57 protein-coding genes and 1 riboswitch (1 of these 58 running past the window's edge) are annotated in these 55,501 nt (G+C 71.1%); of the genes, 29 read left to right on the top strand and 28 right to left on the bottom strand.

What is annotated here, in order from left to right; all coding sequences use genetic code 11:
• The 6 genes from ACIRD7_RS27125 to ACIRD7_RS27100 form a co-directional block, all read left to right on the top strand.
• On the top strand, window positions 1-15 hold the 3' end of the coding sequence (locus ACIRD7_RS27125) for a DinB family protein (protein ID WP_403457686.1). Its footprint begins 555 nt before the window's first position; 15 of the gene's 570 nt are visible here — the last part of the coding sequence; its start codon lies beyond the left edge, outside the window; it ends in the stop codon at window positions 13-15.
• A gap of 180 nt (window positions 16-195) precedes the next feature.
• On the top strand, window positions 196-1,722 hold the full coding sequence (locus ACIRD7_RS27120) for an aldehyde dehydrogenase family protein (RefSeq protein WP_403457685.1): 1,527 nt from the start codon (window positions 196-198) through the stop codon (window positions 1,720-1,722).
• A 59-nt stretch (window positions 1,723-1,781) separates the two neighbouring features.
• Window positions 1,782-3,311, top strand: a complete 1,530-nt coding sequence (locus tag ACIRD7_RS27115; RefSeq protein WP_403457683.1) for a GMC family oxidoreductase — start codon at window positions 1,782-1,784, stop codon at window positions 3,309-3,311.
• On the top strand, window positions 3,311-4,408 hold the full coding sequence (locus ACIRD7_RS27110; protein WP_403457681.1) for a glycine betaine/L-proline ABC transporter ATP-binding protein: 1,098 nt from the start codon (window positions 3,311-3,313) through the stop codon (window positions 4,406-4,408). The genes ACIRD7_RS27115 and ACIRD7_RS27110 overlap by 1 nt, the downstream gene beginning before the upstream one ends.
• Complete coding sequence (locus ACIRD7_RS27105) at window positions 4,409-6,358, top strand: ABC transporter permease (protein WP_403457678.1); 1,950 nt, start codon at window positions 4,409-4,411, stop codon at window positions 6,356-6,358.
• 1 nt (window position 6,359) lies between these two features.
• Window positions 6,360-7,316, top strand: a complete 957-nt coding sequence (locus ACIRD7_RS27100) for an ABC transporter substrate-binding protein (protein WP_403457676.1) — start codon at window positions 6,360-6,362, stop codon at window positions 7,314-7,316.
• Window positions 7,317-7,319: 3 nt separating this feature from the next.
• Here the strand turns inward: ACIRD7_RS27100 and ACIRD7_RS27095 are convergent, their stop codons facing one another.
• Genes ACIRD7_RS27095 through ACIRD7_RS27085 form a run of 3 tightly spaced genes read right to left on the bottom strand, consistent with a single transcriptional unit; the run spans window position 7,320 to window position 9,012 of the window.
• A complete protein-coding gene (locus ACIRD7_RS27095; RefSeq protein ID WP_403457675.1) occupies window positions 7,320-8,057 on the bottom strand; it encodes an isocitrate lyase/phosphoenolpyruvate mutase family protein in 738 nt (245 codons plus the stop codon).
• Window positions 8,054-8,500 carry a carboxymuconolactone decarboxylase family protein gene (locus ACIRD7_RS27090; RefSeq protein ID WP_403457674.1) on the bottom strand — a complete coding sequence of 149 codons (447 nt, stop codon included), beginning with the start codon at window positions 8,498-8,500 and terminating at the stop codon, window positions 8,054-8,056. The genes ACIRD7_RS27095 and ACIRD7_RS27090 overlap by 4 nt, the downstream gene beginning before the upstream one ends.
• Window positions 8,497-9,012, bottom strand: a complete 516-nt coding sequence (locus ACIRD7_RS27085) for a carboxymuconolactone decarboxylase family protein (protein WP_403457672.1) — start codon at window positions 9,010-9,012, stop codon at window positions 8,497-8,499. The genes ACIRD7_RS27090 and ACIRD7_RS27085 overlap by 4 nt, the downstream gene beginning before the upstream one ends.
• 47 nt (window positions 9,013-9,059) lie before the next feature.
• On the opposite strand from ACIRD7_RS27085, the gene ACIRD7_RS27080 reads away from it, so the two are divergent.
• Window positions 9,060-10,445, top strand: coding sequence for a PLP-dependent aminotransferase family protein (locus ACIRD7_RS27080; RefSeq protein ID WP_403457670.1), 1,386 nt, complete (start codon window positions 9,060-9,062; stop codon window positions 10,443-10,445).
• 33 nt (window positions 10,446-10,478) lie between these two features.
• Here ACIRD7_RS27080 and ACIRD7_RS27075 read toward each other — a convergent pair whose 3' ends face one another.
• Window positions 10,479-11,324 carry a hypothetical protein gene (locus tag ACIRD7_RS27075; protein ID WP_403458199.1) on the bottom strand — a complete coding sequence of 282 codons (846 nt, stop codon included), beginning with the start codon at window positions 11,322-11,324 and terminating at the stop codon, window positions 10,479-10,481.
• A 129-nt stretch (window positions 11,325-11,453) separates the two neighbouring features.
• Here ACIRD7_RS27075 and ACIRD7_RS27070 point away from each other — a divergent pair, with 129 nt between their 5' ends.
• Both ACIRD7_RS27070 and ACIRD7_RS27065 read left to right on the top strand, forming a co-directional pair.
• Window positions 11,454-11,804: a hypothetical protein gene (locus ACIRD7_RS27070; protein ID WP_403457669.1), complete on the top strand. Its 351-nt coding sequence runs from the start codon at window positions 11,454-11,456 to the stop codon at window positions 11,802-11,804.
• A 17-nt stretch (window positions 11,805-11,821) separates the two neighbouring features.
• Complete coding sequence (locus ACIRD7_RS27065) at window positions 11,822-13,006, top strand: glutathionylspermidine synthase family protein (RefSeq protein ID WP_403457666.1); 1,185 nt, start codon at window positions 11,822-11,824, stop codon at window positions 13,004-13,006.
• A gap of 41 nt (window positions 13,007-13,047) precedes the next feature.
• On the opposite strand, the gene rocD is transcribed toward ACIRD7_RS27065, so the two are convergent.
• Complete coding sequence (rocD, locus tag ACIRD7_RS27060) at window positions 13,048-14,262, bottom strand: ornithine--oxo-acid transaminase (protein WP_403457664.1); 1,215 nt, start codon at window positions 14,260-14,262, stop codon at window positions 13,048-13,050.
• A gap of 160 nt (window positions 14,263-14,422) precedes the next feature.
• Window positions 14,423-14,520, top strand: a riboswitch (ZMP/ZTP riboswitch).
• A gap of 31 nt (window positions 14,521-14,551) precedes the next feature.
• Between rocD and ACIRD7_RS27055 the strand changes: the two genes are divergently transcribed.
• A complete protein-coding gene (locus ACIRD7_RS27055) occupies window positions 14,552-16,000 on the top strand; it encodes a glycine hydroxymethyltransferase (RefSeq protein WP_403457663.1) in 1,449 nt (482 codons plus the stop codon).
• Between the two features lie 47 nt (window positions 16,001-16,047).
• On the opposite strand, the gene ACIRD7_RS27050 is transcribed toward ACIRD7_RS27055, so the two are convergent.
• The 4 genes from ACIRD7_RS27050 to ACIRD7_RS27035 form a co-directional block, all read right to left on the bottom strand.
• Complete coding sequence (locus tag ACIRD7_RS27050) at window positions 16,048-16,755, bottom strand: hypothetical protein (RefSeq protein ID WP_403457662.1); 708 nt, start codon at window positions 16,753-16,755, stop codon at window positions 16,048-16,050.
• Window positions 16,752-17,321, bottom strand: coding sequence for a hypothetical protein (locus tag ACIRD7_RS27045; RefSeq protein WP_403457661.1), 570 nt, complete (start codon window positions 17,319-17,321; stop codon window positions 16,752-16,754). The genes ACIRD7_RS27050 and ACIRD7_RS27045 overlap by 4 nt, the downstream gene beginning before the upstream one ends.
• Window positions 17,322-17,628: 307 nt before the next feature.
• The gene (locus tag ACIRD7_RS27040) at window positions 17,629-18,618 is read right to left on the bottom strand and encodes a hypothetical protein (protein WP_403457660.1); all 990 of its coding nucleotides are present in this window, start codon (window positions 18,616-18,618) and stop codon (window positions 17,629-17,631) included.
• Entirely contained in the window at window positions 18,611-19,213 is a 603-nt protein-coding gene (locus ACIRD7_RS27035; RefSeq protein ID WP_403457659.1) for an RNA polymerase sigma factor, read from the bottom strand. Before ACIRD7_RS27035 ends, ACIRD7_RS27040 begins: the two co-directional genes overlap by 8 nt.
• A gap of 89 nt (window positions 19,214-19,302) precedes the next feature.
• Between ACIRD7_RS27035 and trpS the strand changes: the two genes are divergently transcribed.
• Both trpS and ACIRD7_RS27025 read left to right on the top strand, forming a co-directional pair.
• Window positions 19,303-20,316 (top strand): tryptophan--tRNA ligase, encoded by a 1,014-nt coding sequence (trpS, locus tag ACIRD7_RS27030; protein ID WP_403457658.1) that lies wholly within the window; start codon window positions 19,303-19,305, stop codon window positions 20,314-20,316.
• A 219-nt stretch (window positions 20,317-20,535) separates the two neighbouring features.
• Complete coding sequence (locus tag ACIRD7_RS27025) at window positions 20,536-21,114, top strand: 2'-5' RNA ligase family protein (protein ID WP_403457657.1); 579 nt, start codon at window positions 20,536-20,538, stop codon at window positions 21,112-21,114.
• Between the two features lie 63 nt (window positions 21,115-21,177).
• Here ACIRD7_RS27025 and ACIRD7_RS27020 read toward each other — a convergent pair whose 3' ends face one another.
• On the bottom strand, window positions 21,178-21,933 hold the full coding sequence (locus tag ACIRD7_RS27020; RefSeq protein WP_403457656.1) for a decaprenylphospho-beta-D-erythro-pentofuranosid-2-ulose 2-reductase: 756 nt from the start codon (window positions 21,931-21,933) through the stop codon (window positions 21,178-21,180).
• A gap of 52 nt (window positions 21,934-21,985) precedes the next feature.
• Complete coding sequence (locus ACIRD7_RS27015; RefSeq protein ID WP_403457654.1) at window positions 21,986-23,347, bottom strand: FAD-binding protein; 1,362 nt, start codon at window positions 23,345-23,347, stop codon at window positions 21,986-21,988.
• Window positions 23,348-23,481: 134 nt separating this feature from the next.
• Between ACIRD7_RS27015 and ACIRD7_RS27010 the strand changes: the two genes are divergently transcribed.
• From ACIRD7_RS27010 to ACIRD7_RS26995, 4 genes are read left to right on the top strand one after another with little or no spacing between them, the layout of a single operon-like run.
• Entirely contained in the window at window positions 23,482-24,027 is a 546-nt protein-coding gene (locus tag ACIRD7_RS27010) for a phosphatase PAP2 family protein (protein WP_403457653.1), read from the top strand.
• A complete protein-coding gene (locus ACIRD7_RS27005; protein WP_403457652.1) occupies window positions 24,020-25,012 on the top strand; it encodes a decaprenyl-phosphate phosphoribosyltransferase in 993 nt (330 codons plus the stop codon). Before ACIRD7_RS27010 ends, ACIRD7_RS27005 begins: the two co-directional genes overlap by 8 nt.
• The gene (locus ACIRD7_RS27000; RefSeq protein ID WP_403457650.1) at window positions 25,006-25,560 is read left to right on the top strand and encodes a GtrA family protein; all 555 of its coding nucleotides are present in this window, start codon (window positions 25,006-25,008) and stop codon (window positions 25,558-25,560) included. Before ACIRD7_RS27005 ends, ACIRD7_RS27000 begins: the two co-directional genes overlap by 7 nt.
• Window positions 25,548-26,522 carry a YihY/virulence factor BrkB family protein gene (locus ACIRD7_RS26995; protein WP_403457648.1) on the top strand — a complete coding sequence of 325 codons (975 nt, stop codon included), beginning with the start codon at window positions 25,548-25,550 and terminating at the stop codon, window positions 26,520-26,522. Before ACIRD7_RS27000 ends, ACIRD7_RS26995 begins: the two co-directional genes overlap by 13 nt.
• Here ACIRD7_RS26995 and ACIRD7_RS26990 read toward each other — a convergent pair.
• On the bottom strand, window positions 26,470-27,753 hold the full coding sequence (locus tag ACIRD7_RS26990; RefSeq protein WP_403457645.1) for a D-alanyl-D-alanine carboxypeptidase family protein: 1,284 nt from the start codon (window positions 27,751-27,753) through the stop codon (window positions 26,470-26,472). The two genes, ACIRD7_RS26995 and ACIRD7_RS26990, sit on opposite strands and share 53 nt — an antisense overlap.
• A 91-nt stretch (window positions 27,754-27,844) precedes the next feature.
• On the opposite strand from ACIRD7_RS26990, the gene ACIRD7_RS26985 reads away from it, so the two are divergent.
• From ACIRD7_RS26985 to ACIRD7_RS26970, 4 genes are all read left to right on the top strand, one after another.
• Window positions 27,845-28,084 (top strand): SCO4848 family membrane protein, encoded by a 240-nt coding sequence (locus ACIRD7_RS26985; protein WP_062702372.1) that lies wholly within the window; start codon window positions 27,845-27,847, stop codon window positions 28,082-28,084.
• Between the two features lie 57 nt (window positions 28,085-28,141).
• The gene (locus ACIRD7_RS26980) at window positions 28,142-29,455 is read left to right on the top strand and encodes a metallophosphoesterase (RefSeq protein ID WP_403457642.1); all 1,314 of its coding nucleotides are present in this window, start codon (window positions 28,142-28,144) and stop codon (window positions 29,453-29,455) included.
• 207 nt (window positions 29,456-29,662) lie between these two features.
• Entirely contained in the window at window positions 29,663-31,219 is a 1,557-nt protein-coding gene (locus ACIRD7_RS26975; protein WP_403457640.1) for an ABC transporter substrate-binding protein, read from the top strand.
• Window positions 31,220-31,315: 96 nt separating this feature from the next.
• Entirely contained in the window at window positions 31,316-31,723 is a 408-nt protein-coding gene (locus tag ACIRD7_RS26970; RefSeq protein WP_403457637.1) for an ATP-binding protein, read from the top strand.
• 21 nt (window positions 31,724-31,744) lie between these two features.
• Here ACIRD7_RS26970 and ACIRD7_RS26965 read toward each other — a convergent pair whose 3' ends face one another.
• Both ACIRD7_RS26965 and ACIRD7_RS26960 read right to left on the bottom strand, forming a co-directional pair.
• Window positions 31,745-33,199, bottom strand: coding sequence for an ATP-binding protein (locus ACIRD7_RS26965; protein ID WP_403457635.1), 1,455 nt, complete (start codon window positions 33,197-33,199; stop codon window positions 31,745-31,747).
• Window positions 33,196-33,885 carry a response regulator transcription factor gene (locus ACIRD7_RS26960; RefSeq protein ID WP_403457633.1) on the bottom strand — a complete coding sequence of 230 codons (690 nt, stop codon included), beginning with the start codon at window positions 33,883-33,885 and terminating at the stop codon, window positions 33,196-33,198. Before ACIRD7_RS26960 ends, ACIRD7_RS26965 begins: the two co-directional genes overlap by 4 nt.
• 165 nt (window positions 33,886-34,050) lie before the next feature.
• On the opposite strand from ACIRD7_RS26960, the gene ACIRD7_RS26955 reads away from it, so the two are divergent.
• Window positions 34,051-36,465 (top strand): MMPL family transporter, encoded by a 2,415-nt coding sequence (locus ACIRD7_RS26955; RefSeq protein ID WP_403458196.1) that lies wholly within the window; start codon window positions 34,051-34,053, stop codon window positions 36,463-36,465.
• Window positions 36,466-36,546: 81 nt separating this feature from the next.
• On the opposite strand, the gene ACIRD7_RS26950 is transcribed toward ACIRD7_RS26955, so the two are convergent.
• The 5 genes from ACIRD7_RS26950 to ACIRD7_RS26930 form a co-directional block, all read right to left on the bottom strand.
• Entirely contained in the window at window positions 36,547-37,314 is a 768-nt protein-coding gene (locus ACIRD7_RS26950; RefSeq protein WP_403457630.1) for a TetR family transcriptional regulator, read from the bottom strand.
• A 37-nt stretch (window positions 37,315-37,351) separates the two neighbouring features.
• Window positions 37,352-38,380: a trypsin-like serine peptidase gene (locus tag ACIRD7_RS26945; protein WP_403457629.1), complete on the bottom strand. Its 1,029-nt coding sequence runs from the start codon at window positions 38,378-38,380 to the stop codon at window positions 37,352-37,354.
• Between the two features lie 187 nt (window positions 38,381-38,567).
• Window positions 38,568-39,056: a thiol-disulfide oxidoreductase DCC family protein gene (locus ACIRD7_RS26940; protein ID WP_403457628.1), complete on the bottom strand. Its 489-nt coding sequence runs from the start codon at window positions 39,054-39,056 to the stop codon at window positions 38,568-38,570.
• Window positions 39,057-39,069: 13 nt separating this feature from the next.
• Window positions 39,070-39,477 carry a hypothetical protein gene (locus tag ACIRD7_RS26935; protein WP_403457627.1) on the bottom strand — a complete coding sequence of 136 codons (408 nt, stop codon included), beginning with the start codon at window positions 39,475-39,477 and terminating at the stop codon, window positions 39,070-39,072.
• 117 nt (window positions 39,478-39,594) lie between these two features.
• Window positions 39,595-40,005, bottom strand: coding sequence for a VOC family protein (locus tag ACIRD7_RS26930; protein ID WP_403457625.1), 411 nt, complete (start codon window positions 40,003-40,005; stop codon window positions 39,595-39,597).
• Window positions 40,006-40,073: 68 nt separating this feature from the next.
• Here ACIRD7_RS26930 and ACIRD7_RS26925 point away from each other — a divergent pair, with 68 nt between their 5' ends.
• The 3 genes from ACIRD7_RS26925 (at window position 40,074) to ACIRD7_RS26915 (ending at window position 43,964) form a co-directional block, all read left to right on the top strand.
• On the top strand, window positions 40,074-40,466 hold the full coding sequence (locus tag ACIRD7_RS26925) for a hypothetical protein (protein WP_403457624.1): 393 nt from the start codon (window positions 40,074-40,076) through the stop codon (window positions 40,464-40,466).
• A complete protein-coding gene (locus ACIRD7_RS26920; RefSeq protein WP_403457623.1) occupies window positions 40,466-42,955 on the top strand; it encodes a DUF4132 domain-containing protein in 2,490 nt (829 codons plus the stop codon). The genes ACIRD7_RS26925 and ACIRD7_RS26920 overlap by 1 nt, the downstream gene beginning before the upstream one ends.
• Window positions 42,956-43,034: 79 nt before the next feature.
• Entirely contained in the window at window positions 43,035-43,964 is a 930-nt protein-coding gene (locus tag ACIRD7_RS26915; RefSeq protein WP_403457622.1) for a hypothetical protein, read from the top strand.
• Between the two features lie 3 nt (window positions 43,965-43,967).
• Here the strand turns inward: ACIRD7_RS26915 and ACIRD7_RS26910 are convergent, their stop codons facing one another.
• The 7 genes from ACIRD7_RS26910 to ACIRD7_RS26880 form a co-directional block, all read right to left on the bottom strand.
• Window positions 43,968-44,354, bottom strand: coding sequence for a hypothetical protein (locus ACIRD7_RS26910; RefSeq protein ID WP_403457621.1), 387 nt, complete (start codon window positions 44,352-44,354; stop codon window positions 43,968-43,970).
• A 21-nt stretch (window positions 44,355-44,375) separates the two neighbouring features.
• Window positions 44,376-44,921, bottom strand: coding sequence for a hypothetical protein (locus ACIRD7_RS26905; RefSeq protein WP_403457620.1), 546 nt, complete (start codon window positions 44,919-44,921; stop codon window positions 44,376-44,378).
• Between the two features lie 179 nt (window positions 44,922-45,100).
• A complete protein-coding gene (locus ACIRD7_RS26900) occupies window positions 45,101-45,862 on the bottom strand; it encodes a succinate dehydrogenase iron-sulfur subunit (protein WP_381450095.1) in 762 nt (253 codons plus the stop codon).
• Entirely contained in the window at window positions 45,862-47,616 is a 1,755-nt protein-coding gene (sdhA, locus tag ACIRD7_RS26895) for a succinate dehydrogenase flavoprotein subunit (protein ID WP_403457618.1), read from the bottom strand. The genes ACIRD7_RS26900 and sdhA overlap by 1 nt, the downstream gene beginning before the upstream one ends.
• A 22-nt stretch (window positions 47,617-47,638) precedes the next feature.
• The gene (locus tag ACIRD7_RS26890; RefSeq protein ID WP_403457617.1) at window positions 47,639-48,133 is read right to left on the bottom strand and encodes a succinate dehydrogenase hydrophobic membrane anchor subunit; all 495 of its coding nucleotides are present in this window, start codon (window positions 48,131-48,133) and stop codon (window positions 47,639-47,641) included.
• 8 nt (window positions 48,134-48,141) lie between these two features.
• Window positions 48,142-48,522, bottom strand: coding sequence for a succinate dehydrogenase, cytochrome b556 subunit (gene sdhC / locus ACIRD7_RS26885; RefSeq protein ID WP_078504082.1), 381 nt, complete (start codon window positions 48,520-48,522; stop codon window positions 48,142-48,144).
• A 157-nt stretch (window positions 48,523-48,679) separates the two neighbouring features.
• Entirely contained in the window at window positions 48,680-49,285 is a 606-nt protein-coding gene (locus ACIRD7_RS26880; protein WP_403457615.1) for a 2-oxo-4-hydroxy-4-carboxy-5-ureidoimidazoline decarboxylase, read from the bottom strand.
• Between the two features lie 200 nt (window positions 49,286-49,485).
• Between ACIRD7_RS26880 and ACIRD7_RS26875 the strand changes: the two genes are divergently transcribed.
• The 3 genes from ACIRD7_RS26875 (at window position 49,486) to ACIRD7_RS26865 (ending at window position 52,426) form a co-directional block, all read left to right on the top strand.
• Window positions 49,486-51,105 (top strand): glycoside hydrolase family 20 protein, encoded by a 1,620-nt coding sequence (locus tag ACIRD7_RS26875; RefSeq protein WP_403458194.1) that lies wholly within the window; start codon window positions 49,486-49,488, stop codon window positions 51,103-51,105.
• Between the two features lie 88 nt (window positions 51,106-51,193).
• On the top strand, window positions 51,194-51,697 hold the full coding sequence (locus ACIRD7_RS26870) for a hypothetical protein (protein ID WP_403457614.1): 504 nt from the start codon (window positions 51,194-51,196) through the stop codon (window positions 51,695-51,697).
• Window positions 51,698-51,814: 117 nt separating this feature from the next.
• On the top strand, window positions 51,815-52,426 hold the full coding sequence (locus ACIRD7_RS26865; protein ID WP_403457612.1) for a hypothetical protein: 612 nt from the start codon (window positions 51,815-51,817) through the stop codon (window positions 52,424-52,426).
• A gap of 23 nt (window positions 52,427-52,449) precedes the next feature.
• On the opposite strand, the gene ACIRD7_RS26860 is transcribed toward ACIRD7_RS26865, so the two are convergent.
• Window positions 52,450-52,944 carry a DUF1877 family protein gene (locus ACIRD7_RS26860; protein WP_403457611.1) on the bottom strand — a complete coding sequence of 165 codons (495 nt, stop codon included), beginning with the start codon at window positions 52,942-52,944 and terminating at the stop codon, window positions 52,450-52,452.
• 167 nt (window positions 52,945-53,111) lie between these two features.
• On the opposite strand from ACIRD7_RS26860, the gene ACIRD7_RS26855 reads away from it, so the two are divergent.
• Window positions 53,112-53,495, top strand: coding sequence for a hypothetical protein (locus ACIRD7_RS26855; RefSeq protein WP_403457609.1), 384 nt, complete (start codon window positions 53,112-53,114; stop codon window positions 53,493-53,495).
• Between the two features lie 78 nt (window positions 53,496-53,573).
• On the opposite strand, the gene ACIRD7_RS26850 is transcribed toward ACIRD7_RS26855, so the two are convergent.
• Window positions 53,574-54,461, bottom strand: coding sequence for a septum formation family protein (locus tag ACIRD7_RS26850; protein WP_403457607.1), 888 nt, complete (start codon window positions 54,459-54,461; stop codon window positions 53,574-53,576).
• A gap of 298 nt (window positions 54,462-54,759) precedes the next feature.
• On the opposite strand from ACIRD7_RS26850, the gene ACIRD7_RS26845 reads away from it, so the two are divergent.
• A complete protein-coding gene (locus ACIRD7_RS26845) occupies window positions 54,760-55,377 on the top strand; it encodes an RNA polymerase sigma factor (RefSeq protein WP_403457606.1) in 618 nt (205 codons plus the stop codon).
• Window positions 55,378-55,501: the final 124 nt, after the last annotated feature.

The following is a 55,501-nucleotide window of genomic DNA, read 5'->3' as shown; positions in this document are numbered from 1 at the left end:
TTCCCGTCCCCCTGACCCCTGAGGGCCTTACCGGTCACCCGTTCCGCCCGGTTCGTCCCCATGTTCAGTGATGCAGCGCACTTTCGGCCATGGAACGCGCATGCATCCGCAGGCGGGGGGCAGGCGCACTCGGTCCCGTGCGTGACATACGTGTGACACAGGGGCTCTGAACAGGAACGGAAGGCAACACCGATCATGGCGGAAAGTACGGAACTCCAGGCACGCGGCACCATCCACGTGGGAGGGGAATGGCGGGCGGCCGTCTCCGGCGCGACGCGCGAGATCCTCGACCCCGCGGACGGGGCGCCGTTCGCCGTGGTCGCGGAGGGTGACGAGAAGGACACCGATCTGGCGGTGGACGCCGCTCGCCGCGCCTTCGACGGCGCTCAGGGCGAGTGGCCCCGCACCCCCGTCGCCGAGCGCGCCGCCCTGCTGCGCCGCGTCGCCGACCTGCTCGTGCGCGACCGCGAGCAGCTCGGTCTGCTGGAGAGCCGCGACGCCGGCAAGACGGTCGAGGAGGGCCGGGTCGACATCGACTGCGTCGCCGACGCCTTCCGCTACTTCGCCGACCTCGTCGCCGCCGAGGCACCAGGCCGGGTCGTCGACGCCGGCTCGCCCGACATCCACAGCGTCGTCGTCCACGAGCCGGTCGGTGTGTGCGCGCTGATCACCCCCTGGAACTACCCGCTGCTCCAGGCCAGCTGGAAGATCGCGCCCGCGCTCGCCGCCGGCAACACCTTCGTCGTCAAGCCCAGCGAGATCACCCCGCTGACGACGATCGCCCTGATCGAACTGCTCGTCGAGGCCGGTCTGCCGGCCGGGGTCGCCAATATCGTCACCGGGCCCGGCCACTCCGTCGGCGCCCGGCTCGCCGAGCACCCCGACGTCGACCTGGTCTCCTTCACCGGCGGCCTGGTCAGCGGCACCAAGGTGGCCCAGGCCGCGGCGCCCAGCGTCAAGAAGGTCGCCCTCGAACTCGGCGGCAAGAACCCCAATGTCGTCTTCGCCGACGCCTGCGCCACCGACGAGGCCTTCGACACCGCCGTCGACCAGGCCCTCAACGCCGCCTTCATCCACAGCGGCCAGGTCTGCTCGGCCGGCGCCCGCCTGATCATCGAGGAGTCGGTCCGGGACCGCTTCGTCGCCGAGCTGGCGCGCAGGGCCGAGCGCATCCGCCTCGGCCGCGGCACCGCCGACGGCGTCGAGTGCGGCCCCCTCGTCTCCGAGCAGCAGCGCGCCAAGGTCGAGGCGTACGTCGACTCCGCGCTCAAGGAGGGCGCGGTGCTGCGCTCCGGCGGCAAGCGCCCCGAGCCGTCCCCGGAGCGCCCGGAGAGCGGCTACTTCTACGAGCCCACGCTGCTCGACCACTGCCACCGCGAGATGAAGGTCGTGCGCGAGGAGGTCTTCGGCCCGGTCCTCACCGTCGAGACCTTCCGCACCGAGGACGAGGCGATCGCCCTCGCCAACGACACCGAGTACGGCCTCGCGGGCGCCGTCTGGACCGCCGACGCCGGCCGCGCCCGCCGCGTCGCGGGTCGCCTGCGGCACGGCACCGTCTGGATCAACGACTTCCACCCCTACCTCCCCCAGGCGGAGTGGGGCGGCTTCGGCAAGAGCGGGGTGGGCCGCGAACTCGGCCCGGCCGGACTCGCCGAGTACCGCGAGGCCAAGCACGTCTACCAGAACCTCGCGCCGAAGCCCGTGCGCTGGTTCTCCGGCTGACTCGGCTACCCCCTCGCGCCGCACAAGACTTCGCAAGCCCCTCTGGAGTACCCCCCCTCATGTCCCAGAACACCCATGTCTACGACTACGTCGTCATCGGCGGCGGCACCGCAGGCTCCGTGATCGCCTCCCGCCTCACCGAGAACCCCGACACCACCGTCGCCGTCATCGAGGGCGGCCCGAGTGACGTCGGCCGCGACGACGTCCTGACCCTGCGCCGCTGGATGGGCCTGCTCGGCGGCGAGCTGGACTACGACTACCCCACCACCGAGCAGCCCCGCGGCAACTCGCACATCCGGCACAGCCGCGCCCGCGTCCTGGGCGGCTGCTCCTCGCACAACACCCTCATTGCCTTCAAGCCGCTGCCGTCCGACTGGGACGAGTGGGAGGAGGCCGGCGCCAAGGGCTGGGGCGCGGTGCCGATGGAGGCGTACTACGCCCGGCTCAAGAACAACATCGTCCCCGTCGACGAGAACGACCGGAACGCCATCGCCCGTGACTTCGTCGACGCCGCCCAGGGCGCGCTCGGCGTCCCGCGTGTCGAGGGCTTCAACAAGCAGCCCTTCACCGAGGGCGCCGGCTTCTTCGACCTCGCCTACCACCCCGAGAACAACAAGCGTTCCTCGGCGTCGGTGGCGTATCTGCACCCGGTGATGGACGAGCGCGAGAACCTCACGATCCTGCTGGAGACGTGGGCGTACAAGCTGGAGCTGGACGGCACCCGCGCCGAGGGCGTGCACGTGCGCACCAAGGACGGCGAGGAGATCCTGGTCCGTGCCCGGCGCGAGGTCGTCCTGTGCGCGGGTGCCGTCGACTCGCCGCGGCTGCTGATGCACTCCGGCATCGGCCCGCGCGAGGACCTCACCGAGCTGGGCATCCCGGTCGTCCACGACCTGCCGGGCGTCGGTGAGAACCTGCTCGACCACCCCGAGTCGGTGATCGTCTGGGAGACCCACGGCCCGATCCCGGAGAACTCCGCGATGGACTCCGACGCGGGTCTGTTCGTGCGCCGCGACCCCGAACACCAGGGCCCGGACCTGATGTTCCACTTCTACCAGGTGCCCTTCACGGACAACCCCGAGCGACTGGGCTACCAGCGGCCGCAGTTCGGCGTCTCGATGACCCCGAACATCCCCAAGCCCAAGAGCCGCGGCCGGCTCTACCTCACCAGCGCCGACCCGGCCGTCAAGCCCGCGCTGGACTTCCGCTACTTCACCGACGAGGACGACTACGACGGCCGCACCCTCGTCGACGGCATCCGCATCGCCCGCGAGATCGCGGCCACCGAGCCGCTGGCCACCTGGCTCAAGCGCGAGGTGTGCCCCGGGCCCGAGATCACCGCAGACGAGGAGTTGAGCGAGTACGCGCGCAAGGTCGCGCACACCGTGTACCACCCGGCCGGCACCTGCCGCATGGGCGCCGCCGACGACGAACTGGCCGTGGTCGACCCGCAGTTGCGGATCCGCGGCATGGAGAACATCCGAATCGCCGACGCCTCCGTCTTCCCGACGATGACCGCCGTGAACCCGATGATCGGGGTGCTCATGGTCGGTGAGAAGGCCGTCGACCTGATTGGAGGTGAGGCGTGATGAGTACGACCACCAGCACCGCGACGCCCGAGACGCCCGAGACCCGTAAGCCGCCGACCGCCCCGGTCTTCTCTGTGGAAGGCCTGTGGAAGGTCTTCGGCCCCAAGGCGCACCGGGTCCCCGCCGACCCCGAGCTGGCCGCGCTCGCGCCCGCCGAACTGCGTGAGCGCACCGGCTGCACGGCGGCCGTCCAGGACGTGTCCTTCGACGTCCGCAAGGGCGAGGTCTTCGTCGTCATGGGCCTGTCCGGCTCCGGCAAGTCCACGCTCGTGCGCTGTCTGACCCGGCTCATCGAGCCGACGGCCGGCACCATCGCCATCGACGGCGAGGACGTACGCGCCATGGACAAGACCCGCCTGCGCGAACTGCGCCGCCACCGCGCCGCGATGGTCTTCCAGCACTTCGGCCTGCTCCCGCACCGCACGGTCCTGGACAACGTGGCGTACGGCCTGGAGATCCAGGGCGTCGGCAAGGCGGAGCGCCGGGAGCGGGCCGCCGAGGTCGTGGCCAAGGTCGGCCTGGAGGGCATGGAGCACCGCAGGCCCGGCCAGCTCTCCGGCGGTCAGCGCCAGCGCGTCGGCCTGGCGCGGGCGCTCGCGGTGGACCCCGAGGTGCTGCTCTTCGACGAGCCGTTCAGCGCGCTCGACCCGCTGATCCGGCGGGACATGCAGGAGGAGGTCGTCCGCCTGCACCGCGAGGAGGGCCGCACGATGGTCTTCATCACGCACGACCTCAGCGAGGCCCTCAAGCTCGGCGACCGGATCGCCCTGATGCGCGACGGCCGCGTGGTCCAGCTGGGCACCCCGGAGGAGATCGTGGGCTCCCCGGCCGACGACTACGTCCGCGAGTTCGTCCGGGACGTCCCGCGCGAACAGGTCCTGACCGTCCGTACGGCCATGCGCACCGCGTCGGCCGACGAGGCCGGCAGCGGCCCTGCCCTCGCGCCGGACGCGACCGTGTCCGAGGCGATCGAGGCAGTCGCGCGCAGCGGCAACGCGGCCCGAGTCATGGAGGACGGCCGCTGCCTGGGCGTCGTCGACCACGAGCGCCTCCTGGGCGTCGTGGCGGGGACGGAGCAGCCCAAGGAGGTGGTGTGAATGGCCACGGTCACCGCCACCGCCCCGCGCACCGCCCTGCCCGGCTTCCTCCAACGCCCCGGCACCCGCAAGCTCCTGCTGCTCGCGCTCGTCGCCGCGGTCCTCGTCCCGCTGGCCGACGCCCGCTGGGCGAGCGGCGCCTGGCCGGGCGCGCTGACCGTCGACGTCTCCGAGCCGCTGACCAAGGCCAGCGACTGGATCATCGACAACCGCGACAGCCACCCGCTGTTCCTGTACTTCTTCGGGCACATCAGCAACGCGGTCGTGATCTGCGTACGCGCCGTGTACCTGGTGCTGCTCGCCGCCGGCTGGGCCGGCGTCACCGCCGCCGCGGCCCTGACCGCCTGGCGCGTCGCCGGCCCGCGGCTCGCCGCCGGTACCGCGGCCGCGTTCCTGGCCTGCGGGTTCCTCGGCATGTGGGTGCCGACCATGCAGACCCTCGCGCTGATGATCGTCGCCGTGCTCGCCTCGGTCCTCGTGGGCGTCGTGCTGGGCCTCGCCGCCGGGCTGTCCGACCGTATGGACCGGATCCTGCGCCCCATCCTCGACACCATGCAGGTGCTCCCGGCGTTCGCCTATCTGCTCCCCGTCGTCCTGGTCTTCGGCATCGGCGTCCCCGCCGCCGTCCTGGCCACCGTCGTCTACGCCGCCCCGCCGATGGCCCGGCTCACCGCCCTCGGCCTGCGCGGCGCCGACAAGGAGGTGCTGGAGGCCGTCGAGTCGCTCGGCACCACCGCGCGCCAGCGCCTGCTGACCGCCCGGATCCCGCTGGCCCGCAAGGAACTCCTCCTCGGCCTCAACCAGACGATCATGATGGCGCTGTCCATGGCCGTCATCGCGTCGGTCATCGGCGCCGGCGGCCTCGGTGACCGCGTCTACCAGGCGCTGGCCTCGGTCGACGTCGGCGCCGCGCTCGCGGCCGGCATCCCGATCGTGCTGCTCGCCGTGGTCCTCGACCGGGTGACCGGCGCGGCGGGCGAGAGCCTGGGCGCGGAACCCCGCCCGAACGGCCGCTCCCTGTGGCTGTACGCCCTCGCCGGCACCGTCGTCGCGGCCGTCGCCGGACGCCTCGCGGGCCTCCTCGACTGGCCCGACGCCTGGGCCCTGAACATCGCCGAGCCGGTCAACCGCGCCGTCGACTGGATGACCGACCACCTCTACTCCGGTGTCCCCGTCATCGGCGGCACCGCCGACTGGGCGGCCCACTTCACCACCTGGGTCCTCGACCCCGTGCGCGACGGCCTGCAGTGGCTGCCCTGGTGGTCGGTCCTGCTGATCGTCGCCGCGCTGGCCTGGCTGATCGGCACCTGGCGCACCGCGCTGACCGCCGTGCTCGCCATGGCCGCGATCGGTGTCCTCGGCGTGTGGAAGCCGTCCCTCGACACCCTCTCCCAGGTCCTGGCGGCCGTCGCCGTCACCCTGGTCCTGGGCTTCGCGACCGGCATCGCGGCCGCCCGCAGCGACCGCCTCGAACGCCTGCTGCGCCCCGTCCTGGACGTCTTCCAGACGATGCCGCAGTTCGTGTACCTGATCCCGGTGGTGGCCCTGTTCGGCGTGGGCCGTGCCCCGGCCGTCGCCGCGGCCGTCGTCTACGCGCTGCCCGCCGTCGTCCGCATCACCACCCAGGGCCTGCGCCAGGTCGACCCGGCGGCCATGGAGTCGGCGCGCTCGCTCGGCGCGACCCCGGCCCAGCAGCTGCGCCAGGTCCAGCTGCCGCTCGCCCGGCCCGCCCTGCTGCTCGCCGTCAACCAGGGCGTCGTCCTGGTCCTCGCCGTCGTCATCATCGGCGGCCTGGTCGGCGGCGGCGCGCTCGGCTACGACGTCGTCTTCGGCCTCGCCCAGGGCGACCTGCCCACCGGTCTGGTGGCCGGCGCGGCGATCGTCTGCCTGGGCCTGATGCTCGACCGGGTGACCCAGCCGACGGAACGCCGCACGAAGAAGGGAGCGTGACATGCGAGTTCGTACGACCGCCGTGGTGGCCGGGGCGGCCTCGCTGCTGCTGCTCACCGGCTGCGGCGCCGCCGACATGACCAAACAGGCCTCGCCGTTCGCCAACGCGCAGGGCGCCAAGACCGTGACCCTGTCCGTGCAGTCCTGGGTGGGCGCGCAGTCCAACGTGGCCGTCGTCCAGTACCTGCTGGAGCACGAGCTCGGCTACCGCGTCGACACCGTCCAGATCGACGAGGTGCCCGCCTGGGACGCGCTCAGCCAGGGCCGCGTCGACGCGCTCCTTGAGGACTGGGGCCACCCCGAGGAGGAGCAGCGGTACGTCAAGGACAAGAAGACGATCGTGCCGGGCGGTGACCTCGGGGTCACCGGGCACATCGGCTGGTACGTCCCGACGTACTTCGCCAAGGAGCACCCGGACGTCACCGACTGGAAGAACCTCGACAAGTACGCCGGGCAGATGCGCACCGCCGAGAGCGGCGGCAAGGGCCAGCTGATGGACGGCTCGCCGTCCTACGTCACCAACGACAAGGCGCTGGTGAGCAATCTGGACCTGGACTACCAGGTGGTGTTCGCCGGTTCAGAGGCCGCGCAGATCACGCAGATCGAGCAGTTCGCCAAGGAGAAGAAGCCCTTCCTGACGTACTGGTACGAACCGCAGTGGCTGTTCAAGAAGGTCCCGATGACCGAGGTGAAGCTGCCGGCGTACAAGGAGGGCTGTGACGCCGACCCGGAGAAGGTCGCCTGCGCCTATCCGCACACCCCGCTGCAGAAGTACCTCAACGCCGACTTCTCCAAGGAGGGCGGCGAGGCGGCGGCCCTGCTGAAGAAGTTCAAGTGGACGACCGAGGACCAGAACCAGGTCTCCCTGATGATCGCCGAGCAGAAGCTGTCGCCCGAGGAGGCGGCGAAGAAGTGGGTGGACAGCCACGAGTCCACGTGGAAGGCGTGGCTGTCCTGAGCCTCACCTCGTCAGACCGGCCGTGATCTCCCGCAGCGCCTCGACGGCCCCGCGCTGGAGCCCCGGCCCGAACGTGACGCGGGTGGCCCCGAGTTCGCCGAGTTCGGCGGGCGAGGGGCCGCCGGTCACCGTGCCGTGCACATTGACCGGCCCCTTGATCCCGGAGCGCAGCAACGGCAGTACGTCGACGGGGGCGCCGATCGGATACACGCAGTCGGCGCCCGCGGCGACGTACAACGCGGCCCGCTCGATGGCCTGTTCGGCGGCGTCCTTGGGGTCGGCGCCCTCACGCGCCCGGATGAAGGTGTCGATCCGGGCGTTGACGAAGAGCCGGTCACCGGCGGCGTCCCGCACCTCGGCGAGCCAGTCGGCGTGCGCGCGAGGGTCCTTGAGCACCCCGTCCTCGGAGTCCTCCAGGTTGCACCCCACGGCACCGGTCTCCAGCAGCCGCTCCACCAGCTGCTTCGGCGCGATCCCGTACCCGCCCTCGATGTCCGCCGACACCGGGACGTCGACGGCCCGGACGATCCGCGCGACCGCCGCGAACATCTCCTCGGCCGGGGTCTGCCCGTCCTCGTGGCCGAGGGAACCGGCGACGCCCGCGCTCGGCGTGGCGAGCGCCGGGAAACCGGCCTCGACGAAGACGCGGGCGGACGCGGCGTCCCACGGGCCCGGCAGGACGAGCGGGTCGCCCGGCGAGCGGCGCCGGTGGAGCGCGCGGAAGGTCTCGACCTTGGTCACGTTCTGTGTCCCCCTGGTGGAATGCGGCGGCTGACCATCACCCGGTTCCAGTTGTTGATGGCGGCGATCAGCGCGATGAGATGGGCGAGTCGGTCATCGTCGAAGTGGGCGGCGGCACGGTCGTACACATCATCGGGCACAAAGCCGTCCGTGAGAACGGTGATCGCCTCGGTCAGCGCGAGCGCGGCGCGTTCCCGCTCGTCGAAGAGGTCCTCGGCCTCCTCCCAGACGGCCAGCATGTCCAACTGCCCTTCGCTCACCCCGTACTCGCGGGCGAGGGCCAGATGCATGTCCAGGCAGAACGCGCACCGGTTGAGCTGCGAGGCCCGGAGCACGACGAGTTCGGCGAGCGCCGGGTCGCCGAGCCCCTTCCTCGCGGCCGCGCTGACGGCCGACAGGGCCTGCGCGACGGCCGGGTCGAGAAGCCGGGTGCGTCGGGTCACGAATGCTGTCCCGGGCGGTAGTGGCCCGGCGTCATCCGGCAGGTCACCCCGAACCGGTTCCAGGCGTTGATCACCGCGATCGCCGAGATCAGCTGGGCCAGCTCGGCCTCCTCGAAGTGCGCGGCGGCACGGTCGTACACCTCGTCGGGCACGAACCCGTCCGTCAGGACCGTCACGGCCTCCGTCAGCTCGATCGCCGCGAGCTCCTTCTCCGTGTAGAAGTGCGCCGACTCCTCCCAGGCGCTGAGCTGGACGATCCGCTCGACGCTCTCACCGGCCGCCAGGGCGTCCTTGGTGTGCATGTCGATGCAGAACGCGCAGTGGTTGAGCTGCGAGGCGCGGATCTTCACCAGCTCGTACAGCCGCGGTTCGAGGCCCTTACGGGCGGCCGCGTCGGCGCGGACCATCGCCTTGTAGACCTCGGGGGCGTGCTCGGCCCAGTTCAGCCGGGCCGGACGCTCGGCCGCGTACTCGACCGCCGTGGCGTCGGGGGTGCTGTCGATCGTTGTCATGGTGTCGACCCTAGGAGCGAAGCAGCCCAGGAGTATGGTCCACTTCCATGCCGAAACCTTGGGCCACTTTGGGCGTCGACCTCCATCTGGAACCGTCCGGACCCAGGCTGCGCCGCAGCCTGACCGACGCCCTGCGCGAGGCGGTCCGCAGTGCCCGCCTGGCTCCCGGCACCCGGCTGCCCTCCTCCCGCTCGCTCGCCGCCGACCTCGGCATCGCCCGCAACACGGTCGCCGAGGCCTACGCCGAACTCGTCGCCGAGGGCTGGCTCACCGCCCGCCAGGGCTCCGGCACCCGGGTGGCCGACCGCACGGTGATCCCCCCGACGGGCACCACCACACCGCGCCCCGAGAGCCCGCGCCCCACCCACGACCTGATCCCCGGCACCCCCGACCTCGCCGCCTTCCCCCGCGCGGAGTGGCTCAGGGCGGCCCGCCGCGCCTTCCTCGCCGCCCCGAACCAGGCCCTCGGCTACGGCGACCCCCGCGGCCACGCCGAACTGCGCACCGCCCTCGCCGGCTACCTCTCCCGCGCACGCGGCGTGCGCGCCGACCCCGAGCGTGTCGTGGTGTGCGCGGGTTTCGTGCACGGCCTGCAACTGCTCGCCCGGGTACTGCGGGCACGCGGCGTGGAGACGATCGCGGTGGAGTCGTACGGCCTGCCACCGCACTGGAGGCAGCTGACGGAGGCGGGCCTGACCACGGTGCCGCTCCCCTTCGACGAACTGGGCACGAATCCCGGCCTGTTGAGGGACCAGGGAGCCGTCCTGCTCACCCCCGCCCACCAGTTCCCGATGGGCGTACCGCTGCACCGCGACCGCCGGGCGGCGGTGGTCGACTGGGCGCGCCGCACCGGCGGACTGGTCCTGGAGGACGACTACGACGGCGAGTTCCGCTACGACCGCCAGCCGGTCGGCGCGCTCCAGGGACTGGACCCCGACAACGTCGTCTACCTGGGCACGGCCAGCAAGTCCCTCGCCCCCGCCCTGCGCCTGGCCTGGATGGTGCTGCCGGCGGCGCTGGTGAAGGAGGTGACGGCGGCGAAGGGCGGCTCCGACACCTGCGGGGTGACGGACCAGCTGACCCTGGCCGAGTTCCTGACCTCCGGCGCCTACGACCGCCACGTGCGCGCCGCCCGCCTGCGCTACCGCCGTCGCCGTGACGCCCTCGTCGACGCCCTGTCCGAGCAGGCCCCCCACCTCCGCGTCACCGGCATCGCCGCCGGCCTGCACGCCGTCCTGCGCCTCCCGCCCGGCACGGAACGCTCCGTGACCCAGGCGGCCACCTGGCAGGGCCTCGCCCTGCACGGCCTGGCCTCCTACCGCCACCCCGCCGCCACGACAGAGCCGTTGGACGCCCTGGTCGTGGGCTACGGCACACCGCCGGACCACGCGTGGGCGGGGGCGCTGGAGGCTTTGTGCAGGGTGCTGCCGTGACCGGCGTCCGGCGGATGACGGGAGCGCGGCGTCCTACGGCGACTCCACCCGCTGGGGCGCTTCCGCGGGCGCCTCACCGAACCGCGCCAGCACCAGGGCCCCCGCAACCGACACCACGAACCCCAGGACCGCGAGCCAGGCCAGCCCCTCCCGCGTCCGGTCCCCGAGCCACACCACCCCGACCACCGCCGGCCCGACCGTCTCCCCGATCACCATCGCCGCCGTCGCCACCGTCACCGAGCCCCGCCGCAGCGCCGACGTCAGCGCCAGGAACGCGGCCCCGCCGCCGAGCAGCAGGGCGTACGTCGCCGGATTCGTCAGCAGTTCCGCCGGCTCGACCGTGTCGATCAGCCGGACGGCCACCTCCACCACCCCGAAGCCGAACCCGGCCGCCAGACCGAGCACCAGGCCGCGCCCACGCTCCGGCAGCCGCCCCCCGGCCAGGCCCACGCCCAGCACGGCCAGCGCCACGCCGAGCATCGCGAACTTCAGCGCGTCGGAGCCCTCCCGGTCGCCCTCCGTCCCCGACGCGAGCCCCAGCATCGCCAGCCCGGCGCACACGACCGCCACCGCGCCCCACTCACCGCGGCTCAGCCGGACCCGGAGCAGCCGGGACGCGACCACCGCCGTCACCGCGAGACTGGACGCCAGCGCGGCGCTCACGGCGTAGATGGGAATGGACCGCAGGGCCAGCACCTGGAACACGAACCCCAGCCCGTCCAGGCCCAACCCGGCCAGATAGCGCCACTGCCGAAGCGCCCGCAGCAGCACGCCCGCCTCGCCGCCCCCGCCCTCCTGAGCGCCCGCCGTGCGTGCGGCCATCGCCTGCAGCACGGTCGCCGCACCGAAACAGACCGCCGCACCCAGCGCACACAACATCCCAAACAACACAAAGCGACTGTAGGTGAGCAGAGGAAGGGCACACCCCCCGACAGCCGCACTCTCAACGATCTCTAGGCTGTCTGCCTGACGAACCACGGACAACCGGACTTCTCGGGGGAGACACACATGGCGGAAGCGCGACGCCGACTGCGGTCGAGCACGGTCGTACTCGGTGGCATGGGAGTCATCGCCGCGGCCCTGACCTCCTGCAGCTCCGACCCGGACCGCCGCTGCGTCGACCGCGACAGCTACACCTACGAGGGCTACAAGGTCATCGCGGACAAGAACTGCAAGTCCGGCGCAGGCTCCGGCAGCTCGTACGGCAAGGGCGGCAAGAAGACGACGGGCCGCGGCTCCGACGCCGCCTGGTACTACGACGCAGACACCGAGGACGGCCGCGCCGACTACGGCACCTTCAGCCGCAGCGAGGCCGTCGACCGGGGCGGCTTCGGCTGCTCGGGCAGCGGCGGCGGCTGAGCGGGACCCGTACGAACATGGAGCGCCGCACGATCGAGCCCCGCCCCGGCTGGCAGCAGACCGTCGAGGAACAGGGGCTCGTCTACCCACTCACCCGCCACCCCGACAACTCCCTGCGCCCCTACTGGGACGAGAGCGCGTACTACGTGTTCTCCCTCCCGGAGGTCGAGGCGCTGGAGGAGGTCGTCGAGGAACTGCACCGCATGTGCCTGACGGCGGCCGAGCACATCGTCACCGAGAACCGCTTCGCCGACCTCGGCATCACCGACCCGCGCGTGGTGAACGCGGTCGCCGAGGCCTGGCGCCGCCGCGCCGAACTCCCCTCCCTCTACGGCCGCTTCGACCTGCGCTACGACGGCACCGGCCCGGCCAAGCTCCTGGAGTACAACGCCGACACCCCGACCTCACTGGTCGAGGCCGCCTCACCGCAGTGGTTCTGGATGGAGGACCGCTTCCCCGGCGCGGACCAGTGGAACTCCCTCCACGAACGGCTGATCGCCGCCTGGAAGAAGCAGTCCGCCCTGCTCCCGCCCGGCGCTCCCCTCTACTTCGCGTACTCCTCCGCCGACGAGCTCGGCGAGGACATGATGACCGTCGCCTATCTGCAGGAGACCGCGGAACAGGCGGGTCTGGACACCGGCTGGATCTCCATGGAGGAGATCGGCTGGGACCGCCTCTCCGGCCGCTTCGTCGACAACCGGCTCCGCTTCATCCGCAGTTGCTTCAAGCTCTACCCGTGGGAGTGGCTCACCACCGACCGCTTCGCCGACCACGTCCTCGACACCCTCGACAACGGCGGCGGCACCGGCAGCACCCTGTGGATCGAGCCCGCCTGGAAGATGCTCCTCAGCAACAAGGCGCTCCTCGCCATCCTCTGGGAACTCCACCCCGGCCACCCGAACCTCCTGCCCGCCTACCTCGACGGCCCGCGGGAACTCGCGAACACCACGGGCTACGTCGCCAAACCGCTGCTCGGCCGCGAGGGCGCGGGCGTGACCGTCCACGAACCCGGGGCCGAACCGGCCGTCCGCGAAGAGCCCTGCTGCTACCAGCAGTTGTCCCCGCTCCCCGCCTTCGACGGCAACCACGTCGTCCTCGGCGCGTGGGTCGTCGAGGACGAGTCGGCGGGTCTCGGCATCCGCGAGTCGTCCGGCCTGATCACCGACGAGTACGCGCGCTTCCTCCCGCACGTGATCCTGTAACCGCCGTACGCAGAAGGCGGGCCGGCTGCCCTCCGGCACGCTCACACCCCGAGCACGGCCCGCAACTGGGCCAGCCCCCAGTCCAGGTCCTCCTTCCCGATCACCAGCGGCGGCGCGATACGGATCGTGGCGCCGTGGGTGTCCTTCACCAGCACGCCCCGCTCCATCAGTTGCTCGCACACCTCCCGTCCCGTGCCGTGCTGCCGGGCGATGTCGACGCCCGCCCACAGACCGCGCCCGCGCACCTCCGTGACCCGGCCCGTCCCGGTCAACAGGCCCAACTCCCGGTGCAGATGCGCGCCGAGCTCTGCCGCCCGTGCCTGGAACTCGCCGGTCCGCAGCATCGCGATCACCTCCAGCGCCACCGCACAGGCCAACGGATTGCCGCCGAAGGTCGAACCGTGCTCCCCGGGCCGGAACACCCCGAGCACATCCGCCGACGAGACCACCGCCGACACCGGCACCACCCCGCCCCCGAGCGCCTTCCCCAGCACATACACATCCGGCACCACCCCCTCGTGCTCGCACGCGAAGGTCCGTCCCGTGCGCCCCAGCCCCGACTGGATCTCGTCCGCCACGAACAGCACGTCGCGCTCCCGCGTCAGCTCCCGCACCGCCGGCAGATAGCCGGCCGGCGGAACGACGACCCCCGCCTCGCCCTGGATCGGCTCCAGCAACACGGCCACCGTGTTCTCCGTCAGCGCCTCCCGCATCGCCGTCAGATCCCCGTACGGCACGATCTGGAAGCCCGGCGTGTACGGCCCGAAGTCCGCCCGCGCCTCCGAGTCGGTGGAGAAACTGATGATCGTCGTCGTACGGCCGTGGAAGTTGTCGGTGGCCACGACGATCTTCGCCATCTCCGCCGGGACGCCCTTGACCCGGTAACCCCACTTCCGGGCCGTCTTCACGGCCGTCTCCACCGCCTCCGACCCCGTGTTCATCGGCAGCACGCTCTCCATCCCGCACAGCTCGGCGAGCTGCTCGCAGAACGCCGCGAACCGGTCGTGGTGAAACGCCCGCGACGTCAGCGTCACCCGCTCCAGCTGCGCCCTCGCCGCCGCCACGATCCGCCGGTTGCCGTGCCCGAAGTTGAGCGCCGAGTATCCGGCCAGCAGATCCAGATACCGCCGCCCCTCCACATCCGTCATCCAGGCCCCGTCCGCCGTCGCCACCACGACCGGCAGCGGGTGGTAGGTGTGCGCGCTGTGCGCGTCGATCGCGGCGATCAGGGATTCGGTGGTGCTCGACGTGCTCACGGGGCTCTCCGTTTCCGCCACCGCGAGAGGCTCGTGCCCCGGCTCACGAGGCTCGCGGCCACTGTCCAGTTCCTGCCTCGCACGTGCTGTGCGTCCCCTTCCTATCGTGGCCCGCATGGTGGACGTGCGGCCATCGCGCGCCGAGGCCCCGGTAGGCTGATCGACGGGCCGTGACTGGCGCGCTGGGATGGACCAACCATCGGGGAGCGGCCCCTGGACCGACGTCCAGACCGAGTGCCGTGCGCCTGGGCCGTACCGTGATCGCTGCACACGACGTCCGGAGGTCCCCATGTCCGCCGAGCCCCTCTCCACCGAGTCCACCGCCTTCCGTTCCGCCCTCGACGTGATCCGCGCCGTCGAGCCGCGCGTGGCCGACGCCATCGGCCAGGAGGTCGCCGACCAGCGCGAGATGCTCAAACTGATCGCCTCCGAGAACTACGCCTCCCCGGCCACCCTGCTGGCGATGGGCAACTGGTTCAGCGACAAGTACGCCGAGGGCACCGTCGGCCGCCGCTTCTACGCCGGCTGCCGCAACGTCGACACCGTCGAGTCCCTCGCCGCCGAGCACGCCAAGGAGCTCTTCGGCGCCCGCCACGCCTACGTCCAGCCGCACTCCGGGATCGACGCCAACCTCGTCGCCTTCTGGGCCGTCCTCGCCGCCCGCGTCGAGGCCCCCGCCCTGGAGAAGGCCGGCGTCCGCCAGGTCAACGACCTCTCCGAGGCCGACTGGGCCGAACTGCGCCGCGCCTTCGGCAACCAGCGCATGCTCGGCATGTCCCTGGACGCCGGCGGCCACCTCACCCACGGCTTCCGCCCGAACATCTCCGGCAAGATGTTCGACCAGCGCTCCTACGGCACCGACCCCGCCACCGGCCTGATCGACTACGAGGCGCTGCGTGCCTCCGCCCGCGAGTTCAAGCCGCTGATCATCGTCGCCGGCTACTCCGCCTACCCCCGTCTCGTGAACTTCCGGATCATGCGCGAGATCGCCGACGAGGTCGGCGCCACGCTCATGGTCGACATGGCCCACTTCGCGGGTCTCGTCGCCGGCAAGGTCCTCACCGGCGACTTCGACCCGGTCCCGCACGCCCAGATCGTCACCACCACCACCCACAAGTCGCTGCGCGGCCCGCGCGGCGGCATGGTCCTGTGCGACGACTCCCTGAAGGACCAGGTCGACCGCGGCTGCCCGATGGTCCTCGGCGGCCCGCTCCCGCACGTCATGGCCGCCAAGGCCGTCGCCCTGGCCGAGGCCCGGCAGCCCTCCTTCCAGGACTACGCCCAGCGCATCGTCGACAACTCCCGCGCGCTGGCCGAGGGCCTGATGCGCCGCGGCGCCACCCTGGTGACCGGCGGCACCGACAACCACCTCAACCTGATCGACGTCGCCTCCTCCTACGGCCTCACCGGCCGCCAGGCCGAGGCCGCGCTTCTCGACTCCGGCATCGTCACCAACCGCAATTCGATCCCGGCCGACCCCAACGGCGCCTGGTACACCTCCGGCATCCGCATCGGCACCCCCGCCCTGACCACCCGTGGCCTGGGCACCGCCGAGATGGACGAGGTCGCCGCCCTCATCGACCGGGTCCTCACCACCACCGAGCCCGGCACCACCAGCAAGGGCGCCCCGTCCAAGGCCCAGCATGTCCTCGACGCGAAGGTCGCCGACGAGATCTCCCGCCGTGCCACCGACCTCGTCGCCGGCTTCCCGCTGTACCCGGAGGTCGACCTGGGCTGACGCCCGCCACGACGGGCCCGCGACCTCACCGATCCAGGTCGATCAACTCATGGCGCGGCCCCTGACGCGGGCGGTCCGGCTTCCTGCCGGGCCGCCGCGCGGCGTATCAGCAGCGTGCCGCCGACCCCCGCCGCGAACCCCACGGCCAGCCCCGCCACCGCCCACCCGGCATCACCGAGCACCGGGCCGGGTCGCTCACCGTCACCGGCAGCCGTGCCCCCGGCACCCTCGGCGAGCTCGTCCCGCCGCTCGCCCGTCAGCTCCGCCAGGTCCAGCCGCTCGAACACCGTGCGCGGGGCCCGATGCCAGCGGATGTCGTCGTCCTCCACATCCGGTGAGACATCCGTGCGCACCCAGGGTGTGCCGTCCCCGGCCACGAACAGCTGATCCTGCCTCTGCACGGCCACATCCCCTCCCGGCGCCCGATTCGTCTGCGGCCAGCCACCCACTCCCGTCAGTCCCCACACCACCGTGATCCGTATCGGCGGATGACGTCCCTGCGACCACTCCTGCGACACCCGCTCCGTCCCCACATAGGTCGGCTGGAGCAGCTGCCAGAGGCGGGCGAATGCCGTGTCGCCGGAGTGCAGCGTCGCGGTGCGTCCCGTGCCGCCCGCGATGATCATCGCCATGTCGGGGACGTCCTGCCCCTGGGCCGGGGCGGCCGCCCCGGCTGCCGCCGCCGCCCACAGGGCCAGTGCGGCCGACACCGCCACGAGCAGCATGCGCACCGCCCTGCCCAGGCCGGCCCTCATACGTCCCGAAGCTCCTGCCTCGGCCCCGGCTCACCCCGCAGGCGGTCCAGCGGCAGCCGCGTGGCGAAGGGGCGCAGGACCAGTGCGAGCACCGCTCCGGCTGCCGCGCCCGGCAGGGCCCACCACCAGTCGGTGCCCTCGCGCGACCCCGAGGCGGCCGGGGAGGCTCCGGTCACCCTGTCCCCGGCGTCCGAGGCGTCCGGCGGGGAAATCGCCGCGCCTCCGTCGGACGATGCCTTGCCCATCAGGCCCAGCTCCGCGAACAGGGCACGCAGCTGAGACGGATGATCGGCCCGGTGCCAGGCGCCGTTCGTCGTGGCGTCCAGGTTCATCGCGGTGTGTATCCAGACGGCCTGCCTCTTGTGAGCGGCGTAGACCTGGTCGAGCCGCCAAGGCGACACGTCGTGGACCATCCAGGTGACGTTGATCTGGCGGGCGGCCATCAGCTCAGCCTCCGGCGGCTTGTCGCGAGTGCCCTCGCCCTGTCCGCCGAGCAGCCGCGCCAGCGCTTCGTACTCCTCGTCGGAGTAGTACAGCGACGCCGTCTCCGTGCTCTCAGGTGCCACCAGGAGCACGCTCGTCGGGCCGCCGGCTGACGCGGGGGCCGCGGCACCCCACAGCACAAGGGCGAGCGCCGCGGCCAACGCCCCTGTCAGCGCCGTCAGTTCACGACACCGGCCCCTCCAGCCCCCGCGCAACCGGCCTTCCCGGCGGCAGACCCCGTGTCCCCACATCCGAACCCCCAACCCGAGCGATCCCCGTGCGGCCCGTCCCCGAGCCGCGTGTCACTTCTGGTACACCGCCCGCCCCGCCTGGGTTCCCACCCCGAACCCGCTATTTTCCGGACCCGCTGTCTCCGGATCCGCTAGCGCCCTACCTCCGATCCACCGCCTGGGAGGCCCTCTCGACCGACCGCGCGACCGCCAGCGCACGCACCTTCGACGCCACCCCTTCCAGCCGCAGCGCCACGGCCTCGCCCTCGGCCTCGCGGGTCCACAGCAAGGTCGGACCGGCCGTCCGCTCCTCGCGGGTGTAGTGCTCCCCGTCGGCGTCCACCAACCAGAACGTGAGCAGATGCGGTCGGGCGAACCACAGGGCCGGGTCGGGCATGCTGCCCGGCGAGGCGACGGGACCCGGCGAGATCCACTGCGGTTGCTCGCGCACCGTCTTGGCGAAGCCGATGTCCAGGCTCGCCCGCCGCTCGTCCAGCCGGATCGTGCGCCCGTCCTCCCGCCAGCACAGGCTCACCACGAACCGGCCCCGAGGCTCACTCGCCACGGCGACCGTGTCCGGCGCGCCGAGCTCCTTCGGGACCAGGGGCTCGAAGCCGGCCCGCTGCTCGGCCTGCGCGAGCGACACCGAGTGGCCGCAGCCGGGGACCTCGGCGCCCGGTGTGGGGACCGCCGACGGGTCGTAGCGCACCTCGACCCCGGCGAAGTCGAACCAGTCCAGCACCGCTGCCCGCACCGGGGGCGTGAGCACGAGCACCGTCAGCAGGCCGCACAGCCCCGCGGTCAGCGAACGCCACCGCGCCCGAGTCCAGCGCCGCAGCACCCGCAGCCGCTCCGCCGCACCGGGCGGCTCGGCCACCGGCACGGGCACCTGCTCGGCGAGTATCTGCCCCAGCACCCGCTCGACCATCGTCTCGGCGCCGTCCTGCGCACCCGGGGGGCCCAGCGAGCGCCCGAGCGCCCGCAGCTCCTCGGGCAGCCGGGCCGGGCCGACACGCCGACCGCGATCACGAGTTCCCGGACCACTGGCGCCTTCGTCCCCCCCGGCCGCGCCATGGCCGTACGCGCGCTCCCCGGCACTCTCGTCCGCCCCTCGCGCCTCACCGTCGTAGGACTCCCGTCCGTCACCCATGCTCATCACCCCCTTCCCGAGGCTGAAAATCCGGCAGCAGCCGCCCGAGCTTCCGCAGGGCGCGGTTCAGCCGGGATTTCACCGTGCCCCGGGGCCAGCCCAGGGCCTGGGCCGTCTCGGACTCGTCCATTTCCAGGAGATAGCGGTAGGTGACGACCAGGCGGTGCTCCTCGCTCAGCTGCTCCAGGGCGGCCTGGAGGGCGGCACGCCGCTCTATCTCCAGGGCCGCGACCGCCGGGTCCGCCGACTCCGGTATCAGCGGCTGCGCCTCCACCAGGGCCGCCTCGCGCCCGGCGAGCGTGCGCTGGCGGGCTGCCGTACGCACTGTGTTCCTCGTCTCATTGGCCACGATCGCCAGCAGCCACGGCTTGAACGCCGAGCCGTCCTTGAAGCGGCCCAGCGAGCAGTACGCCTTCACGAAGGCCTGCTGCACCACGTCCTCCGCGTCCGCACCCGCCCCGAGCGCCGCGGCCGCCCTGAGCGCGATGCCCGTATGGGCCCGCACCAGCTGCGCGTACGCCTCCGGCTCTCCGGCGCGTACGCGTGCGATCACCGCGGCCTCATCGACGATGCGGCCCCCCTCCCGCGTTCTCACACTCTTGTTACACCGCGGAAGACGGATCGGTTCCCATCTGTTTCCCACCAGTTCCGGAGTGGCCCCCGACACCTGAGAGAATGGTGAACATGGCCTCTGATCGACCCCGCGTGCTCTCCGGAATCCAGCCCACCGCAGGCTCGTTCCACCTCGGCAACTACCTGGGCGCCGTCCGCCAGTGGGTGGCCCTGCAGGAGACCCACGACGCGTTCTACATGGTCGTCGACCTGCACGCGATCACGCTTCCGCAGGACCCCGCCGACCTGCGCGCCAATACCCGCCTGGCCGCGGCCCAGCTGCTGGCCGCCGGGCTCGACCCCGAGCGGTGCACGCTCTTCGTCCAGAGCCACGTCCCCGAGCACGCGCAGCTCGCCTGGGTCATGAACTGCCTCACCGGCTTCGGCGAGGCGTCCCGCATGACCCAGTTCAAGGACAAGTCCGCCAAGCAGGGTGCGGAGCGGGCGTCGGTCGGCCTGTTCACGTACCCGATCCTCCAGGTCGCGGACATCCTGCTGTACCAGGCCAACGAGGTCCCGGTCGGCGAGGACCAGCGCCAGCACATCGAGCTGACCCGCGACCTCGCCGAGCGCTTCAACGGCCGCTTCGGCCCGACCTTCACCGTCCCGAAGCCTTACATCCTCAAGGAGACGGCGAAGATCTACGACCTTCAGGACCCGTCGATCAAGATGAGCAAGTCGGCGTCCACGCCGAAGGGCCTGATCAACCTCCTCGACGAGCCCAAGGCCACCGCCAAGAAGGTCAAGAGCGCGGTCACCGACACCGACACCGTCATCCGCTACGACGCCGAGAACAAGCCGGGCGTCAGCAACCTGCTCACCATCTACTCGACCCTCACGGGCGCGGGAATCGCGGAACTGGAGCAGAAGTACGACGGCAAGGGCTACGGTGCGCTCAAGACGGACCTCGCCGAGGTCATGGTCGAGTTCGTGACGCCCTTCCGGGAGCGCACCCAGCAGTATCTGGACGACCCGGAGACGCTGGACTCGGTCCTGGCCAAGGGCGCGGAGAAGGCGCGCGCCGTCGCCGCGGAGACGCTCTCCCAGGCGTACGACAAGGTGGGCTTCCTGCCCGCCAAGCACTGACCCCGCACCACGGCTCACGGCCGGAACACGGCCGTACCACCGCACAGCGCTGCACATCACTACGGTTGCGCCTGCCCGCAGCACAGTCGTGGCCGTACAGTCGATAGCCGGGCGGCCGCGTCAGCGGCCTCTCGCGCTCACCAACAGGGCACGGGTTCACCACCGGACGAGACGTCGTTCTCGCGGCGGACGAGCCCACGACAGACGACAGGAGACGACGTGGGGACCGTAACGATCGGCGTGTCGATCGCGGTCCCGGAGCCTCACGGCAGCCTGCTCCAGGAGCGGCGCGCGGGCTTCGGCGACGCCGCGGCTCACGGTATCCCCACCCACGTCACGCTGCTGCCGCCGACCGAGGTCGACTCCTCGCTGCTGCCCGCGATCGAGGCGCACCTCCTCGAGATCGCGGCCGCCGGGCGCCCCTTCCCGATGCGGCTGTCCGGCACCGGCACGTTCCGGCCCCTGTCGCCGGTCGTCTTCGTCCAGGTCGTCGAGGGCGCGGAGTCCTGCACCTGGCTGCAGAAGCAGGTCCGTGACGCCTCCGGCCCGGTCGCACGCGAACTGCAGTTCCCGTACCACCCGCATGTCACGGTCGCGCACGGCATCGAGGACGAGGCCATGGACCGCGCCTTCGAGGCACTCGCCGACTACGAGGCGAGCTGGTCCTGCACCGGTTTCGCCCTCTACGAACAGGGCGCGGACGGCGTGTGGCGCAAGCTGCGGGACTTCGACTTCGGCGGGTCCGTGGTGCCGCCGCAGGCGGGCCACGTCGAGCGAGGGTCCATTCCGGCGAATTAGCTCCGCCGACTGTGCCGTTCGGTCGACTGTGCCGTTCGGTCGTCACGACGTCCTCGTGGCCGCCTACACCGGCAAGTGCCGGAACACCGCACGCGGCACATGCCGCAGCGCCGACATCACCACCCTGAGCGCGCCCGGCACCCACACCGTCTCCGAGCGGCGGCGCAGACCGATCTCGATCGCCCGCGCCACCTCTTCCGGGGTGGTCGCCAGCGGTGTCTCCTCCAGGTCCGCGGTCATCTTCGAGCGGACGAATCCGGGGCGTACGACCATGACGTGGACGCCCGTGCCGTGCAGGGCGTCGCCCAGGCCCTGGGTGAAGGTGTCGAGGCCGGCCTTGCTGGAGCCGTAGATGAAGTTGGCGCGGCGGGCCCGCTCCCCGGCGACGGAGGAGAGGACGACGAGCGAGCCGTGGCCCTGGGACTGCAGCGCGCCGGCGCTGACCAGGGCCGCCGACACCGCGCCCGTGTAGTTGGTCTGCGCGACCCGTACCGCCTTCAGCGGCTCGCGTTCGTCACGCGCCTGGTCGCCGAGGATCCCGAAGGCGAGCAGCACCATGTCGATGTCGCCCTCGGTGAAGACCTTGCCGAGCACCGTCTCGTGCGACTCGGGGTCGAGCGCGTCGAACGCCACCGTGCGTACCTCGGCCCCCAGGGCGCGCAGACCGGCCGCAGCCTGTTCCAGCGCGGGCGACGGACGGCCCGCCAGCCAGACCGTGCGGGTGCGGCGTGCGATCAGGCGGCGTGCGGTGGCCAGCGCGATCTCGGACGTACCGCCGAGGACGAGCAGGGACTGGGGGAGACCGAAGGCGTCCTTCACGACAGCTCCTAGTTATCCGGTACCGGAGAGGGGGGTGATCTTCTCGCGGGTGCTACAGGCCCAGGCGGCGGGCCAGGTCCGACATGAACACCCCGCGCGGGTCGGCCTGCGCGCGCAGCGCACGGAACTCGGCCAGGCGCGGGTACATCGCGGCGAGCAGATCGGGCCGCAGCCGGGAGTCCTTGGCGAGGTAGACGCGTCCGCCCGCCGCGGCGACCTCCTCGTCCAGCGCGTCCAGGAAGACGCCCAGACCGGGCAGGCCGGCCGGGATGTCCAGGGCCAGCGTCCAGCCGCGCAGGGGGAAGGAGAGCCAGCCGGGGTCGGCGTCCCCGAAGCGCTTGAGGACGGCCAGGAAGGACGGGCAGCGGTGCTCGGAAAGGCGCCGGACGATCCGGCGCAGGGTCTCCTCCTGGCCGTGCCCGACGACGAACTGGTACTGCACGAAGCCGCCGCGGCCGTAGACCCGGTTCCAGTGGGGCACGCCGTCCAGGGGATGGAAGAAGGCGGACAGCTTCTGGAGCTCGCCGGTACGCGCGCGTGGCGCCCTGCGGTACCAGAGCTCGTTGAACCAGCCCACGGTACGGCGGCTCAGCAGCCCTTCCGGGAGGACGGCGGGCGGGGCCGGCAGTCGGGCGGGCCGGAAGGCCAGCGGGTCCCTACGCGCGCGCGTGTTGTCGCGCAGCGCCTCGAGGGGCGTGTGGTCGCCGCGGGTGAGGACCGCGCGGCCGGTCGCCGCGCCGCGGGCCAGCAGGTCGATCCACGCGACCGAGTAGCGGTAGTGGTCGTCGGCGGCGACCAGGCGGGCCATCAGGTCGTCGAGGTCCCGCCCGCGCTCGGTGGCGACGGTCATCAGCGAGGTCTCGACCGGCTGGAGTTGGATCGTCGCCGTCAGGATGACGCCGGTCAGACCCATGCCGCCGGTGGTCGCGTCGAACAGGGGCGTGCCGCGGCCGACCGTCTGGATCTCGCCGTCGGCGGTGAGGAGCTCCAGCGACAGGACGTGGCGGGAGAAGGTGCCCGAGACGTGGTGGTTCTTGCCGTGGATGTCGGCACCGATCGCGCCGCCGACCGTGACGTACCGGGTGCCCGGTGTCACCGGCACGAACCAGCCGAGCGGGAGCAGCACCTCGATCAGCCGGTGCAGGGAGACGCCCGCGTCGCACAGCACGATGCCGTTGTCCGCGTCGATCGCGTGGACGCGGTCCAGGCCGGTCATGTCGAGCACCGTGCCGCCGGCGTTCTGCGCCGCGTCCCCGTACGCCCGCCCCAGGCCCCTCGGGATGCCCCCGCGGGCTCCGCAGTCCCGTACGGCCGTCGCCGCCTCCTCGTACGTCCTGGGGCGGATCAGACGGGCGGTGGTGGGGGCGGTGCGGCCCCATCCCGAGACGGAGACGGAGACGGTGTCGGCAGCCATGTCGGCGACCGTAGCGTCCCTCTGCGGGCGATCAGTTCTGAAACATTCCTGCTCTCCCCGAAATGGGTGATTAATGGGATGTCGCCCAATATTGTCGTAGTTCTGGTGGGGCGGGGGGTGAACAGTGAGTCCACATGGACCACCTTGACCACCGCGGCGACCCGGGCCGGCGAAGCGGCGCGGGCGTGGACCGCCGCATCCTCTCGGCCGTCCATGCCCACGGCCGTGACCCACGCGTCGCCGGCGTCGCGCGTGCCCTGTCCCGGGCGGGTGAGCACGGTGCGCTCTGGCTGGCGGCGGGACTCGCCGGGGCCGCCCTGGACGGTGGGCGACGCGGCGCCTGGTTGCGCGGCACGGCGCTCACAGCAGGCGCGCACGTCGTCAGCATGGGAGTGAAAAGGGTGGTGCGCCGCCCGCGTCCGGCGCATGTCGAACCCCGGGTGCGCACGCTCGGTCGGCACTCCTTCCCCAGCTCCCACGCCGCCTCCGCCGCGGCGGCCGCCGTCGCCTACGGGATGCTCGGGGCGCAGGCGATCGCGCCCCTCGCCGCCGCGATGTGCCTCTCCCGCCTGGTCGTCGGCGTGCACTACCCCTCGGACGTGGCGGCGGGCGCCGCACTGGGAGCACTCACCGCGCGCGTGGGAGCGAACTGGATGCGGGCAGGGGGCGCCCATGCCTGAGGCCGCGCCCCTGACGAGTGCCGCACGCACCGGGGATGCGGCGCTCCACGAGCAGCGCACGCCCCTGCGCAACCCCGCACCACCACCCCGCGAGCCCGGCCCGCGCGCGCTCGCGATCGGCCTCGTCAGGACCGCCCGCCCCAAGCAGTGGGTCAAGAACATCCTGGTCGTCGCGGCCCCGGCGGCCGCCGGCCGGCTCTTCTCGATCCACGCGCTCACCCAACTCGCCCTCGTCTTCTCACTGTTCACCGCGTGCGCCGCCGCCGTCTATCTGATCAACGACGCACGCGACGCCGACGCGGACCGCGCCCACCCGACCAAGCGGGACCGCCCGGTCGCCGCCGGACAGGTCCCCGTGCCGGTCGCGTACGCCGTCGGAGGCACCCTCGCCGCACTCGCGCCCGTCGCCGCGGCCTGGCTGACCGCACCCGCCGTCGCGGCCCTGCTCGCGGCGTACCTCAGCATGCAACTGGCCTACTGCGTCAGCCTCAAGCACGTCCTCGTCGTCGACCTCGCCGTCGTCACGACGGGGTTCCTGATGCGGGCGATGGCCGGCGGGCTCGCGCTCGGCATCCCGCTGTCCCGGTGGTTCCTGATCACAACCGGGTTCGGGGCGCTGTTCATGGTGTCGGCCAAGCGCTACTCCGAGGCCGTGCAGATGGCGGGGACGGCGGGCGCCACGCGCGCGTTGCTCACCGAGTACACGACCGGCTACCTGCGCTTCGTATGGCAGTTGGCCGCCGGGGTCGCCGTCCTCGCCTACTGCCTGTGGGCCCTGGAGGAGGGCGGCGACCCGCACACCGGCCTGCTGCCCTGGCGCCAGCTGTCCATGGTCGCCTTCATCCTCGCGATCCTGCGCTACGCCGTCTTCGCCGACCGCGGCACCGCGGGCGAACCCGAGGACGTCGTCCTGCGCGACCGCGCGCTGGCCCTCATCGGGGTGGTGTGGCTGGCGATGTACGGGCTGGCGGTGGCCAATTGGTAGGTGGCGGGGCAACAGGCCGCCGTGATGGGGCAACAGGCCGCCGTGATGGGGCAACAGGCCACCGTGATGGGGCAACAAACCACCGCGAACCGGCCCCCGCGCTCACACCGCCCCGCTCCCGCCCGAAACCCACCCGCCGCGAACTCCTCGCCTTCGCCACCGTCGGTCTCCTCGCCTACGCCGTCGACCTCGCCCTGTTCACGTGGCTCCGCGGCCCCGCCGCCCTCGACCCGCTGACCGCCAAGGCCCTCTCCTTCGTGGCCGGCTGCACGGTCGCCTACGCCGGCAACGCGCTCGGCACCTACCGGCACGCCCACCGGGGAGGCCTGCGCCCCTACGCCGTCTTCGTCGCGGTGAACGTCGCCGGGGCGGCCGTGCAGCTGCTGTGTCTCGCGGTGAGTCACTACGGCCTCGGCCTCACCTCCCAGCGCGCCGACACGGTGTCGGGAGCCGGGATCGGTATGGCGCTGGCTACGGTCCTGCGGTTTTGGGGCACTCGAACATGGGTCTTTCCCACGGAGGGCAGAGTCGGCTCATGGACTGGCTGAAGAGACTTCCCGTCGTCGGGTCCGCGGTGACCCGGCTGATGACCACGCACGCGTGGCGGTCGTACGAGCGCATGGACCGGGTGAAGTGGACTCGGCTGGCCGCCGCGATGACGTTCACCAGTTTCGTCGCGCTGTTCCCGCTGCTCACCCTGGCCGCCGCGATCGCCGCCGCGACCCTCAGCACCGAGCAGCAGAACAAGCTGGAGGACAAGCTCGCCGACCAGGTCCCCGGCATCGCCGACCAGCTCGACATCGACGCCCTGGTCCAGAACGCCGGCACCGTCGGCCTCATCGCCGGTGCCCTCCTGCTGTTCACCGGCATCGGCTGGGTCGGCTCCATGCGCGAGTGCCTGCGCGCGGTGTGGGAGCTGCCCGACCACGAGGAGAACCCGGTCCTGCGCAAGGCCAAGGACGCGGGCGTCCTGGTCGGCTTCGGCGGCGCCGTGCTCGTGACGATCGCCGCCTCCACGGTGGCCTCCGCCGCGGTCGGCTGGACCACCCGGCAGGTGGGCATCGACGAGGGCGGCTGGGGCGGGGTCCTGCTCCAGATCGCGGCCTTCCTGGTCGCCGTACTGACGGCCTTCCTGCTTCTGCTCTACGTCCTGACCCTGCTGCCCGGCGTCGAACCGCAGCGCCGCCGGCTGATCGTGGCCGCGCTGACCGGCGCGATCGGGTTCGAACTGCTGAAGCTGCTGCTCAGCGGCTATATGCAGGGCGTGGCCACGAAGAGCATGTACGGCGCGTTCGGAGTGCCGGTCGCCCTGCTGCTGTGGATCAACTTCACGGCGAAGCTGGTCGTGTTCTGCGCCGCCTGGACGGCGACGCAGAGCAAGGACGACACCGAGGCCGACGGCAGCGCCGACGCGGTCGAGGAGGCCGGAGAACCCGGCGAACCCGGCGCGCCGGGTGTCAGGAGCGACCCCGACGGCGCACCAGGTCGGGCAGCGGCCAGCGGCGGTTGATCAGGAACGCGCCCGCCGCGAGCAGCACCAGCGCGCCGCCCGTGATCCCGAGCGCGACCCCGATACCGGTCGAACCGCCACTCGCCGAGGCGCCCACCGCGGCCTTCGCGGACTTCTCGCCGTCCCCGCTGCCACCGGCCTCACCGGAGTCGTTCGCACCCGGCTGGGCACTGGCCTGGGCGCTCCTCGGCGGCACCAGCTCACCCACCGGCTGCACCTTGCCGGCCGCCTGGAAGCCCCAGTCGAACAGCCGCGCGGTCTCCTTGTAGACCTCGTTGTGCTCGCTCTTCTCGGGGTTCATGACCGTCACGAGCAGCACCTTGCCGCCCCGCTCGGCCACGCCCGTGAAGGTGGCGCCCGCGTTGGTGGTGTTGCCGTTCTTGACGCCCGCGATGCCCTGGTAGACGGGGACGTCGCTGTCGCCGGACAGCAGCCGGTTGGTGTTCTGGATCTCGAAGGCGTCGCGGACCGACTTGCCCTTCTTGTTCTTCGTCGTCGCGCCCGGGAACTTGGCGCTGACCGTCGAGCAGTACTCGCGGAAGTCCTTCTTCTGCAGCCCGGACCGTGCGATCAGGGTCAGGTCGTACGCCGAGGAGACCTGCTCCGGAGCGTCGTAGCCGTCGGGGGACACCGCGTTCGTGTCGAGGGCCTGCAGCTCCTCGGCGTGCGCGTTCATCTCCTCGACGGTCTTGGCGATGCCGCCGTTCATCTTCGACAGCACGTGCACCGCGTCGTTGCCGGAGCGCAGGAAGACCCCGAGCCACAGGTCGTGCACGGAGTACGTCTCACCCTCCTTTATCCCGACCATGCTGGAGCCCGCCCCGATGTCGGCGAGGTCGGACGGGTCGACCTTGTGATTCATGGTCTTCGGGAACTTCGGCAGCACCGTGTCGGCGAACAGCATCTTCATGGTGCTCGCGGGCGCGAGCCGCCAGTGCGCGTTGTGCGCGGCGAGCACCTGCCCCGACTCGGCGTCGGCGACGACCCAGGAGCGGGCGGTCAGGTCCTTGGGCAGCACGGGGACGCCGCTCGCGAGGTTCACCTGGGTGCCGGGCTGCCCGAGCCGCTCGCCGCCCACGGTCGACATGTTCGCCGGGGGAGTGGCCGACGGGCTCGTACTCGGTGACGGCTTGGGGGCCGCGTGGGAGACGGGCGCGGTCAGCGCGAGGGACGACAGGACGGCGGAAGTGACCAGCAGGGCGCGCCTGGCGGTCTTCTTGGGTGCGGGCACGAGCGAGAACGTACATGCCGTCGCCTGCGAAGTCCCGTTTCTGCCCCCACCCCGCTCGAGGGACCGGACGGCCGGCGGCGATACTGAACGCATGAAGCTCAGCCGCCCCGTCTCCTGGTTCCTGCTCGCCTTCGGGGTGTGGAGCTGGGTCATCTGGGTCACTTTCGTCAAAAACCTGATCAAGGACAGCAGCGGGCTCGCCTTCGACGACGGTCATCCCACGGCGTACTTCTGGGTGCACCTGCTGCTGGCCGTCGTCTCCTTCGTATTGGGGACGGTCGTCGGGGTCATCGGGTTGCGCGGCGTGCGCGCACTGCGCCGCACGTCATAGGAACTCGGCCAACGCCCCGGGCGTTCACTCAGCACTCGGAGGAAAGGGAACGTCCGCGTGGTCATCGTCTTCGCGCTCGTCGCACTGCTCGTGCTGTCCGTCCTGGTGGCGGGCAACTGGTGGGTGTGGCGCCGCCTGTTCCGCGACACGACGCGGGCCCCCGGTCTCGTGCGCCGCGCGGGCGCGGCCGGGATCGCGGGCGGCTGGGCACTGACGATCGGCGCCCTCGTCGCCGAGCGCTCGGGCGCGCCCTTCTGGCTCCAGCAGACCCTGGCCTGGCCGGGCTTCCTGTGGCTGGCCCTCGCGATGTACCTGCTGCTGGGGGTGCTGGCGGGCGAGGTCGTACGGCCCCTGCTGCGGCGGTGGCTCGAGCGGCGGGCGCGCGCCGGGGAGAGCGTGCCGGAGCCCGAGGCGCTGTCCGTGCCCGAGTCGGTGCCGGTGCCCGCGGGAGTGACGGCGGCCCCGCCTCTCGACCAGGAGTCGGCCGAAAGCCAGTCACCGCCCCCGCCCCCGGCCGACCTGCCGCCCCTCCCCGACCCCACGGGCCCCAGCCGCCGCCTCTTCGTCTCCAGAGTTCTCGCGGGCGCCGCCGCGGCCGCCGCGGTCGGCACGGTCGGGTACGGCACCTACGGCGTGCTGAACGGCCCGAAGGTCAAGCGGGTCACCGTCCCGCTCGCCAAGCTGCCGCGCGCGGCGCACGGCTACCGGATCGCGGTCGTCAGCGACATCCACCTGGGCCCGGTGCTGGGCCGCGGCTTCGCGCAGAAGGTCGTCGACACGATCAACGGCACCCAGCCCGACCTCATCGCGGTGGTCGGCGACCTGGTCGACGGCAGCGTGAAGGACCTCGGCCCGGCGGCGGCCCCGCTCGCCGGACTGAAGGCACGGCACGGCGCGTATTTCGTCACCGGCAACCACGAGTACTTCTCGGGCGCCGAGCAGTGGGTCGAGGAGGTCCGCCGGCTGGGCCTGCGCCCCCTGGAGAACGCCCGCACGGAGCTGCCCCACTTCGACCTGGCCGGCGTCAACGACATCGCGGGCGAGAGCGAGGGCCAGGGCCCGGACTTCGCCAAGGCACTCGGCGACCGGGACAGAGCACGCGCGTGCGTGCTCCTCGCCCACCAGCCCGTCCAGATCCACGACGCCGTCGACCACGGCGTCGACCTCCAGCTCTCCGGCCACACCCACGGCGGCCAGCTCTGGCCCGGCAACCTCGTGGCGAACCTGGCGAACCCCACCCTGGCCGGCCTGGAGCGCTACGGCGACACCCAGCTCTACGTCAGCCGGGGCGCGGGCGCCTGGGGCCCGCCCACGCGCGTGGGCGCCGAATCGGACATCACCGTGATCGAGCTGGCGTCCCGTCAGGCCTGACGGGGAACCACCACGAACCGCCACAGCATTTCTGTGAACTGCCTGTGAAACATGGCCGAAACGCCCGTAGGTAAGTTCTTTCCCATGTCGCCAGAATCCTCTTCCCCCTGATGAAACCCGTGTGATTAGGTGTCGGCGCCACTTAGGGGAGTGGCGCGTTTCCATTGCTCATGCGGGGCCCCTCGGGGCCGGGGAGAGGGCACACCCATGCGTTCTGTTCGCATGCGGATTCTCGCGACATTGCTCGTGCTGGCGGCCGTGGGCGTGGGCGGCTGGCAGCTGTTGCCGTCCGGGCAGGACGACGGCAGGACCATCACGGTCGGTACGACGGACGCCGTCACCTCGCTCGATCCGGCGGGCGCCTATGACGCCGGTTCCTGGGCGCTGTTCAGCAACGTCTTCCAGTCGCTGCTGACCTTCGAGCCGGGCGGCGTGACCCCCGTGCCCGACGCGGCCCAAAGCTGCGGCTTCGCCGGATCCGACCTCAGCACCTACCACTGCGAGCTGCGCGAGGGGCTCACCTTCCCGAGCGGGCGGACGATGACCGCCGAGGACGTGAAGTACTCCTTCGACCGGGTCAAGCGGATCAAGTCGGACGTCGGTCCGGCCCCCCTGCTGGACACCCTGGCCTCGGTGAGCACAAGCGGCCGTACCGTCACCTTCCATCTGTCCTCGCCCGACGCCACGTTCCCGCTGAAGGTGGCCACGGGAGCGGGCGCCATCGTCGACCGCGAGAAGTATCCGGCCGACGCGTTGCGCACCGACAACGCTGTCGACGGCACCGGTCCCTACACCCTGACCTCGTACACGAAGGACGACCGGGCCGACCTCGCGCCCAACAGGCACTACAAGGGTGCCGCGGGTGCCACCGGCCGCCAGGTCGAACTGCACTACTACGGCGACGGGGCCGCCCTCGACAAGGCGTGGAAGGCGAAGCAGGTCGACGTCGCCACCCGCACCCTGCCGCCCGAGGTCCTGGCCGGCCTCAACGCCGCCGACCCCGACCGGCGTGTCTCCGAGGCCGACAGCTCCGAGATCCGCAACCTCTACTTCGACACCCGCAAGGGCTCGCCCCTGCACGACGTCCGGGTCCGGCAGGCCATCGCCTGGCTGATCGACCGCGAGAAGCTGGCCGCGACCGTGTACAAGGGAACCGTCGACCCGCTCTACTCGCTGATCCCGACCGGCATCACCGGCCACACCACGTCGTTCTTCGACACCTACCCCCAGCTGAGCACCGCCAAGGCCCGCGCCCTGCTCACCAGGGCCGGCGTGAGCCTGCCGGTCCGCTTCACCTACGGCTACGGCGCCGGCCGCGGCTCAGGAGCCGAGGAGGCCGCGGAGATCAAGCGGCAACTGGAGGCGACGGGACTGTTCAAGGTGGCCGTCAAGGGCTACGAATGGACCGACTTCCAAAAGCGCTGGGCGAGCGGAAAGCTCGACGCGTACGCCGTCGGCTGGGTCGCCGACTTCCCCGACCCGGACACCTACGGCGGCCCGCTCGTCGGCACCGGCGCCACCATGAACACCGGCTACAGCGACAAGGCCGTGGACCAGCTGATCAAGGACAGCCAGCAGTACGCCGACCGCAGCGAGGCCGTCAAGGACTTCCGCTCCCTCCAGGAGGCCGTCGCCCGCGACGTCCCGGTGATCCCGCTGTGGCAGGCCAAGGAGTACGTCGTCTCCAGCGAGGAGGTCGGCGGTGGTCAGTACCTGTCGGACGGCACCGGTGTCTTCCGGCTCTGGAACCTCACCTGGATCTGACGCGATCTCGCCGCCTTGACAATCCACCCGGTGATGCCGTGGGACCGCCCGGCCCTGCACCATGTGACGGAGGTGTGCGTGGGGTGAGGAGCAGACGTGTTGAGACGCAACGCCTTCCAACTGCCCCGGCATCCGGCGTCCGTCGGTCTCGCCCGGCGCCGGGTCCGTGACCACCTGGCCGACTGGGGGCACGGGCCGCGGGATACGGCGCTGGAGGACGCGGTCCTGCTCGTGTCCGAGCTGGCCACCAACGTCGTACGCCACGGCCCTTCGCTGGAGCGCGAGTTCGAGGTCGCGGTGACCGCGCTCGCCGACGGCTCCTGTCTGATCGAGGTGTCCGACGAGGGCCGACTGGAGCCACGGCTGCGGGTGGTGGGGGAGGGGGCGGAGGCCGGCCGGGGCCTGCACCTGGTGGAGAGCCTGGCCGCCGCATGGGGGGTGTGGAGCCGGGGACGTCACGGGAAGACGGTGTGGGCGCTGGTCGCTCCACCGGGCGGGCCGTGACGCGCCGGGGCAACGGGCCCCTCAAGTGCGCAGGGCCACCGTCACCTTCAAGCCCTCACCCGGCGCCGTCTCCACGGCGACCTCTCCGCCGTGCGCCTCCACCACCCCCTGCACGATGGCCATCCCCAGCCCGCTGCCCGCACCCCCGCCGGCCCGGAAGAACCGGTCGAAGACCCGGGCCGCGTCCTCCTCGCACAGCCCCGGCCCCTTGTCCTCGACACACAGCCGAACGACCCCGTCGGCCCGCTCCAGGCACAGCCGCACCGGCACGTCGGCGGGCGTGTGTGTGCGGACGTTGCTCAGCAGGTTGCCCAGCACTTGGCGCAGCCCCGACTCGTCGGCGCGCACGAGCAGGGCGCCCTCGGCGTCCACCGCGATGGGCCGCTCGGGCTGCTGCACCCGCAGATCGTCGGCGGCGTCGCGCACCAGACGGCTCAGGTCGACGTTGCGGAACCGCAGTTCGGGCCGCTGGTCGAGCCGGGCCAGGGTGAGGAGCTCATCGACGAGCCGGCCCATGCGGTCCACCTCGCCGTTCATCCGGTCCCAGACCCGCTTGCGCTCGGCCGGTTCCGGCAGCATCCCCTTGTCGTACAGCTGGAGGTAGCCGCGTATCGCGGACAGCGGGGTGCGCAGCTCGTGCGAGGCGTCGCCGACGAACCGACGCAGCTGGGCCGCGCTGCGCTCGCGCGTACGGTACGCCGACTCCACCTGGTGGAGCATGGAGTTGAGGGCCACCCGCAGCTGCTCCACCTCCAGCGTCGGATCGCTGTTGGAGGGGATGCGGCGGGTCAGATCGCCCTCGGCTATCGCCGACGACGTCTCCACCATGTCCTCCAGCGGCCGCAGCCGGCGGCGCACGCTGAACATGGTCAGGCAGGCCAGCAGAGCCAGCAGCAGGGTGCCGACGGCGAGGTCCATTCTGAGCGCCTTGCCCATGCCCTCGTGCAGGCCCTCGGTCGGGACGGCGATCAGCACGACGGTGCCGTCCGTGAGCCGCGCGCCGGCCATCCGGTAGCGGTCGCCGTCGACCCGGACGTCCCGCGGCTCCTTGTCGGCGGCGAGGGCGACCGGGTCCTTCGCGGCCGCGGCCAGCGCGTGCTGGCGCTCGGTCGGCTCCAGCGGGCCGAGGGCGACCGGACGGCCGCCGGAGTCCACCGCGACGTACACCATGGTCGGACTCGGCAGTGGATCGGTGTCCGTGGTGCCGTCGTGGGTGAACTTGTCCAGCGCGACGCCCAGTTCGCTCAGCGACTCGATCTGGCGCAGGGTGAAGCCGGCGTTCGCCAGTGTGGTGCGCGCGTTCTTCAGTTCGGTGTCGACCTTGTCGAGCAGGTAGAAGCGCGCGGTCATCAGGCTGACCGCGGTCGCGACGACGATGCCGATCGCCAGCAGGGCCACATTGGCCAGGGTCAGCTTGCCGCGCAGCGAGTGGATGCCCCGCCGGCGGCCGACGCGGGAGAACCAGGGGAGCCTCATGCCAGCCCGTATCCGACACCCCGCCGGGTGGTGATCACCGGCGGCCCCAGGGCGTCCAGCTTGCGCCGCAGATAGCTGATGTAGGTCTCCACGACGGTCGACTCGGGCGGGGTGTGCTCGTACTGCCAGACATGGCGCAGGAGTTGGTCCTTGGGGACGATCCGGCCGCCGTTGCGCACCAGGAAGCGCAGCAGGGCGTACTCGGTCGGGGTGAGCTCGACGGTGCGGCCCGCCCTGCGCACGGAGTACGTCGTCTCGTCCAGCTCCAGATCGCCGTATCTCAGCGGCGGTCGCTGCGGGAGGACGTCGGCGGGCCGGGTGCGGCGCAGGACGGCCGTGATCCGGGCGATGACCACGTCGACGTCGAACGGCTTGGTGATGTAGTCGTCGCCGAAGCCCAGGGCGCCGACGATCTCGGCGGGCGCGTCGCGTGCGGTGAGGAACACCAGCGCCAGGTCCGGCCGGCGCTCGCGCAGCTCCCGGCCCAGCGCGCGGCCGTCGCCGTCCGGGAGCATGACGTCGAGCAGCGCCACGTCCGGGCGGGTGCGCTCGGCGAGGGAGAGCGCGCCGCGCACCGTGCCCGCCGTCATGACCTCGAACCGGTGGTAGCGCAGGGCGATGGCGAGCACGTCGGCGATGCTCTCCTCGTCCTCCACGACCAGCACGGTGCCAGAACCCGTCGTCATGCCCCCAGTATCGGCGGGGGCACTGACAACCGGGTGGGTAACCCGCTTTGGAGTTCCTTGAGAGTCATGGCCGACGCATGCCACGCGCGCCTCCCGCCGCCAATCCTGTTGCCCAGGACCTGGGGGACCGACCGAACCGAATAAGGAGCGTTGAGCGTGGCGGCATTGGCACGGTGGTGCTATCGGCACCGGCTGGTGGTCCTGTTGCTGTGGGTGGGGGCACTGTTCGGCCTGGGAGCGGCGAGTTCGGCCGCGGGCACGAACTACGCGAACGTCTTCTCCCTCCCGAACACGGACTCCACCACGGCGTACGACCTGATGGAGAAGGCCTTCCCGCAGCGCGCGGGCGACACCGACACGGTGGTGTGGAAGGTGGACGAGGGCTCGGTGCGGGACGAGTCCGTACGGTCCCGGATCGCGCCCGCGCTCGAGGAGATCGGGCGGATGAAGGGGGTCGGTGAGGTCACCGACCCGTACGCGGCGCAAGGAGCCGCGCAGATCAGCCGGGACGGACGGATCGCGTACGCGCAGATCACCTTCACCGAGCAGGCGAACGCCGTCCCGATGGACCTGATCGAGGAGGTCGTCGACACGGCACAGGCCGCCGAACGGGGCGGACTCCAGGTCGAGCTGGGCGGCCAGGCGATCGCCCGCACCCAGGAGCCGCCGCAGGGCATCGCGGAGGCCGTCGGCATCCTCGCGGCGGCGGTCGTGCTGTTCCTCGCGTTCGGCTCGCTCTTCGCGATGCTGCTGCCGATCGTCGTGGCGATCGCGGGCGTCGGCACCGGCCTGATCGGCACGATGCTGCTCAGCCATGTCACGGACGTGCCCGAGGTCGCCCCGCTGCTCGGTTCGCTGATCGGCCTCGGCGTCGGCATCGACTACGCCCTGTTCATCGTCACCCGGCACCGGCGCGGAATCCTGCGCGGGATGAAGCCCGAGGACGCGGCCGTGACCGCGCTCAACACCTCCGGGCGCGCGGTGCTCTTCGCCGGCGGCACGGTGTGCATCGCCCTCGCCGGCATGCTGGTGATGAACATGCGCTTCCTGGACGGCGTGGTCGTGGCGACCTCGCTCACCGTCGTCCTGAGCGTGCTGGCCGCGATCACCCTGCTCCCGGCCCTCCTCGGCCTGCTCGGCACGCGAGTGCTCAGCCGCCGGCAGCGGCGCCGGCTCGCCGCCACGGGACCGGAGCCGGCGGAGGCGAGCGGGCTCGCCGCGCGCTGGTCGTCGGCCGTCCAAAGGCGCCCGCGGCCGGTCGCGGCGCTCGCCGTCGTCGTCATGGCGGTCCTCGCGATCCCGGTGCTGTCGCTGCGGCTCGGAGCCACCGACCAGGGCAACCACCAGGAGTCGACCACCACCCGGCAGGCCTACGACCTGCTCGCCGAGGGCTTCGGCCCCGGCTTCAACGGCCCGCTCCAGGTGGTCGTCGAGGGCGACGCGCCCGACGCCCTGGTGAACGGCATCCGGTCGGCCGAGGGCGTCGCCCAGGTGGCCGCCGTACCGCCCGCGAACGGCGTGACGGTCATCCAGGTCGTGCCGAGCACGTCACCCCAGTCCGAGCAGACGGACCAGCTGATCGACCGGCTGCGCGACGACGTGATCCCGCGGTCGGGCGCCGAGGCGCACGTGGGCGGGGTGACGGCGGTCTTCAAGGACTTCGCCTCCGTCACCGGCGACCGGCTGCCGTACTTCGTCGCGACGATCATCGCGCTCGGCTTCCTGCTTCTGCTGGTGGCCTTCCGCTCGCTGGTCGTGCCCCTGACGGCCGCGCTGATGAACCTCATCGCGGCGGCCGCGTCCTTCGGCGTCCTGGTGGCGATCTTCCAGTGGGGCTGGGGCACCGAGCTGATCGGCGTCGGCAAGGAGGGCCCGATCACGTCGTTCCTGCCGGTGATCATGCTGTCCCTGCTGTTCGGCCTGTCCATGGACTACCAGGTGTTCCTGGTGAGCCGGATGCACGAGGAGTGGGTGCACACGAAGGACAACGCGCGCGCGGTACGCGTCGGCCTCGCGGAGACCAGCCGGGTCATCAACTCCGCCGCCCTGATCATGATCTGCGTGTTCAGCGCGTTCGTGCTGAGCGGCGACATGGAGGGCGCGATGGCGGGCATCGGCCTCGCGGCGGCCGTCGCCCTGGACGCCTTCATCCTGCGTACGGCGCTGGTGCCGGCCGCGATGCACATGCTCGGGAACGCCAACTGGTGGCTGCCGGACTGGCTGGAGAAGCGGCTGCCGCATCTCGCGGTCGAGCCGAAGGAGGACGAGACGCCGGCGGCCGAGGAGGAGCCGGTCGCGGCGGGCCGGCCCTCGGTCGTGCACGGGTTCGTGCGGGGCACCGACGGCGAGCCGGTCGAGGGCGCCGTGGTGACGCTGCTGACGACGGGCGGACGCCGGCTGGACGGGGTGACGTCCCTGGCCGACGGCTCGTACATCGTCGCCGTGCCCGCGCCGGGGACGTACCTGCTGGCGACGAGCGCCGAGTCGTACGGCTCCCGGGCGGGGCAGGTGGTCGTGACGGAGGGGCCACTGGTGTACGACGTGGAGCTGGCCGAGGGTGAGGTGGACGCCGTCAACTGACGTCTGCCGGAGGCGGTATCAGGGGCGCTCGTCCTAGGCGTGGCGCCCCTTCGCCGGGGCGTGCCGGTCCGCCTTGCTCGCCTACGACTTGTCGGTATTCGTCGGCTTCGACTTGTCCGCATTCCTCTTCGCGGGATCCGGAATGGCGTTGGTCATGCCCGGCAGGAAGTCCGTGAACAGCTCGTGCACCTCGCGCACGAGCGGCCGCAGCACCCGGAACCGCGCCAGCGTCACGCCCCGCGCGGTCAGCCGGGCGCCCCGCTCGGCGAGCCGGTAGCTGCGCTCGCGGCCCTCGGTGCGGTCGAAGATCCAGTACAGGACGAGCCCCATCTGGGCGAGCCACATCAACTCCGGCAGGACGTCCCGGAGCTCCTCGGGCACCTTGGTCTTCGCGCCCGCCAGCACCTGCCGCTGGATGTTGATGGCCTCCACGCGCGCGTGCTCCGACTCCGCGGAGAAGGGGCTGAGCGGACTGTCGGGGTCGGCGGCGTTCTTGAAGAACTGCACCGCGAACTCGTGGTAGGGCGTGGCGATGTCCAGCCACACCTTCAGCACGCCCGCGAGCCGTGCCTCCAGGTCGGTCTCGCGGGCCAGGACGTCCCGGATCGCCGCCTGGTGCTCGGCGGCGATCCGGTCGTAGAAGCCCTGGATCAGGTGTTCCTTGCCCTCGAAGTAGTAGTACGCGTTGCCGACGGAGACCCCGGCCTCCTGGGCGATGGCCCGCATGGTCGTCTTGTCGTAGCCGCGCTCCTGGAACAGCCGCATGGCGGTCTCCAGGATCAGGGCACGGGTCTGCTCGGACTTGCTGGGTGCGTCGCCCTGTTCAGGGCTGTCGTTCTTCGAGGACACGGAACGAGAGCCTAACGAGTGCCGTTTGCGCCGACCGTCAGGAGGTCTGCGCCGTCTGGTACAGGTTCTGGGCGTCGGCGCCGAAGTACGGGCCGTACATCCGGTTCGGCAGGAAGTTGTACTTGAAGCTGTTGACCGAGGACAGCAGGCCGGTGCCGGTGGCCTCGTTGAACTGGGTGAACCAGGGGCCGCCGCTGGAGCCGCCGGTCATGTTGCAGTTCATGCCGTGGTCGTTGGAGAGCAGGAAGTCCCGGTTGGTGTTGCCGCTGCAGTAGATGAACTTCTCGCCGTCGTACGGGGCGGCGGCCGGGAAGCCGAAGGAGTACATGCGCAGGTTGTAGCCGGTGTTGAAGGCCAGGCCCTGCCCGCCGACGACGTCCGTCAGCAGCTTGCCGTCCAGCGGCGCGACGACGGCCGCGCCGACGTCGTAGTTGATGTCCTCGCTCGCCGTCCACTGCCGGGTGGACAGGGTCTTCGACGCGCTCCAGCGGCCGTACGGGGCCTGTCCGTCGTGGTAGCCGGGCACGAAGACCCAGTTGGTGTGCCAGGCGCCCTCCAGCTTCACGCAGTGGCCCGCCGTGATCACGGTGCTCTTGTTGGCGCTGGTGACGGCGTTGCCGGAGCAGGACGCCGTACGGCCCTGGTAGGAGAAGAACACGCGGCCCGCCGTGGAGACGACCGCGCCGCCGCCGGTCCACTGACCGCCGCCGTTCGGGAAGGCCATCAGGCCGATGTCGGCGGCGGTCCTGCCGACCGCCGAGGCCGGGGCGGCGGTGGGGGCGACGGTGGTGGCCGCGCCCTTGAGAGGCGCTGAGCCCCCGTCGAAATGGCCGTTGACGCTCACGAGGTCGAGCGGGGTCGCCTCGCGCATCCGCTCGGAGGTCCAGAAGTCACGGGCCTGCTGCTGCGCTCCGGCCGTGACGGAGCTGACGCCGGTCGAGGTGTCGGGCCTCGGCGCGGCGCCCGCGGGGGTGGCGAGGGCGCTCGCGGTGAGCAGCGCGGTGACGCCGACCAGGGCGCCGAGGAGGGGGCGGGGTATGCGGGTGACGCGGGGTATGCCTCTCACGCGTACTCCTTCTGCGATGGGGGGACCGGGCGGCCGGGCGGCCGCCCGGCGACCGACAGCCGGTGCGTGTGCGGAGTGGATGAACCGGGGGCAGCGTGCCAACACGGACGCGGTTTTGGAAGGGTGCATGCCAGAACCGGAGGCCGTAGGCGTGCTGTTCGCGCCGGGATGGTTCCTTTTGTCGCCCCTAGGGGGCGGCGCAGGTGCCGTCCGCGCACCCCGGCGGGTTGTACGCCCAGCCCCAACTCGGGTCGTACGACCATCCGTCCCCGCGCCGGTAGGCCCGCCCGCCCCACTGTCCGCCACGCCACTTCGCGGCGGCGAGTACGGCCCCCCTGGCGAGGCGCGCCCCGGACGGGGTGCTGAGGCGATGCGCGAGTCCCCTGTGCTCGCGCAGCGCCCACAGCGTGACGGTCCAGGCGGCGCCGCCCCGGTAGACCTGCCCGGCGTCACCGACGACGGTGATCTCGTCGAGCGTGGCGCCGTGATCGAGGCCGGGGAAGCGCCGCCGGGCCTCCTCGGACCCGGCCGGCACCATCTCCAGCGGCACCAACTGCGGCTGCTTCACGAGCCAGTCGCGCAGGAAGGTGCACAGCGAGCACTGGGCGTCGTAGAGGACGGTGAGTCCGCGGACCGCGGCGCCCGTCCGCGCGGCGGGAGGTGTGTCGGCAGCCATGGCGCGCCCCCGCTCAGGCCCCGGCCGGCGGGGTGACCCAGTCCTGGGGCACGACCGGGGGCACCTGCTCGCGCTCCATCACCCCGCGACGCCGGATCTTGTTGAGTACGTAGACATTGCCGAGGTGCATCACGCCGAGCACCAGCAGCACCACGCCGAGCTTGGTCGACAGGGCCTCGAAGATGCCCCGGGTGTCGAGGACGGTGTCGTCGTCACTCAGATACAGCGCGACGAAGCCGAGGTTGACGAGGTAGAAGCCGACCACCAGGAGGTGGTTCACGGCGTCGGCGAGCTTCTCGTTCCCGCGCAGCACGTCGGCGAGGAAGATCCGCCCGTTGCGGCTGAGTGTGCGGGCCACCCAGATGGTGAGGGCGATGCTGACGACGAGGTAGATGACGTAGGCGATGACCGTGCGGTCCATGGCCTCCCCCTTCTTGAACGCGTTCAAAACGCTGACAGGGATGACTGTAGGCCCTGCCTTTGAACATGTTCAACTCAATTGAGTGAGGCCTGCGTCACGCCCTATGCGGGGGTGCTCTCAGGGTCGGCGTCCGAGCTCCGGCCGTTTGGAGTAGTCCGTGAGCCCGATGACGTTCCCCCAGGGGTCGGCGATCTCGACGGTCCAGCCGGTCGCCCCGGAGAACGGGGCGTCGAGCGGCTCGACTCCCGCGTTGCCCAACGTCCGCGCAGCCGCCCGCGCGTCCGGCACCTCCAGCCACACGCGAGCCGAGTGCCACGGCGGCGGCCGGTGGCTCACCGCCTCCTCCTGGCGCAGCAGCAGACCCGGCGTCTCGCCCCCGACCTTCAGCAGCGCGATCCCGGCCTCGTCGAGCCGGAACCCGACCGCGAACCCGGCCCGCTCGTAGAAACCGACGGCCTCGGCGAGGTCGCCGACCGGCAGCAGTACGTTGTCGAACCCGAGCAGTTCGTACGACTCGTCATCTGACATACCGTCAGGGTAAGGCGATGATCGGCCGGAATCGGTGATTGTCAGTGCCGCCTCGTACTGTCGGCGGCATGGGAATGGTGACGTTCGTCGACGAGACGACAAGCGGGAGCCGTAGCGACGGCTGGGGGCTGGAGATCGCCGAGGAGCGGCTCACGGTGGGCGAGCTGATCCGGCGCCGGGTCTTCCAGGAGGTCGCCGAGTACAACGCGCGCACTCCGGAGGTCTTCCAGGGCCTCGTGCAGCCGCAGGACGCCGAGCGCGTCCTCAACGGCTACGCGATGCGCACGGCCCGCCGGATAGACCCCGAGGCGCAGACCGCGCTCGCCCTCAAGGCCTTCGCGGGCAACGGCTTCCTCGTGCTCGTGGGAGACCGTCAGGTCACCGACCTCGACGCCGAGATCGAGCTCCAGCCCGGCACCGAGATCACCTTCCTCAAGCTCGTCGCGCTGGTGGGTGGCTGATGATCGACAAGACCCCGGAATACGCCGAGCTGGTCCACCGCGCGCTCGGCCTCGCCGCCGCCCGGGAGGCCGAGCCGCTCGTCGCCGCACTGCTCGAACTCGCCGAGATGACCGGCGGCCGGTGGGGCTGGGAGGGCCGCAAGGTCATCGACGCGATCCTGGGCGCCGACGCCGGATTCCAGGCGCGGATCGTGCACGGACTCGCCGCCCGCTACCACGAACTGGGCTACGACACCGCTCCACGCAGGCGCATCGTGACGCTGCTCGCCGGCCTGCGGACGACGGGTCCGGCCGACGAGGCACAGCCGCTCGACACCCGGTCAGCGCTGATCCGCCTGGCCGGGGAGCAGGACGTGCACTACGACACGGGTCAGCTGACCCGGCTCGCCGAACTGGAGCTCGCCGACGGGCGGGAGCTGCCCGCCGAGTTCGTCGCCGTGGTGCGCCGCTCGTGTCTGACACTGTGGAACGGCAAGAAGGAACTGGGGACACTGGTCGCCCGGCTCGACGGCCCCCCGGTCAACCCCGGCGAGGCATGGTCCGACCTGGCCCTCGCCGACGTGGCGGAACTCGGTGCGCACTGGCGGCGGCTGCTGGCCCACGCGGCCACCGCGACGGCCACCCGCCCGGCCGCGAAGTGGGACAAGGCCGCCCGGGCACTGATCGAGCCACTCGGCGCCGACGAGGTGCGCGAGCGGCTGCTGAGCTGGCTGCGGCTGGTGGGCAGGCCACGGACCACGCCGTTGCTCGGCGGGAGTTACGGTCCGGATCCCAACGCCGCCTTCGACCCGTACAACGCCGACGCCGTACGCGGCCTGACCTGGCTGCTCGCCCTCCTCCCCGCACACCCCGAGACCGCGCGCACCCTGGGCGCCCTCGCCGAGACCGCCCTGCGCAAGGTCGCGGGCCTCGGCCCGGTGAACCCCAAGGTCGCCAACGCCGCGGTCAACGCACTGGCCCGCATCGACGGTGAGCCGGCCCTCGCCGAACTCGCCCGGCTGGCCACCCGCGTCACCTTCAAGGGCACGCTCAAGCTCGTGAACACCGCGCTGGACGCCCGCGCGCAGGCGCTGGGCCTGAGCCGCGAGGAGGTCGAGGAACTGGCCGTACCGGCGTACGGCCTGACGGAGGTGGGCCGGGCGGAGCAGCGGCTCGGCGAGGTCACGGCGGTGCTCGAGGTCCAGGGCCCCAAGGCGGTGTTGAGCTGGCGCAACGCGAGCGGCAAGGCGGTCAGGAGCGTGCCCGCCGCCGTGCGCCGCGACCACGCCGACGAGCTCAAGGAGCTCAAGGGCGCGGTCAAGGACATCGACAAGATGCTCTCGGCGCAGAGCGAGCGCCTGGACCGCCAGTTCCTGGCGCGCCGCACCTGGCCGTACGCCGCCTGGCGCGAGCGCTACCTCGACCATCCGCTGGTCGGCACGCTCGCCCGCCGCCTGCTGTGGACGGTCGACGGTACGACCGTCGGGTACGCGGACGGTGAGCTGCGCACGCTCGCCGACGTGCCGGTGACCGAGGGCACCCGGGTCGGCCTGTGGCATCCGGTCGGCCATGAGCCCGCCGAGACCGTCGCCTGGCGCGACTGGCTGGAGCGGCACGGCATCACGCAGCCGTTCAAGCAGGCCCACCGCGAGGTGTACCTGCTCACGGACGCCGAGCGCGCGACGGGGACGTACTCCAACCGCTTCGCGGCGCACTTCCTGCGCCAGCACCAGTTCCACTCCCTGGCGGCGCTCCGGGGCTGGCAGAACAAGCTGCGCCTGGCCGTCGACGACGAGGCACCGCCCGCCGTGCGGGAGTTGCCGCAGTGGGGGCTGCGCGCCGAGTACTGGGTCGCGGGCGACCCCGGCGAGAACTACGAGGACATCACCGACTCCGGCAGCTTCCTGCGGCTGCGCACCGACCAGGTCCGCTTCTACCCGATCGACGCCCCGCGGAACTCGGCGCACTGCTGCGGCGGCGAGTACCGCATGTGGCTGCGCGACGGTGTGGACCCGGTCGAGGCGCTGCCCTTGGCGGACATCCCGCCGCTGGTCCTGTCCGAAGTCCTGCGCGACGTCGACCTGTTCGTGGGCGTGGCGAGTGTCGGCAACGACCCGACGTGGCAGGACGGCGGCCCCGGCGGGCGCTTCCGGGAGTACTGGACGTCGTACGGCTTCGGTGAGCTGGGCGCGAGCGCGGAGACCCGCCGTGCCCTCCTCGAACGCCTCGTCCCGCGACTGGCCATCGCCGACCGCTGCACGATCGAGGGCCGCTTCCTGCACGTGAAGGGCGAACGCCACACGTACAAGATCCACCTCGGCTCGGGCAACATCCTCAGAACCCCGAACGACCGGTACCTGTGCATCGTCCCGAAGTCCGGCGGGCCGACACCGCAGGCGGGCTATTTGCCGTACGAGGGGGACCGGATGCTGGCTGTGATCCTGAGCAAGGCGATGATGCTGGCCGACGACACGAAGATCACGGACCCCACGATCCTGAGCCAGCTGTAGCGCCACCTCCCTCCGTCCCACGAACCCCCGCCCCTCATACTGAACAGCGCTCAAGGGGCGTATGGGGAGGGCGGGCTTCGTGCGACGGGTGCTGTCGGTGCACTTCGCGCCGTGCGCGCTGTTCGTCGCCGGGGTGCTTGCGCTGGTGCGGGCGGGGAGTTTTTCGGGGCGGAGTGACTGGGGGGCCGTGTGGCCGCAGCAGCCGACGGAAGCGCTGAGGGCGATCATGACTGTCACCGTCGGCGCCTGTTTCCTGGGGCTGCTGCTGCGCCCGTTTCAAGTGCGAGCCGTGCGAGTTCTGGAGGGGTACTGGGATCGTTGGGCCCTCACCGCCTGGCTGGCCGGAATGCTGGCGCGGTGGCAGCGCAGACGCTGGTACGCGTTGCGCAGACGCACAGACAAGGAAGTGAGCGGGGACAGGGATCGGCGCCTGCAGGCCGACGCGCGCCGCCGTTTCGCCGCCAAGCCGGCCGCTGAGGTCCTGCTGCCTACAGCGCTCGGCAACGCGCTGCGAGCCGGGGAACTGAGTGCAGGGGAGCGGTATGGCCTGACCACGCTGACTTCCTGGTCACGCCTCTATCTCCAGGTTTCCGACCGTATGGCCGAAGTCCTGGGCTCCACCCGCGACTCACTCGACACAGCAGTGAACCTGTGCTGGGCGTTGCTCGCCCTCACCGGCCTGGCGGCCGCCGCCTTGTACGACGAGCCCTCTGCCTGGTGGCTCTGTGCTGTCGGACTGATGCTCGCGGCGATCGCGTACAAGGGTGCGGTGACGGCGGCGCAGGCATACTCGGGGCTCATGCATGTGGCCTACGACCTGCATCGCTTCGACCTGCTGGAGGCTCTCCACCACCACTTGCCGTCAGATCGGGATGCCGAGGAGGACATGTTCCTTCGACTTTCGCAACTGTTCGCAGGAGCAGCGCACAGTGATCTGCCGTATCACCACGGACATTCGGCCCAGAGCTCGGGTTTGGATGACGCCGATGAAGGTGCTGGGGCCCGGTGAGCCTCAAGGAGCGTTCGGCGGTGTGGGCGTCCACCAGCGCTTCAGCTTCTTCTCCCAGTCGAATACCTCGTCCACAGTGCGGCAGTGGGCGAGGAGCCACGCCGGAAAGTGACTGACTGGACAGGGTCGTTGCTGTGTCTCCTCGGCGTCTGTGACGGTGCTGCCGTGCTGCATCGGCGGATACCGCGTCGGGTCCAAGTACTTGAGGAGCGGGCGAGGGTTTCCTGCGAGCGCCTTCTTGTGCAGCTCCTCGACCGTGGGTTTCCTGAGAAGGGCAGGCGCGTCCGGGTACCCACCGGCCTGCGGCGGAAGGCTCCTTTTGCAGCCGGGGCAAGGTTTGCCTATGGGCGCCGCGCCGGGAAGTTCGGCATCTATGACTTGGTGCAGCATGCTTCCTCCGATTCGGCTGAGCTACCGGTACCAGTACTGCTTCACGATCCAGGCCGCGTCCGCGACCGTGCCCACGAACACAAGGCCGGCGGCGACCCAACGGGCGACGAACTGCTCACCTCCGTCAGGCGGAAACAGGGACACCGTGACGCCCAGGCCGAGCAGCAAGGTCCCCGCGTTGTACGTAAGCACGGCCACGTAGTTGCCATTCACCCATTTCTCCTGGGCATCCCCGTACTCCTGGCGCACCTGTTCAGTGGGTACGTCGGGTCCGGGTAGTCCTTCGTAGTGCTCCTTGAGCTCCTTGTACGTGAACAAGTAGGAGCGTGCCCGGTACGCGAGCTGCATGCTGAAGATCAGGGTCATGGCTGTGATCACCAGGAGAATGAGTGTCGCTCCCGGCCAGCGGAATGCCGTGTCCGCACCGCCGACCACGCCGGCCAGGGACAACGCGGCAGCCGTGAGGAGAGGCGCCGCTACGAAATGTGCTTCCTTCACCGCCGTGCCGTATCCGTGCTGCGGCGCATGGCCACCGGCAGACGACGCTCCTGCGATCCCCTCAGCCACAAGGTCCCCCCGCCACCCCGTGCTTGAACGCCTTGGGTCGCAGTGTGACGGCGGAATATTTCCTTCAGCAGTACCCGAACCGCATGGAAGCGGTCGGATCCGTCGCATAGACGGAGGGCCCGGCTCCCTCAAGGAGCCGGGCCCTCACAGCCGGACGGACAGGCTTGTCCAAGGCGATCTCAGAACCGCCGAGTGATCAGCGCCTTCTTCACCTCGGCGATCGCCTTCGTGACCTCAATGCCGCGCGGGCACGCGTCCGTGCAGTTGAACGTCGTGCGGCAGCGCCACACGCCGTCCTTGTCGTTGAGGATCTCCAGGCGCTGCTCGCCGGCCTCGTCGCGCGAGTCGAAGATGAAGCGGTGCGCGTTGACGATGGCGGCCGGGCCGAAGTACTGGCCGTCGTTCCAGAAGACCGGGCACGAGGAGGTGCAGGCGGCGCAGAGGATGCACTTCGTCGTGTCGTCGAAGCGCTCGCGGTCCTCGGCCGTCTGGAGACGCTCGCGCGTCGGCTCGTTCGTGTCCTTCGTGATCAGGAAGGGCATCACGTCGCGGTACGCCTGGAAGAACGGCTCCATGTCGACGACGAGGTCCTTCAGGACCGTCAGACCCTTGATGGGCTCGACCGTGATCGGCTTCTCAGGGTTGATGTCCTTGATCAACGTCTTGCACGCGAGGCGGTTCTTGCCGTTGATCCGCATCGCGTCCGACCCGCAGATGCCGTGGGCGCACGAGCGGCGGAAGGTCAGCGTGCCGTCGACGTCCCACTTGATCTTGTGGAGGCCGTCGAGGACGCGCTCCTTCGGGTCGATCTCCAGCTCGAAGTCTTCCCACACGGCCTCTGCGGAGACTTCCGGGTTGAAGCGGCGGACCCGGAACGTGACCGTGATGTACGGGGAGGCCGCGGACTCCGCCTCGGCCTTGTCCATAACGGGGGTAGCCATCAGTACTTACGCTCCATCGGCTGGTAGCGGGTCTGGACGACCGGCTTGTAGTCGAGACGAATGGACTCCGTGCCGTCGTCGCCCACCTCGCGGTACGCCATGGTGTGGCGCATGAAGTTGACGTCGTCGCGGTTCGGGTAGTCCTCGCGGTAGTGACCGCCGCGGGACTCCTTGCGGGCCAGCGCCGAAACCGCCATGACCTCGGCGAGGTCCAGCAGGTTGCCGAGCTCGATGGCCTCCAGCAGGTCCGTGTTGAACCGCTTGCCCTTGTCCTGGATCGAGACGTTCTTGTAGCGCTCGCGCAGCTCCGCGATCTTCTCGACCGCCGTCTTGATCGTCTGCTCCGTGCGGAACACCATGACGTTGGCGTCCATGGTCTCCTGGAGCTCCTTGCGCAGCACGGCCACCCGCTCGGTGCCCGTCGAGGAGCGCAGGCGCTCGACCTGGCTGAGCACCAGCTCCGCCGGGTTCTCCGGCAGCTCGACGAAGTCGGCCTTCTGGCTGTACTCCGCCGCCGCGATGCCCGCTCGCCGGCCGAAGACGTTGATGTCCAGCAGCGAGTTGGTGCCGAGGCGGTTCGCGCCGTGGACCGAGACGCACGCGACCTCGCCGGCCGCGTACAGGCCCGGGACCACGGTCGTGTTGTCCGACAGGACCTCACCCTCGACGTTCGTCGGGATGCCGCCCATCGCGTAGTGAGCGGTCGGCTGGATCGGGATCGGGTCCGTGTACGGCTCGATACCGAGGTACGTACGCGCGAACTCCGTGATGTCCGGGAGCTTGGCGTCCAGCTGCTCCGGCGGGAGGTGTGTGAGGTCGAGGTAGACGTGGTCGCCCTCGGGACCGCAGCCGCGGCCCTCACGGATCTCGGTGTAGATGGAGCGGGACACGACGTCACGGGACGCGAGGTCCTTCATGACCGGCGCGTACTTCTCCATGAAGCGCTCGCCGTCCTTGTTGCGGAGGATGCCGCCCTCACCGCGGGCGCCCTCCGTCAGCAGGATGCCCATGCGCCAGATGCCGGTCGGGTGGAACTGGAAGAACTCCATGTCCTCCAGCGGCAGGCCGCGACGGTAGACCGCCGCCTGGCCGTCACCGGTCAGCGTGTGCGCGTTCGACGTCACCTTGAAGAACTTGCCGGTGCCGCCGGAGGCGTAGATGACCGCCTTCGCCTGGAAGACGTGGATCTCGCCGGTGGCGAGTTCGTACGCCACGACGCCCGCCGACTTCTTGACGCCGTCGACCTCGGTGATCAGCTGGTCCAGGACGTAGAACTCGTTGAAGAACTCCACGCCCTCCTTGACGCAGTTCTGGTACAGCGTCTGGAGGATCATGTGGCCGGTGCGGTCCGCGGCGTAGCAGGACCGGCGCACCGGGGCCTCGCCGTGGTTGCGGCTGTGACCGCCGAAGCGGCGCTGGTCGATGGTGCCGTCCGGCGTGCGGTTGAACGGCAGGCCCATCTTCTCCAGGTCGAGGACCGAGTCGATGGCCTCCTTCGCCAGGATCTCGGCGGCGTCCTGGTCGACCAGGTAGTCACCGCCCTTGACCGTGTCGAAGGTGTGCCACTCCCAGTTGTCCTCCTCCACGTTGGCGAGCGCGGCGGCCATGCCGCCCTGCGCGGCGCCCGTGTGGGAGCGGGTGGGGTAGAGCTTGGTCAGCACGGCGGTGCGGCTGCGCTTCGTCGACTCGATGGCCGCGCGCATGCCCGCGCCACCGGCGCCGACGATGACGGTGTCGTACTTGTGGATCTTCATCAGTAGTACCTCAGCCCCGTGCCTAGCGGATGTTCGGGTCGAAGGTGAAGATCACCAGCGTGCCCAGCAGGATGGTGAACACCGTGGCGGTGTAGAGCAGGCCCTTGAGCCACAGCCGGGTGTTCGCGCGCTCCGCGTAGTCGTTGATGACCGTGCGCAGGCCGTTCGCGCCGTGCAGCATCGCGAGCCACAGCATGAGGAGGTCCCAGACCTGCCAGAACGGGCTCGCCCAGCGGCCGGCCACGAAGGCGAAGCCGATCTTCGACACGCCGCCGTCCAGCACGAGCTGGATCAGCAGGTGGCCGATGACCAGGACGACCAGCACGATGCCGGACAGGCGCATGAACAGCCAGGCGGCCATCTCGAAATTGCCCCGGGTGGACTTCGGGGTCTTCTTGGTGCGCTTGCGCGGGGCCTCGATGTACGGGGCCGGGTTGTCGACGTTGTAGAGGGACTCGCCCTCGACGGGGCCGATACCGGCGGCGGTCTTCTCAGTGGCGACTGTGTTGTTTGACATCGTGCGCGTCAGCTCCCGAACAGTTCACGAGCGGCGTGGCCGAGAACGGGGTAGATCGCCCCGAGCATCAGCACCAGCCAGAGGCCGACGACGGACCAGAGCATCTGCTTCTGGTAGCGCGGGCCCTTCGACCAGAAGTCGACGGCGATGACACGCAGGCCGTTGAGCGCGTGGAAGAGGATGGCGGCGACGAGGCCGTACTCCAGCAGCGCGACGATCGGCGTCTTGTACGTGGCTACGACCTTGTCGTAGTCCTCGGGGGAGACACGCACGAGAGCGGTGTCCAGCACGTGAACGAACAGGAAGAAGAAAATGAGGACGCCGGTGACTCGGTGAGCCACCCAGGACCACATTCCTTCCCGGCCGCGGTACAGCGTTCCAGCCGGCACGGAAGTTCCTCCGGGAGCGGGGATTGGGGCCGCGCCGGCTTGTGCTGTCGGTGGGGCCCGGCCGGGTACGGTCCACCGGCCCCCAGCATCGTAGCGATGCGCTGCCGCTGGGCTGAGCGGGGGGCAGGCGGTGTGATCAAACTGGCACGCGGATGGGTCATTGGCGGCTATTGGGGTGGGATGTGCCGTTCGTTGCCGGGTGCGGCCCTGCTGGGGTCGGTCGCGCGGTTCCCCGCGCCCCTACGGCGGCCACGAGCCGCCCTCTTGCCAGGCGCCGAAGTTCCTCTGCCGCCAGCACCCGTTCTTCCTCCGGATCGTTTGTCAATCGTGACCGGATGCCTGCCAGTACATGGTCGAGCGTCTCCGTGTGGGAAAGGCCGTCCAAGCAGATAATGAACGCATGCCCGAATTTGGCCTCATATGCGGCGTAAGCGGCGCTCAGTGCCGTGTGGGCCACCGCGTACGCGCCTTCCGGCAGCGCAGGCAACGTTTCTTCCGCCAGCGCCTCCGCCAGCTCCCCCGGTGCCAGGTCGTACGCCGCCTCGTCGGAGGCGGCCAGCAGGGACTCGACGTCGGGATAGGGGCGGTGTGCCGCGATGCGGTCGGCCCAGCGGGGGCTGTTCAGGCAGGTCAGAAGGGTATGCCGGAGTTCGCCCGCGGGGGCGGTGTTGAAGGGCTCCAGCGCGTGCGGGGACGGTGGAGTGCGCGTCTGCTCGGGCAGCGACGGTATGGCCACTCGGCCGGGAAGGTGTGTGGGCGTCACGTGGGTTTCGGCAGGGGAATTTGGGGGAGAAGTGGCGCCACGTTACCGAGTGTGGGCATGAGATGTCCGACGGATGCCCGAATTTCAGCCGAACGGGAGAGTTTCGGAACGTGTGGTGGACGCCCGAAAACGGGCCCAGGCCCTAGGTTGGCGCCGTGAGTCAGCACAAGCACAGGCGCCGCGCACCGGCGAAGAGGGCTCTGAAGCAGACGTGGGTCCTGATCGTCGCGGTGGTCGTGGTCACGGTCGCGGCCGGGGTGAGCCTCGGGCTCCTGGCAGGCGGCGACGACGAAGGAAGCGCCCGGCCGCAGCAGCAGGGGTCCGCCCGTGCCTCCCAGGCCGGCTCCCCCTCCAAGAAGCCGGACGCTCCGACTCCGTCACCCACTCGGTCGTACCCCCTCTCGAAGGCCCCGCAGACGATCCCGGCCGTGGACTCGCACACCGCCGCCCGCGGGCCCGGCTGGCGTACCGCGACCGGTGAGCGCGTGGTCGTGAGCGACTCGAAGCTGGCCGACGAGGGGCGGCTCATCGCCGGTGAGCTGGGGCTGTCGTACGCCGGGGAGAAGGAAGACGTGCGCGCCGGGGACGTACGGCTCGTCCTGGGCGGCAGCAAGGGCGCGAACCCCGAGTCGTACACCATGACGGTGCGCGGCGGGCGGGTGGAGATCAGCGGGGCGGGTGAGGCGGGGGTCTTCTACGGGACCCGGACGCTCAAGCAGGAGGTGCACGACGGCGGTACGGCGCCGGAGGGCGTCGTGCGCGACGCGCCCGCCAAGCCGGTGCGCGGGTTCATGCTGGACATCGCCCGCAAGTACTTCACCGCGGACTGGATCGAGGACCGGGTGCGGGAGCTGGGCGATCTGAAGTTCAACCAGCTGGGACTGCATTTCTCCGACGACCAGGGCTTCCGGATCGCGTCCGCCTCGCATCCCGAGATCGTCTCCCAGCAGCATCTGACCAAGGCGCAGGTCAGGAAGATCGTCCGGCTGGCCGAAAGCCGGCACATCACGGTCGTACCCGAGATCGACTCGCCCGGGCATCTCGGCGCCGTCATCGCCGCGCACCCGGATCTGCAGCTGCGCAACGTGAACGGTGTCGCGACGCGGGGCGCCATCGACATCTCCAAGCCCGAGTCCGCCGAGATCGTCGACGACCTGCTGAACGAGTACGCCGGTCTCTTCCCCGGCACCCCCTGGCACCTCGGCGGCGACGAGTACCAGGCGCTGGTCGTCTCCGACCCCCAGGCGTCCTACCCGCAGCTCGCCACCGCGGCCCGGCAGGCCTACGGCTCCGGCGGCACCGTCGCCGACCTCGCCACCGGATGGCTCAACGACCGCGCCGCCACCGTGCGCGCCCACGACCGCACCCCGCGGGCGTGGAACGACGGCTTCTTCCGGAACACCTCCGTCCAGCCCGACAAGGACATCCAGGTGGCGTACTGGACGGGCAAGGAGATCGGGGCCCGGCTGCCGGTGGAGTACCTGAGCACCGGGCGGAAGGTCATCAACTACAACGACGAGTTCCTCTACTACGTGCTGGGGGAGCCGCAGACGTTCGTCTACCCGACCGGTGAGCGGATCTACGAGCAGTGGACGCCCCGGGTGCTGCGGGGGACGACGGCCGTGCCGGCGAAGTACGACCCCCAGATCCTGGGCGGATCCTTCGCCGTGTGGTGCGACCTCGCGAACTCGCAGACGCAGGCGCAGGTCGCGGCGGGAATCCGGATGCCGCTGGCGGCGACCGTGCAGAAGCTGTGGGACGCGGGTAAGCCGCAATTGACCTGGGCCGAGTTCCGGGCGCTCGCGGACCGGCTCGACTGAGCCGTGGATTGACCCAACCGGCTGCGAACCCCCGTACGAATGTGGTGTATTCGGCCCGAGCCGAACCGAGCAGCCAGGGGGAACCGGGATGGGCTACTGGGGGTACTTAGTCGTGGGCCGCGCTGAGCGGCCGCTGGCGGAGCTGGACGCGCTGGCGGGCGCCGAGGGGATGACCCTGCGCGACGAGGCGCCGGGCGGCTGGCAGGTGTGGGAGTACCCGAGCGGGGACGGCGAGCTCGGCAGCATGAACGCCCTCGCCGGCGAGACCGGGGCGCCCGCGCTCTTCGGGTACGTCATGGACAGCGCGTCCGTGGTGGTGGAGGCGGCGGCGCCGGAGAGCGGGGCGTGGACGACCTGTCTGGCGCGGGCCGCCATGGCCGGGTACCTCGGCGCCTCGGACGAGGGGCTCACGCTGGAGGACTACTTCCTCGAACCCTCCGACGCCGCCGAGCGGGCCGTCGCCTGGGCTGCAGAGGCCGGGCACGAGGTGAACGCCGAGTCGGTGGTCGACGTACTCACCGCTGATGCGGACCCTTTGGCCGAAAACCTCTTCTTCCGGCTGCTCGACCGGCTCGGTGTCGTGCCGCTGTGACAATCCGGGGTCGTCGCACGCAGTAAGGGGAGGTGCGGGCTCCGTTAAGGGTGGTGCCTGCCAGGGGCCTGTGCGGGGACCCCGACCCTCACAACTCACCCGCTTAGGGAGGCGTGGATGAGCCTGGTGGAACTGATCGCTCAGGCCGACGAGCGCGGACTGGCCGCCAGCGGGTTGGCTTGTTTGGATCGATGCGTGCCACTGCTCGGCGGCGACGACGAGGCGCTGCGCCCGCTGTGGGCCAACCTCGCGTCCGGCGGCGACCCCGCCGCCTGGGGCGAACTGCTGGAGCAGGTGCGCGGCAAGCTGGGCATCGCGGAGATCGTGGACGACGAGGCCGTCGAGGACGAGGCCGCGCTGCTCGCCCGGCGGATGCTGGCCGCGGCCCCCGCCGTGCGGTCCGCCGCCGAGGCGCGGATCTGGGCCGACGCCTGCTCCGTCGCCTCGCTCCAGATACACCGGCTGCTCGACCCCGCGGAGGACGACAGCGCCACCGCCGGCGCGCCCGCCGGGGCGCTCGACTCCGTCCGGGCGGGCGCTGCGCCCGTCACGGGCCGTTCCGAGGGCATGTCGCCGCTGGTCGCCGCCGAACTGCGCCGCCAGGTCAGCGTCCTGGAGCTGCTGGCCGGGCACGGCGCGGGCGGGCTGCGCCGGGCGCTGGAGGTCTCGACCGAGGGGCGGCGGGTGCTGCGCGCGGTGGTGTCACGGCGCGCTCGGGGCAGGAGCTGACGCCGGGAACGCCCCGGGGGCGGTCAGACCAGCAGCCACTTCACCACCGCGTCGCCGTACTCGGCCGTGCGCGTGTAGAAGGCGGTCAGGTCGCGGTGCGTCGCCGCGAAGAGACCGCGCACCTCGCGCTCCGCGTCCGTGGTGTCGTACGGCCGCAGCAGTCGCGTGCGCGCGTGCCGCCACAGGCCGTCGAAGTCGGCGTTCCTGAGGTACTCGGCGACCCCGTCCACCTGGGACGCGGTGAGCAGCAGGAACGGTGGCAGGGCCGGGTCGGAGTGGAAGACCGGGCCGCCACCGAGGACGACTTGGGTGCGGGGGCCTTCCGGGGCGTGGTTCGGGGGGATGCCGCAGTAGAGGAGTTCGACGTCGCCGTACAGCTTGTCGAGCACCTCCTCACGGTGCCGGCCGATCCGATCCCGCACGGTGTCCCAGTCGTCCTCGAACAGGCGTTGGAACCAGGTCGCGCTGTTGCGCAGGGCCGGGGGCGGCACCGCGCGCAGATGGAAGTACATGCTCATCAGTGACTGGAGCGCACGGGGGCGGCGAAGCGTCACTCCCGCGTAAACCTGGTTCCTGCGGGAGTCCTGTGAGTGTCGTGGGAGCGAGGTGGGGCGGTCCTGCACCGGTCCCGGGAAACCGCCGGATCCGGGTGACGCCTCGCAGGTCGGCCGCGCTGTTCTTGGATGTGACGACTCAAGCGGAGACCAGGCCCGCAGCCGCGACCAAGCCGGTGCGGTGGGCGGCGGACGCGGTGGCGACGATGCGCGAGGGAGCCAGGCTGCGGCTCGACTACTCGGAGCAGAGCCTGTGGCGGGTCGATCGGATGATCGAGAGCCTGCGCCGCGAACGGACGCCGTACGCCGCCGTGGAGCACACCCTGCGCGGATTCGGCGCGTACGCCGGTGAGGTGATCGCCCGTCAGACCGGCGCCGAGTGGTGGGCGACGGGCGGCGACCACTGGGTCCGCACGCCCGACGGACGGCTGTGGGACCCGATCGACGAGGCCAGGCGCTGCTTCGCGGGCGAAGGCTCACTGCGGCTGCTGTGCCGGGACGCGACGCGGTCGTAGACGCGGGGGGCGGGCATGGCCCGGCCGGGACCCCGTGAATGGGCGGGGTCCGGGCCGGGCCAGGTGCTCAAGGGGGTGTCAGCTCGCCCAGACCTCGGCGTCGTCGGCCGGGACGGTGGTGGCCAGGCCGAGTTCCTTGCGGGCCGGGATCGTCTTGTCCGGGTCGATGCCGGAGAACGCCGAGTCGTAGGCGATGTAGAAGGCGTTGGCGTCGGCGGCGGACGCGGCCTTCTCCCAGTGCTCGGCCGTCTTCGTCAGCTGCGTGCGGAGCTTGGCGACCTCGGCGCCCTTGACGCCCTTCAGGCCCTCGAGGTGCGTGTCGAGGGCGGTCGCGACGGCCTTCGCCTGCGCCTTGTAGCCCTTCAGGTCCTCCTCGACGGAGTCCTTCTCGGGCTGGTTCGTCCAGAACGCGTCGTAGACGCCGTTCGAACCCGTCAGAAACGTGGTCTGCTCGGGCTTCAGGGACTTCGCGGTGTCCAACGAGCCGGTGTACGTGCCCGATTCCTTGGTGTAAGTGCAGCTCACGGCGCGGTCGCCGGTCGCCCAGCTCTCCTTGGTCGGGATGTAGTAGAGAATCGCGACCCCCTTGGGGAGCGCCCAGGTGTCCGGGGTGAACTTCCCCGCCTCGACCGGGCATCGCTTGTCCGCGATGGCCGAGACCGCGGCGTCGCCGGGGTACGCGGACTCGTCCTCGATCTTGAAATCGGCGACGACCTGACCCTCGTGCGCCTCCGCGCAGGGCACGATCTCGACGAGATATGCCTCACCCTCGCCCTTGGTGTTCGGGTTGTAGCAGTCCCCGACGGCCAGTGAGAACACCGATCTCTGGCGGGCCACCTTCTTCGCCCCGTCCTTGGCGCTGTCGACGGCGTCCGAGACCTCCGAGCATCCGACCGCACCGATCGCGAGCAGAGCGACGATGGAGGATATGCCACGAACAGAGCGATTTGTACGACGAATTGACATGGCGTTAAGTCCCCTTATGCGAGCTTTATGTGGGCAGCGCGCATCGTATGCCATCCGCGTCGGCGGGGCTGTTCGAAGGTCGCGGCGTCTGTGACTCGCGGTGGGCCGCAATGGTTGTAGGCATCCGGCCGCAGGTGTACAGGCCGCGGTCGCGCGAGTGAGCCGGAGTCGGGCTCACGCGGAGGCCCTGTGACACTTCTGTGGCCGCGGGCGCTGTTGCCCGTGGAGGGACGTGGGCAAGGGTGGTCGCACTGTGAGGTGTGAATCCGCCACGAACCGGTACGAACGAGGACAGTTCTTGGGCCAGGGAGGGGAACCCCGCGGCGTGCGCGCGCACGACGGGGAGTTGGGCGCGGCCGTCGCACGGGCCCAGGAAGGCGACGAGGCCGCGTTCGCGGTGGCGTACCGGCTGGTGCAGCCGCGGCTGCTCGGGTACTTGCGCGGGCTGGTCGGGGACGACGCCGAGGATGTCGCGTCCGACGCCTGGCTGGAGATCGCCCGCGATCTCGGCCGGTTCAAGGGCGACGGCGCCGGGTTCAGGGGCTGGAGCGCGACCATCGCCCGGCACCGGGCGCTGGACCATCTGCGCCGGCAGCGGGTACGGCCCCGGTCGACGGCGCTGGAGCAGGACGTGCTGGACCTGCCCGGCCCGCACAGCACGCACGACCAGGCGCTGGAGTCGATCTCCACGGAGCGCGCCCTGGAGCTGGTCCGCGGGCTGCCGCGGGACCAGGCCGAGGCCGTGCTGCTGCGGGTGGTGGTGGGCCTCGACGCCCCCGGCGCCGGGCGCGTCCTCGGCAAGCGTCCGGGCGCGGTGCGCACGGCCGCGTACCGGGGGCTGAAGCGCCTGGCCGACCAGCTGGGCGTCGCAAGTGTGACGGATGACGGCCCTCGGACGCTGGGGGAATCGAAATGAACAGTGAGGGCGACGGCGGCGGCCGGAGCGGTACATCGGCGCTTCGTTGAGACTTGGCCGGGTCTGCGGTGAGTCGTACGAGGCACGCGGGACGTACTGGCTCTGTGAGCTCGTGAGTCACAGC

It is taken from the genome of Streptomyces sp. NPDC093568 (assembly GCF_044764945.1).
In the GTDB taxonomy this organism is placed as follows: Bacteria; Actinomycetota; Actinomycetes; order Streptomycetales; family Streptomycetaceae; genus Streptomyces.
The sequence above is the reverse complement of the archived record's forward strand: the minus strand, read 5'-3'. Positions and strand labels throughout refer to the sequence as shown.

Coding starts and splice junctions, on each gene's coding strand:
- ACIRD7_RS27105 (WP_403457678.1), top strand. CDS start 4,409: ATGGCCACGGTCACCGCCACCGCCCCGCGCACCGCCCTGCCCGGCTTC.
- ACIRD7_RS27110 (WP_403457681.1), top strand. CDS start 3,311: ATGAGTACGACCACCAGCACCGCGACGCCCGAGACGCCCGAGACCCGT.
- ACIRD7_RS26920 (WP_403457623.1), top strand. CDS start 40,466: ATGATCGACAAGACCCCGGAATACGCCGAGCTGGTCCACCGCGCGCTC.
- ACIRD7_RS27055 (WP_403457663.1), top strand. CDS start 14,552: ATGTCCGCCGAGCCCCTCTCCACCGAGTCCACCGCCTTCCGTTCCGCC.
- ACIRD7_RS27075 (WP_403458199.1), bottom strand. CDS start 11,324: ATGTTGTGTGCGCTGGGTGCGGCGGTCTGTTTCGGTGCGGCGACCGTG.
- ACIRD7_RS27080 (WP_403457670.1), top strand. CDS start 9,060: ATGCCGAAACCTTGGGCCACTTTGGGCGTCGACCTCCATCTGGAACCG.
- ACIRD7_RS27050 (WP_403457662.1), bottom strand. CDS start 16,755: ATGAGGGCCGGCCTGGGCAGGGCGGTGCGCATGCTGCTCGTGGCGGTG.
- ACIRD7_RS26930 (WP_403457625.1), bottom strand. CDS start 40,005: ATGTCAGATGACGAGTCGTACGAACTGCTCGGGTTCGACAACGTACTG.
- ACIRD7_RS26890 (WP_403457617.1), bottom strand. CDS start 48,133: ATGTCAAACAACACAGTCGCCACTGAGAAGACCGCCGCCGGTATCGGC.
- ACIRD7_RS27085 (WP_403457672.1), bottom strand. CDS start 9,012: ATGACAACGATCGACAGCACCCCCGACGCCACGGCGGTCGAGTACGCG.
- ACIRD7_RS26985 (WP_062702372.1), top strand. CDS start 27,845: ATGAAGCTCAGCCGCCCCGTCTCCTGGTTCCTGCTCGCCTTCGGGGTG.
- ACIRD7_RS27005 (WP_403457652.1), top strand. CDS start 24,020: ATGCCTGAGGCCGCGCCCCTGACGAGTGCCGCACGCACCGGGGATGCG.
- ACIRD7_RS26975 (WP_403457640.1), top strand. CDS start 29,663: ATGCGTTCTGTTCGCATGCGGATTCTCGCGACATTGCTCGTGCTGGCG.
- ACIRD7_RS27040 (WP_403457660.1), bottom strand. CDS start 18,618: ATGGGTGACGGACGGGAGTCCTACGACGGTGAGGCGCGAGGGGCGGAC.
- ACIRD7_RS26870 (WP_403457614.1), top strand. CDS start 51,194: ATGGGCTACTGGGGGTACTTAGTCGTGGGCCGCGCTGAGCGGCCGCTG.
- ACIRD7_RS26910 (WP_403457621.1), bottom strand. CDS start 44,354: ATGCTGCACCAAGTCATAGATGCCGAACTTCCCGGCGCGGCGCCCATA.
- sdhA (WP_403457618.1), bottom strand. CDS start 47,616: ATGAAGATCCACAAGTACGACACCGTCATCGTCGGCGCCGGTGGCGCG.
- ACIRD7_RS27070 (WP_403457669.1), top strand. CDS start 11,454: ATGGCGGAAGCGCGACGCCGACTGCGGTCGAGCACGGTCGTACTCGGT.
- ACIRD7_RS27120 (WP_403457685.1), top strand. CDS start 196: ATGGCGGAAAGTACGGAACTCCAGGCACGCGGCACCATCCACGTGGGA.
- ACIRD7_RS26865 (WP_403457612.1), top strand. CDS start 51,815: ATGAGCCTGGTGGAACTGATCGCTCAGGCCGACGAGCGCGGACTGGCC.
- ACIRD7_RS26935 (WP_403457627.1), bottom strand. CDS start 39,477: ATGGACCGCACGGTCATCGCCTACGTCATCTACCTCGTCGTCAGCATC.
- ACIRD7_RS27100 (WP_403457676.1), top strand. CDS start 6,360: ATGCGAGTTCGTACGACCGCCGTGGTGGCCGGGGCGGCCTCGCTGCTG.
- ACIRD7_RS26925 (WP_403457624.1), top strand. CDS start 40,074: ATGGGAATGGTGACGTTCGTCGACGAGACGACAAGCGGGAGCCGTAGC.
- trpS (WP_403457658.1), top strand. CDS start 19,303: ATGGCCTCTGATCGACCCCGCGTGCTCTCCGGAATCCAGCCCACCGCA.
- ACIRD7_RS27115 (WP_403457683.1), top strand. CDS start 1,782: ATGTCCCAGAACACCCATGTCTACGACTACGTCGTCATCGGCGGCGGC.
- ACIRD7_RS27010 (WP_403457653.1), top strand. CDS start 23,482: ATGGACCACCTTGACCACCGCGGCGACCCGGGCCGGCGAAGCGGCGCG.
- ACIRD7_RS26940 (WP_403457628.1), bottom strand. CDS start 39,056: ATGGCTGCCGACACACCTCCCGCCGCGCGGACGGGCGCCGCGGTCCGC.
- ACIRD7_RS26850 (WP_403457607.1), bottom strand. CDS start 54,461: ATGTCAATTCGTCGTACAAATCGCTCTGTTCGTGGCATATCCTCCATC.
- ACIRD7_RS26995 (WP_403457648.1), top strand. CDS start 25,548: ATGGACTGGCTGAAGAGACTTCCCGTCGTCGGGTCCGCGGTGACCCGG.
- ACIRD7_RS26960 (WP_403457633.1), bottom strand. CDS start 33,885: ATGACGACGGGTTCTGGCACCGTGCTGGTCGTGGAGGACGAGGAGAGC.
- ACIRD7_RS26860 (WP_403457611.1), bottom strand. CDS start 52,944: ATGAGCATGTACTTCCATCTGCGCGCGGTGCCGCCCCCGGCCCTGCGC.
- ACIRD7_RS26900 (WP_381450095.1), bottom strand. CDS start 45,862: ATGGCTACCCCCGTTATGGACAAGGCCGAGGCGGAGTCCGCGGCCTCC.
- ACIRD7_RS27065 (WP_403457666.1), top strand. CDS start 11,822: ATGGAGCGCCGCACGATCGAGCCCCGCCCCGGCTGGCAGCAGACCGTC.
- ACIRD7_RS27015 (WP_403457654.1), bottom strand. CDS start 23,347: ATGGCTGCCGACACCGTCTCCGTCTCCGTCTCGGGATGGGGCCGCACC.
- ACIRD7_RS26965 (WP_403457635.1), bottom strand. CDS start 33,199: ATGAGGCTCCCCTGGTTCTCCCGCGTCGGCCGCCGGCGGGGCATCCAC.